The 56,020-nt window shown below is 34.5% G+C and carries 69 protein-coding genes (2 of these 69 running past the window's edge); 36 read left to right on the plus strand and 33 right to left on the minus strand.

From position 1 onward, the window contains the following. On the plus strand, positions 1–356 hold the 3' portion of the coding sequence (locus tag WDZ98_RS07315; protein WP_368059740.1) for a hypothetical protein. The gene continues 7 nt to the left of window position 1, outside the view; 356 of the gene's 363 nt are visible here — the last part of the coding sequence; the start codon falls outside the window, past its left edge; its stop codon occupies positions 354–356. Positions 357–597: 241 nt separating this feature from the next. Here WDZ98_RS07315 and WDZ98_RS07320 read toward each other — a convergent pair whose 3' ends face one another. Then, the gene (locus WDZ98_RS07320; protein ID WP_368060955.1) at positions 598–720 is read right to left on the minus strand and encodes a ribbon-helix-helix domain-containing protein; all 123 of its coding nucleotides are present in this window, start codon (positions 718–720) and stop codon (positions 598–600) included. Positions 721–798: 78 nt separating this feature from the next. Here WDZ98_RS07320 and WDZ98_RS07325 point away from each other — a divergent pair, with 78 nt between their 5' ends. Next, complete coding sequence (locus WDZ98_RS07325) at positions 799–1,680, plus strand: HNH endonuclease (protein WP_368059736.1); 882 nt, start codon at positions 799–801, stop codon at positions 1,678–1,680. A 10-nt stretch (positions 1,681–1,690) separates the two neighbouring features. Here the strand turns inward: WDZ98_RS07325 and WDZ98_RS07330 are convergent, their stop codons facing one another. After that, positions 1,691–2,452 (minus strand): DUF6293 family protein, encoded by a 762-nt coding sequence (locus WDZ98_RS07330; RefSeq protein ID WP_368059734.1) that lies wholly within the window; start codon positions 2,450–2,452, stop codon positions 1,691–1,693. Positions 2,453–2,621: 169 nt separating this feature from the next. Here WDZ98_RS07330 and WDZ98_RS07335 point away from each other — a divergent pair, with 169 nt between their 5' ends. The 6 genes from WDZ98_RS07335 to WDZ98_RS07360 are packed head-to-tail and all read left to right on the plus strand — an operon-like array spanning position 2,622 to position 4,652. Next, positions 2,622–2,771 carry a hypothetical protein gene (locus tag WDZ98_RS07335; protein WP_368059732.1) on the plus strand — a complete coding sequence of 50 codons (150 nt, stop codon included), beginning with the start codon at positions 2,622–2,624 and terminating at the stop codon, positions 2,769–2,771. Further along, entirely contained in the window at positions 2,768–2,968 is a 201-nt protein-coding gene (locus WDZ98_RS07340) for a hypothetical protein (protein WP_368059730.1), read from the plus strand. Before WDZ98_RS07335 ends, WDZ98_RS07340 begins: the two co-directional genes overlap by 4 nt. Further along, positions 2,965–3,225 (plus strand): hypothetical protein, encoded by a 261-nt coding sequence (locus tag WDZ98_RS07345; RefSeq protein ID WP_368059728.1) that lies wholly within the window; start codon positions 2,965–2,967, stop codon positions 3,223–3,225. The genes WDZ98_RS07340 and WDZ98_RS07345 overlap by 4 nt, the downstream gene beginning before the upstream one ends. Continuing rightward, positions 3,225–3,572, plus strand: coding sequence for a hypothetical protein (locus WDZ98_RS07350; protein WP_368059726.1), 348 nt, complete (start codon positions 3,225–3,227; stop codon positions 3,570–3,572). The genes WDZ98_RS07345 and WDZ98_RS07350 overlap by 1 nt, the downstream gene beginning before the upstream one ends. A gap of 2 nt (positions 3,573–3,574) precedes the next feature. After that, a complete protein-coding gene (locus WDZ98_RS07355; protein WP_368059724.1) occupies positions 3,575–3,889 on the plus strand; it encodes a hypothetical protein in 315 nt (104 codons plus the stop codon). Between the two features lie 25 nt (positions 3,890–3,914). Next, positions 3,915–4,652: a PD-(D/E)XK nuclease family protein gene (locus WDZ98_RS07360; protein ID WP_368059722.1), complete on the plus strand. Its 738-nt coding sequence runs from the start codon at positions 3,915–3,917 to the stop codon at positions 4,650–4,652. Between the two features lie 17 nt (positions 4,653–4,669). Here WDZ98_RS07360 and WDZ98_RS07365 read toward each other — a convergent pair whose 3' ends face one another. Next, positions 4,670–4,846, minus strand: a complete 177-nt coding sequence (locus WDZ98_RS07365; protein ID WP_368059720.1) for a hypothetical protein — start codon at positions 4,844–4,846, stop codon at positions 4,670–4,672. 349 nt (positions 4,847–5,195) lie between these two features. Between WDZ98_RS07365 and WDZ98_RS07370 the strand changes: the two genes are divergently transcribed. Beyond that, positions 5,196–6,677 carry an MBL fold metallo-hydrolase gene (locus WDZ98_RS07370; RefSeq protein WP_368059718.1) on the plus strand — a complete coding sequence of 494 codons (1,482 nt, stop codon included), beginning with the start codon at positions 5,196–5,198 and terminating at the stop codon, positions 6,675–6,677. A 247-nt stretch (positions 6,678–6,924) separates the two neighbouring features. On the opposite strand, the gene WDZ98_RS07375 is transcribed toward WDZ98_RS07370, so the two are convergent. The 4 genes from WDZ98_RS07375 to WDZ98_RS07390 form a co-directional block, all read right to left on the minus strand. Further along, positions 6,925–7,902 carry an HIT domain-containing protein gene (locus WDZ98_RS07375; protein ID WP_368059716.1) on the minus strand — a complete coding sequence of 326 codons (978 nt, stop codon included), beginning with the start codon at positions 7,900–7,902 and terminating at the stop codon, positions 6,925–6,927. Positions 7,903–8,112: 210 nt separating this feature from the next. Continuing rightward, the gene (locus WDZ98_RS07380; RefSeq protein ID WP_368059714.1) at positions 8,113–9,411 is read right to left on the minus strand and encodes a Cdc6/Cdc18 family protein; all 1,299 of its coding nucleotides are present in this window, start codon (positions 9,409–9,411) and stop codon (positions 8,113–8,115) included. Positions 9,412–9,522: 111 nt separating this feature from the next. Continuing rightward, positions 9,523–10,281 carry a Kazal-type serine protease inhibitor domain-containing protein gene (locus WDZ98_RS07385; protein WP_368059712.1) on the minus strand — a complete coding sequence of 253 codons (759 nt, stop codon included), beginning with the start codon at positions 10,279–10,281 and terminating at the stop codon, positions 9,523–9,525. A 1-nt stretch (position 10,282) separates the two neighbouring features. Then, complete coding sequence (locus WDZ98_RS07390) at positions 10,283–10,771, minus strand: HEAT repeat domain-containing protein (protein ID WP_368059710.1); 489 nt, start codon at positions 10,769–10,771, stop codon at positions 10,283–10,285. 99 nt (positions 10,772–10,870) lie between these two features. On the opposite strand from WDZ98_RS07390, the gene WDZ98_RS07395 reads away from it, so the two are divergent. After that, on the plus strand, positions 10,871–11,536 hold the full coding sequence (locus WDZ98_RS07395; protein WP_368060140.1) for a peroxiredoxin family protein: 666 nt from the start codon (positions 10,871–10,873) through the stop codon (positions 11,534–11,536). 97 nt (positions 11,537–11,633) lie between these two features. On the opposite strand, the gene WDZ98_RS07400 is transcribed toward WDZ98_RS07395, so the two are convergent. From WDZ98_RS07400 to WDZ98_RS07410, 3 genes are read right to left on the minus strand one after another with little or no spacing between them, the layout of a single operon-like run. Further along, on the minus strand, positions 11,634–12,182 hold the full coding sequence (locus tag WDZ98_RS07400) for a hypothetical protein (protein ID WP_368059708.1): 549 nt from the start codon (positions 12,180–12,182) through the stop codon (positions 11,634–11,636). Between the two features lies 1 nt (position 12,183). Then, positions 12,184–12,639, minus strand: coding sequence for a 50S ribosomal protein L15e (locus WDZ98_RS07405; protein WP_368059706.1), 456 nt, complete (start codon positions 12,637–12,639; stop codon positions 12,184–12,186). Between the two features lie 43 nt (positions 12,640–12,682). Beyond that, positions 12,683–12,892, minus strand: a complete 210-nt coding sequence (locus WDZ98_RS07410) for a hypothetical protein (protein ID WP_368059704.1) — start codon at positions 12,890–12,892, stop codon at positions 12,683–12,685. A gap of 269 nt (positions 12,893–13,161) precedes the next feature. Here WDZ98_RS07410 and WDZ98_RS07415 point away from each other — a divergent pair, with 269 nt between their 5' ends. Next, positions 13,162–13,821: a hypothetical protein gene (locus tag WDZ98_RS07415; RefSeq protein ID WP_368059702.1), complete on the plus strand. Its 660-nt coding sequence runs from the start codon at positions 13,162–13,164 to the stop codon at positions 13,819–13,821. Continuing rightward, positions 13,818–14,333 (plus strand): thr operon leader peptide, encoded by a 516-nt coding sequence (locus tag WDZ98_RS07420; RefSeq protein ID WP_368059700.1) that lies wholly within the window; start codon positions 13,818–13,820, stop codon positions 14,331–14,333. Before WDZ98_RS07415 ends, WDZ98_RS07420 begins: the two co-directional genes overlap by 4 nt. Here WDZ98_RS07420 and WDZ98_RS07425 read toward each other — a convergent pair. The 3 genes from WDZ98_RS07425 to WDZ98_RS07435 form a co-directional block, all read right to left on the minus strand. Then, positions 14,330–15,223 carry a hypothetical protein gene (locus WDZ98_RS07425; RefSeq protein WP_368059698.1) on the minus strand — a complete coding sequence of 298 codons (894 nt, stop codon included), beginning with the start codon at positions 15,221–15,223 and terminating at the stop codon, positions 14,330–14,332. The genes WDZ98_RS07420 and WDZ98_RS07425 overlap by 4 nt on opposite strands. Positions 15,224–15,328: 105 nt before the next feature. Further along, entirely contained in the window at positions 15,329–16,261 is a 933-nt protein-coding gene (locus WDZ98_RS07430; protein ID WP_368059696.1) for a D-2-hydroxyacid dehydrogenase, read from the minus strand. Positions 16,262–16,329: 68 nt separating this feature from the next. Then, the gene (locus WDZ98_RS07435; protein ID WP_368060138.1) at positions 16,330–17,724 is read right to left on the minus strand and encodes a multicopper oxidase domain-containing protein; all 1,395 of its coding nucleotides are present in this window, start codon (positions 17,722–17,724) and stop codon (positions 16,330–16,332) included. Positions 17,725–17,853: 129 nt separating this feature from the next. On the opposite strand from WDZ98_RS07435, the gene WDZ98_RS07440 reads away from it, so the two are divergent. The 3 genes from WDZ98_RS07440 (at position 17,854) to WDZ98_RS07450 (ending at position 21,510) form a co-directional block, all read left to right on the plus strand. Beyond that, positions 17,854–19,215 (plus strand): aspartate ammonia-lyase, encoded by a 1,362-nt coding sequence (locus tag WDZ98_RS07440; protein ID WP_368059694.1) that lies wholly within the window; start codon positions 17,854–17,856, stop codon positions 19,213–19,215. A 2-nt stretch (positions 19,216–19,217) separates the two neighbouring features. After that, complete coding sequence (locus WDZ98_RS07445; RefSeq protein WP_368059692.1) at positions 19,218–20,486, plus strand: tRNA (N(6)-L-threonylcarbamoyladenosine(37)-C(2))-methylthiotransferase; 1,269 nt, start codon at positions 19,218–19,220, stop codon at positions 20,484–20,486. A gap of 73 nt (positions 20,487–20,559) precedes the next feature. After that, the gene (locus tag WDZ98_RS07450; protein WP_368059690.1) at positions 20,560–21,510 is read left to right on the plus strand and encodes a cell division protein FtsZ; all 951 of its coding nucleotides are present in this window, start codon (positions 20,560–20,562) and stop codon (positions 21,508–21,510) included. 33 nt (positions 21,511–21,543) lie between these two features. On the opposite strand, the gene WDZ98_RS07455 is transcribed toward WDZ98_RS07450, so the two are convergent. Genes WDZ98_RS07455 through WDZ98_RS07465 form a run of 3 tightly spaced genes read right to left on the minus strand, consistent with a single transcriptional unit; the run spans position 21,544 to position 22,837 of the window. Continuing rightward, positions 21,544–22,092, minus strand: a complete 549-nt coding sequence (locus WDZ98_RS07455; RefSeq protein ID WP_368059688.1) for a 50S ribosomal protein L31e — start codon at positions 22,090–22,092, stop codon at positions 21,544–21,546. Then, the gene (locus tag WDZ98_RS07460) at positions 22,093–22,251 is read right to left on the minus strand and encodes a 50S ribosomal protein L39 (RefSeq protein ID WP_368059686.1); all 159 of its coding nucleotides are present in this window, start codon (positions 22,249–22,251) and stop codon (positions 22,093–22,095) included. Positions 22,252–22,288: 37 nt separating this feature from the next. Beyond that, positions 22,289–22,837, minus strand: coding sequence for a CoA pyrophosphatase (locus tag WDZ98_RS07465; RefSeq protein ID WP_368059684.1), 549 nt, complete (start codon positions 22,835–22,837; stop codon positions 22,289–22,291). Positions 22,838–22,911: 74 nt separating this feature from the next. Between WDZ98_RS07465 and WDZ98_RS07470 the strand changes: the two genes are divergently transcribed. After that, positions 22,912–23,655: a 5,10-methenyltetrahydrofolate synthetase gene (locus tag WDZ98_RS07470; protein ID WP_368059682.1), complete on the plus strand. Its 744-nt coding sequence runs from the start codon at positions 22,912–22,914 to the stop codon at positions 23,653–23,655. Positions 23,656–23,675: 20 nt separating this feature from the next. On the opposite strand, the gene WDZ98_RS07475 is transcribed toward WDZ98_RS07470, so the two are convergent. Both WDZ98_RS07475 and WDZ98_RS07480 read right to left on the minus strand, forming a co-directional pair. Further along, positions 23,676–26,174 (minus strand): dihydropteroate synthase, encoded by a 2,499-nt coding sequence (locus WDZ98_RS07475; RefSeq protein WP_368059680.1) that lies wholly within the window; start codon positions 26,172–26,174, stop codon positions 23,676–23,678. Positions 26,175–26,206: 32 nt separating this feature from the next. Beyond that, on the minus strand, positions 26,207–27,169 hold the full coding sequence (locus tag WDZ98_RS07480; RefSeq protein ID WP_368059678.1) for a homocysteine S-methyltransferase family protein: 963 nt from the start codon (positions 27,167–27,169) through the stop codon (positions 26,207–26,209). 112 nt (positions 27,170–27,281) lie between these two features. Here WDZ98_RS07480 and WDZ98_RS07485 point away from each other — a divergent pair, with 112 nt between their 5' ends. Next, positions 27,282–28,382, plus strand: coding sequence for an MFS transporter (locus WDZ98_RS07485; RefSeq protein WP_368059676.1), 1,101 nt, complete (start codon positions 27,282–27,284; stop codon positions 28,380–28,382). 12 nt (positions 28,383–28,394) lie between these two features. On the opposite strand, the gene WDZ98_RS07490 is transcribed toward WDZ98_RS07485, so the two are convergent. Genes WDZ98_RS07490 through WDZ98_RS07500 form a run of 3 tightly spaced genes read right to left on the minus strand, consistent with a single transcriptional unit; the run spans position 28,395 to position 30,949 of the window. Then, on the minus strand, positions 28,395–29,153 hold the full coding sequence (locus tag WDZ98_RS07490; protein WP_368060958.1) for an ABC transporter permease: 759 nt from the start codon (positions 29,151–29,153) through the stop codon (positions 28,395–28,397). A 5-nt stretch (positions 29,154–29,158) separates the two neighbouring features. Beyond that, positions 29,159–29,923: an ABC transporter ATP-binding protein gene (locus WDZ98_RS07495; protein WP_368059674.1), complete on the minus strand. Its 765-nt coding sequence runs from the start codon at positions 29,921–29,923 to the stop codon at positions 29,159–29,161. Continuing rightward, the gene (locus WDZ98_RS07500) at positions 29,924–30,949 is read right to left on the minus strand and encodes an ABC transporter substrate-binding protein (RefSeq protein WP_368059672.1); all 1,026 of its coding nucleotides are present in this window, start codon (positions 30,947–30,949) and stop codon (positions 29,924–29,926) included. It lies immediately after the preceding gene. A 132-nt stretch (positions 30,950–31,081) separates the two neighbouring features. On the opposite strand from WDZ98_RS07500, the gene WDZ98_RS07505 reads away from it, so the two are divergent. From WDZ98_RS07505 to WDZ98_RS07565, 13 genes are all read left to right on the plus strand, one after another. After that, the gene (locus WDZ98_RS07505; RefSeq protein WP_368059670.1) at positions 31,082–32,281 is read left to right on the plus strand and encodes an argininosuccinate synthase; all 1,200 of its coding nucleotides are present in this window, start codon (positions 31,082–31,084) and stop codon (positions 32,279–32,281) included. After that, entirely contained in the window at positions 32,278–32,445 is a 168-nt protein-coding gene (gene lysW/argW, locus WDZ98_RS07510; protein WP_368059668.1) for an alpha-aminoadipate/glutamate carrier protein LysW/ArgW, read from the plus strand. The genes WDZ98_RS07505 and lysW/argW (WDZ98_RS07510) overlap by 4 nt, the downstream gene beginning before the upstream one ends. After that, entirely contained in the window at positions 32,445–33,302 is an 858-nt protein-coding gene (gene lysX / locus WDZ98_RS07515) for a lysine biosynthesis protein LysX (protein ID WP_368059666.1), read from the plus strand. Before lysW/argW (WDZ98_RS07510) ends, lysX (WDZ98_RS07515) begins: the two co-directional genes overlap by 1 nt. Positions 33,303–33,330: 28 nt before the next feature. Beyond that, positions 33,331–34,377, plus strand: a complete 1,047-nt coding sequence (argC, locus tag WDZ98_RS07520; RefSeq protein WP_368060134.1) for an N-acetyl-gamma-glutamyl-phosphate reductase — start codon at positions 33,331–33,333, stop codon at positions 34,375–34,377. A gap of 2 nt (positions 34,378–34,379) precedes the next feature. Next, on the plus strand, positions 34,380–35,183 hold the full coding sequence (locus WDZ98_RS07525) for a [LysW]-aminoadipate/[LysW]-glutamate kinase (protein WP_368059664.1): 804 nt from the start codon (positions 34,380–34,382) through the stop codon (positions 35,181–35,183). Next, positions 35,176–36,351, plus strand: a complete 1,176-nt coding sequence (locus WDZ98_RS07530) for an aspartate aminotransferase family protein (protein ID WP_368059662.1) — start codon at positions 35,176–35,178, stop codon at positions 36,349–36,351. The genes WDZ98_RS07525 and WDZ98_RS07530 overlap by 8 nt, the downstream gene beginning before the upstream one ends. Next, positions 36,344–36,763, plus strand: coding sequence for an HTH-type transcriptional regulator LysM (gene lysM, locus WDZ98_RS07535; RefSeq protein WP_368059659.1), 420 nt, complete (start codon positions 36,344–36,346; stop codon positions 36,761–36,763). The genes WDZ98_RS07530 and lysM overlap by 8 nt, the downstream gene beginning before the upstream one ends. 116 nt (positions 36,764–36,879) lie before the next feature. Next, the gene (locus WDZ98_RS07540; protein ID WP_368059657.1) at positions 36,880–38,046 is read left to right on the plus strand and encodes a LeuA family protein; all 1,167 of its coding nucleotides are present in this window, start codon (positions 36,880–36,882) and stop codon (positions 38,044–38,046) included. Positions 38,047–38,068: 22 nt separating this feature from the next. Beyond that, complete coding sequence (lysW/argW, locus tag WDZ98_RS07545; protein ID WP_368059655.1) at positions 38,069–38,236, plus strand: alpha-aminoadipate/glutamate carrier protein LysW/ArgW; 168 nt, start codon at positions 38,069–38,071, stop codon at positions 38,234–38,236. Beyond that, positions 38,233–39,075 (plus strand): lysine biosynthesis protein LysX, encoded by an 843-nt coding sequence (gene lysX / locus WDZ98_RS07550; protein ID WP_368059653.1) that lies wholly within the window; start codon positions 38,233–38,235, stop codon positions 39,073–39,075. The genes lysW/argW (WDZ98_RS07545) and lysX (WDZ98_RS07550) overlap by 4 nt, the downstream gene beginning before the upstream one ends. A 3-nt stretch (positions 39,076–39,078) precedes the next feature. Then, the gene (locus WDZ98_RS07555) at positions 39,079–40,200 is read left to right on the plus strand and encodes a M20/M25/M40 family metallo-hydrolase (protein WP_368059651.1); all 1,122 of its coding nucleotides are present in this window, start codon (positions 39,079–39,081) and stop codon (positions 40,198–40,200) included. 2 nt (positions 40,201–40,202) lie between these two features. Beyond that, the gene (dph5, locus tag WDZ98_RS07560) at positions 40,203–41,240 is read left to right on the plus strand and encodes a diphthine synthase (RefSeq protein WP_368059649.1); all 1,038 of its coding nucleotides are present in this window, start codon (positions 40,203–40,205) and stop codon (positions 41,238–41,240) included. 45 nt (positions 41,241–41,285) lie between these two features. Continuing rightward, on the plus strand, positions 41,286–41,903 hold the full coding sequence (locus WDZ98_RS07565; protein WP_368059647.1) for an adenylyltransferase/cytidyltransferase family protein: 618 nt from the start codon (positions 41,286–41,288) through the stop codon (positions 41,901–41,903). Here the strand turns inward: WDZ98_RS07565 and WDZ98_RS07570 are convergent. From WDZ98_RS07570 to WDZ98_RS07595, 6 genes are all read right to left on the minus strand, one after another. Next, positions 41,900–42,583: a DUF120 domain-containing protein gene (locus tag WDZ98_RS07570; protein WP_368059645.1), complete on the minus strand. Its 684-nt coding sequence runs from the start codon at positions 42,581–42,583 to the stop codon at positions 41,900–41,902. The genes WDZ98_RS07565 and WDZ98_RS07570 overlap by 4 nt on opposite strands. Positions 42,584–42,588: 5 nt before the next feature. Then, a complete protein-coding gene (gene dnaG, locus WDZ98_RS07575; protein ID WP_368059643.1) occupies positions 42,589–43,734 on the minus strand; it encodes a DNA primase DnaG in 1,146 nt (381 codons plus the stop codon). Positions 43,735–43,882: 148 nt separating this feature from the next. Continuing rightward, complete coding sequence (erpA, locus tag WDZ98_RS07580) at positions 43,883–44,233, minus strand: iron-sulfur cluster insertion protein ErpA (protein WP_368059641.1); 351 nt, start codon at positions 44,231–44,233, stop codon at positions 43,883–43,885. A 91-nt stretch (positions 44,234–44,324) separates the two neighbouring features. Continuing rightward, on the minus strand, positions 44,325–44,726 hold the full coding sequence (locus WDZ98_RS07585; protein WP_368059639.1) for a CBS domain-containing protein: 402 nt from the start codon (positions 44,724–44,726) through the stop codon (positions 44,325–44,327). Positions 44,727–44,771: 45 nt separating this feature from the next. Beyond that, positions 44,772–45,374: a hypothetical protein gene (locus WDZ98_RS07590; protein ID WP_368059637.1), complete on the minus strand. Its 603-nt coding sequence runs from the start codon at positions 45,372–45,374 to the stop codon at positions 44,772–44,774. 29 nt (positions 45,375–45,403) lie between these two features. After that, positions 45,404–45,745: an ArsR family transcriptional regulator gene (locus tag WDZ98_RS07595; RefSeq protein WP_368059635.1), complete on the minus strand. Its 342-nt coding sequence runs from the start codon at positions 45,743–45,745 to the stop codon at positions 45,404–45,406. 95 nt (positions 45,746–45,840) lie between these two features. On the opposite strand from WDZ98_RS07595, the gene WDZ98_RS07600 reads away from it, so the two are divergent. Then, positions 45,841–46,365: a plastocyanin/azurin family copper-binding protein gene (locus WDZ98_RS07600; protein ID WP_368059633.1), complete on the plus strand. Its 525-nt coding sequence runs from the start codon at positions 45,841–45,843 to the stop codon at positions 46,363–46,365. Between the two features lie 48 nt (positions 46,366–46,413). On the opposite strand, the gene WDZ98_RS07605 is transcribed toward WDZ98_RS07600, so the two are convergent. The 4 genes from WDZ98_RS07605 to WDZ98_RS07620 all read right to left on the minus strand — a co-directional run bounded on the left by WDZ98_RS07605 (position 46,414) and on the right by WDZ98_RS07620 (position 51,460). Beyond that, positions 46,414–47,175 (minus strand): enoyl-CoA hydratase/isomerase family protein, encoded by a 762-nt coding sequence (locus WDZ98_RS07605; protein WP_368059631.1) that lies wholly within the window; start codon positions 47,173–47,175, stop codon positions 46,414–46,416. Positions 47,176–47,211: 36 nt separating this feature from the next. Beyond that, positions 47,212–49,329, minus strand: a complete 2,118-nt coding sequence (locus tag WDZ98_RS07610) for a 3-hydroxypropionate--CoA ligase (RefSeq protein ID WP_368059629.1) — start codon at positions 49,327–49,329, stop codon at positions 47,212–47,214. A 587-nt stretch (positions 49,330–49,916) separates the two neighbouring features. Beyond that, positions 49,917–50,507, minus strand: coding sequence for a hypothetical protein (locus WDZ98_RS07615; RefSeq protein WP_368059627.1), 591 nt, complete (start codon positions 50,505–50,507; stop codon positions 49,917–49,919). A 116-nt stretch (positions 50,508–50,623) separates the two neighbouring features. Next, entirely contained in the window at positions 50,624–51,460 is an 837-nt protein-coding gene (locus tag WDZ98_RS07620) for a hypothetical protein (RefSeq protein ID WP_368059625.1), read from the minus strand. A 190-nt stretch (positions 51,461–51,650) separates the two neighbouring features. On the opposite strand from WDZ98_RS07620, the gene WDZ98_RS07625 reads away from it, so the two are divergent. Continuing rightward, positions 51,651–52,334 (plus strand): ArsR/SmtB family transcription factor, encoded by a 684-nt coding sequence (locus WDZ98_RS07625; protein ID WP_368059623.1) that lies wholly within the window; start codon positions 51,651–51,653, stop codon positions 52,332–52,334. A gap of 66 nt (positions 52,335–52,400) precedes the next feature. Here the strand turns inward: WDZ98_RS07625 and WDZ98_RS07630 are convergent, their stop codons facing one another. Together WDZ98_RS07630 and WDZ98_RS07635 are read right to left on the minus strand one after the other, a co-directional pair. After that, on the minus strand, positions 52,401–52,997 hold the full coding sequence (locus WDZ98_RS07630; RefSeq protein ID WP_368059621.1) for a hypothetical protein: 597 nt from the start codon (positions 52,995–52,997) through the stop codon (positions 52,401–52,403). Continuing rightward, entirely contained in the window at positions 52,991–53,695 is a 705-nt protein-coding gene (locus tag WDZ98_RS07635; protein ID WP_368059619.1) for a hypothetical protein, read from the minus strand. The genes WDZ98_RS07630 and WDZ98_RS07635 overlap by 7 nt, the downstream gene beginning before the upstream one ends. Positions 53,696–53,884: 189 nt before the next feature. On the opposite strand from WDZ98_RS07635, the gene WDZ98_RS07640 reads away from it, so the two are divergent. The 4 genes from WDZ98_RS07640 to WDZ98_RS07655 form a co-directional block, all read left to right on the plus strand. Next, positions 53,885–54,052: a hypothetical protein gene (locus WDZ98_RS07640; protein WP_368059617.1), complete on the plus strand. Its 168-nt coding sequence runs from the start codon at positions 53,885–53,887 to the stop codon at positions 54,050–54,052. A gap of 301 nt (positions 54,053–54,353) precedes the next feature. Continuing rightward, the gene (locus WDZ98_RS07645) at positions 54,354–54,644 is read left to right on the plus strand and encodes a winged helix-turn-helix domain-containing protein (RefSeq protein ID WP_368059615.1); all 291 of its coding nucleotides are present in this window, start codon (positions 54,354–54,356) and stop codon (positions 54,642–54,644) included. Positions 54,645–54,748: 104 nt separating this feature from the next. Beyond that, a complete protein-coding gene (locus tag WDZ98_RS07650) occupies positions 54,749–55,432 on the plus strand; it encodes a hypothetical protein (RefSeq protein ID WP_368059613.1) in 684 nt (227 codons plus the stop codon). Then, positions 55,422–56,020 carry the 5' portion of a hypothetical protein gene (locus tag WDZ98_RS07655; protein WP_368059611.1) on the plus strand. It continues 253 nt past the right edge of the window, so only the first 599 of its 852 coding nucleotides appear in the window; it begins with the start codon at positions 55,422–55,424; its stop codon lies beyond the right edge, outside the window. Before WDZ98_RS07650 ends, WDZ98_RS07655 begins: the two co-directional genes overlap by 11 nt.

Here is a 56,020-nt window from a genome sequence, read left to right on the forward strand (position 1 = left end):
CCTTCAAACATGAACCCATTAATCAATTAATAATTCAAGATTTAGTCCATGAATCTCTTGAAAATTTCCTTAATCATCAATATGTTCTAAGTAACAGTACAGGAAGATGGGTGGATGGATTGATAATTGATCTATCTGCTGTTAGGTATGGTGAACAACAATATAAGAACATGACAAATGGCATAAAGTACTATGAAAAACTAGTTTTTGTAAAATACCCAAAATTCACAAAGAGTGTCAAGTGGAGTGGAAGTAATTATGAACTCATGCTACTAAATTATAATAACAACACAAGATTCAGAGAACTTGCAACATGGATAAAGTCTCAACCAATCTGGAAAATAAATCCAGAATAAATAAAGTAGAAACAAAATTTTTCAAATCACAGATAGTTATGAAATATTTAAACACCGCATTCTATCAGATATAAAATTTCACGACATCACACATCATATGAATAATATGGAAAGACAGTACATACAAAAGTCCATGTAGTTGATATCGCATTATACTTCAGACAAATTTTTCTAAATTCATTGATAAAAAAATTAAAAACAAATTACAGGTACGTGAAAAAATTTCCTAGAAAAATTCGATTCATTCTTTTTCTTTTAGTTGAGAAATGGCATATTCTAATCCATGAGATCTGTTTGCAAACTTTTTTATTTTGATCATTTGATCAATCCATTTTACAAGATCTGAATCAAGTGTAATACTCAAATTTACCTTTGACAAGACATGACAAGGTAGGATTGAGTAGCATTTATCAAAGAGTGAGATAATATACTTCTTAGTAGGATGATATGGCAAACAGCATTTGATAATTTACAAAAAGAAGAGCATAGTCTATGCGAATTATTAATCATAAGATCATTGATTGATTTGATAGAATACGATACTAAAAATGAGAAATGGGGAGAGTTTATTACAAAAAATGATCAATTCAAGGTGGGATTAGATTTTATCGCTGCTAAGTTAGGATATTATTCATGGAGACAGATTTTCTATTCCGAAAAATTTGTACCTAAATTTGATGAAGATAAAGCAATTTCTAAAATTCTACATGATTTTAGAGATAATAAAAGAAAGAAAAATAAAATTCCAAAAAGTACAGTTTTTTTTTCTAAAACTAACGACCAATTAAGACAAAAAATTATCAAGGATTGTCTTACAAGAAAGATTTTAGAACGAGTAATGATTGGATGTAAAATTTTTAACATTTCTCAGGATGGAAAATATCTCACAATTGAAAGTAAAACAATAGATTCCTTTGGTCCCACACATCAGATTGACTCAATAATTGTAAAATCCTTCCCAGATCCACTACCATCTTTCATATCTACGAAAGAAAGAACCATACAAAAATTATCTAAAACAGACTTTGATAGAATTAAAGAAATACAAGGTCATGTCTGTTTTTTTTGCAAAACAAAACCAATTAAAATTCAAGATCATTATATACCAGATCATTTTGTACATGAAACAAAACAATACAATATTGTTGGTGCATGTAATGAATGTAATAGAAAAAAATGGGATATAGAACCTCCCAATAGAGAAGATTTTGACATAATATTAAAACGAAATAAAGAAGATCTTAAATTAAAAGAACCCTATTACTATGAAAAAAATTACATAAGAGAATTTAAAAGATTTGAAAAAATTACAAGTGGAAAATAAAATTTTGAGATTAAATTAAAAACTCTGCAGCATTCTTACCTTCTTCAGTGATTTTTATCCATCTATTCCTACCAATTTTTTCAATCTCAATAAACTTCCACTGTTCCAAAGGCTGTATGATATTTTTATCCAAACTTGCAAATCTTGCCATGGAGTGATTTTTCTCTTTGGCATTAATTGTGATTAGTTGTTTTTCCTCACATAATTTAGCAATCTCTTTTTTTGTCAGTCTACCTTTATTTTCTTTAATTATTTTTAGCGCATCAATTAATTTTTGATCAGGAATTTTAATTGAATATGGCGGAACATTTTGAATCTCTTTTATCCCAGTGGACAGAGGAGTCTTTCCTTCAAATCCAGGATAATTATTAGCTTCAACATAAAATGGATGAATATTTGAATCATCATTAAACATCATACATGCCATCATTGTGCCAATTGCCTGGATTTTACTGCCAGATGCCAAATTTACATAAATGTCATTTCCCTGTTCTTTTTCTATAATATTTTTAATTGCACGAATAATTTTAAATAAATCTCGTCTGTCATGATATTCCTCTTTAATCTCAATGTTGAGTTTTGCTAGTTGATTTTTTATTTTACTTACAAATGGCCCAGCTTTGTCTTCATTCTTATTTTCATGCAGTAAAAGCCAAACCTTGTCTGCTCTTTCTTGTTTTGCTGGAAGTACAACTCTGTCAATCTCATAGCCAATTGGGGCAATATGGACACGTAATTTTGCAATTCTTGTCATGGTATGTATAGTATGCATACTATTGACATACCATATAATAATTCTGATCACGCAAATAATTCATGAAACCAGTTACACTATTGCACCAAAGCCATCAAGTGGGTGAAAAGCCCACAGCCAATTTTTTTCCAAGAATCATTCGAGAATTTGAGGATAAGGATGAACCAATGTGTTATGGTGAAAAACATTGAAAGCACTAGAACTAGGAGAATGTAAAGTGCCATTTGGTCTAGTAATTCAAGATAAACCCAATCATGACAATTACATTTTATTGAGTTTTGAGAATATTGGAGAATCATACACTGATCTAAAAAAACAATTCAAGGAAAAGTCATGATAAACGCAAACAGATTGTTTCTAGTTCCAGCACCTAGTGCTATTCTAGTGTTAATTCCAATAGTCGGAGTATTTGTTTGGTTGTTAATTATCATACATTGGTATGAAAAAAACCATCTAGAAATTCACAGATTTTTTCAAGGTAAAAACTATGAACAACATGAGATATCTAAAGATTCCAGGAAAGAGTTAAAATGAATGTCTCAAATCCAACTTGCCCAAAATGCAATAGTGCAAACACTTGTGAGATTATTTATGGATATCCTGCAGATGAAGAAGAATATCTAAAACTAGTTGCAGAAAAGAGAGTTTATCCTGGAGGATATTGTATTGATGATGACTCACCTGCTTGGTATTGTAATGATTGTGAAAGTAAATGGGGAGAATTAAATTTAGATAAAATAGATTCTTTTGATTTTGATCAAGGATTCAATATAGAAGAGGTGTATGATTAATGCAATATATGGAAAATCAGTGGAGTAGACTACAGATCATCAAAGGGATAAAGAAAATGATTCCAGAGATTACTTTTATAAAAAAATCTGAAAATTTTGACTGTACTAAAGGTGGAATTTGGACATCAGGAGATAATGCCTGGATATACAAAGGATTACCACCATTTGATCATAGTGTAGAGTTTGGAGAATGCATAATGGATGGAGTTAAGGTAAAAACAATGTATGCCAATGGGATTCACAAAGATATCTACATCTGGCTTGCACAAAGAGGGTGGTACCCAAAATGGTATGATCCTGGAACATTATTTTTTTGGAAATACAACATAACAGGATTTGGAATATAATTATGTCAATTATTGTAAAAAATAGTACAGGAATAGATTCTCACAAAAAGAGCCTAAATGAGGCATTTGTCAATTCATTTGGAGGTTATCCAATTGGATATGGTCTTGGAATAGTGATTTTGCCTTTGTCCATGGGTTGGATCAAGCAAGACCCGCTAGTTGCAAATTTGGCAATTACTTTGGTTTATGCAACAGTATCTTTTGCCAGGAGTTATTTTCTAAGAAGAATATTTGAAAAATACGGAGTAGATGATAATTTTATCAAATTAGGATTAAATGGATTTAAAAAATTAAGAGTATTTTTAAGAAAATATTGAATAATCAACATAATAAAGAAAAATATTGATTAAAATCAATAGAGAAACAGATATCACTGTACTATCTGCATCAGTTACAGATTTTGCAGATTCTCTAGGATATTGTGAATATAAAATTCCATTATCTATTCAAGATATAAAACCAAAACCATCTCAGTCCCTTATCTTAGGGACCAAAGCTCACACTGCAGAAGAAAAATACGAACAAGAGCATGTAGAGTTGGAACCAGTATTAATGGAAGAGATTAAAGATGAAGAAAAAAACATCGAGTTTGCAAGAGAAAATATTCATTCTACATTGATGGTTCCACTTGAATTTCCAGCAGAAAATGTTCTAGTTTCTCTTTCAGGCAGAATTGATAAAATTCTAAGAGTTGATGGAACACTAATAGTTCAAGATGACAAATTTACAGGCAAGCCTGAGATTTATGATCAAAAAACACAGCCGTATCCCAGTCAACTATTACAAGTATTGACATATCTGAATTCAAGTTATTCTGCAACTAGAAGTAAAAATCCAGAAGATTGGTTTGATATGCCACATACTCAAAAAAAGTGGCAGATACGAATTTGCAATAGAAAAACTAGAGAGCCTTACAAAATATTTTCAGATTATCAGGATGCATTTGCACTACATTATTTGCATACATCTTTGGAAAAATTTGCAACCATATCACTTGGAATTATACATCCAGAACATCACAATAGTAAATCAAAGTGTAATGCGTGTAATTTGAAAACTATGTGCAATTATAGAATTTAAAAAATATAATACAAATTCTATTTTTCAAAATTAAGTTCAAATGTTTTCAAAGCATTAACATATTTTTCATGCCAAACGTGACAATCATTACATAAGCCTAGTTTATGATATACTCCTTTTTCATCTTTTCCTAATTCTTTGAGATGATGTTGTGTTAGTTCGGTTCTTTTTTTACAAATAGGACACTGACCCAAAGTACCACCCATGTGGCAAAATACGATTACATACTAGATATGGTTTTCTAAATTATACATGGATGACTTTGGAATATAATTTTTCAAATATCAATTAGTAGGAATTCTTTAATATTTTTATACATTATATTGAACATGGGAAAAAGCAAAGGCGGTGGCTACCCTAGCAAAAATCCAGGTAAGCCATCTGGCGGCGGAAGAGATAACGACTAATAATACATTGTTGAAAAACATTGTGTTATTTTCATTTTTTACTAGTGTTCTGAATTAAAGTTATCCAATAGTCATCATGAAACTATTGAACATGTTGCAAAGGACACCTTTTATTTATGAAGTTACGATGTGATTCATGACAGATATCACCTTTCATGGTGGAGTCCAAGATATAGGAGGTAACAAATTCCTAGTAAACGACAGGGGAACAAAAATTTTCATGGATTTTGGCATGTCTTTTTCTCAAGAAGGGCAATTTTTCTCACAATTCCTAGGACCAAGAACATCAAATAGTCTGATTGACATGTTTGAACTTGGAATTTTGCCTAAAATCAAGGGACTGTACAGACGAGATTATGCAAGACATATGGAGTTTGGGGGAGATGAAGAGACTGAAATTGATGCAGTGTTATTGACTCATGCGCATGTGGACCATTGTGCATATATTCCATATTTACGGGAAGATATTCCAATTTACTGCTCTGAAGAATCAAAACTAATTATGCAAAACTTTGATGAGACTAGTTCTGACCAATATCTCACACTAAAAGAAAGATTTCAAGTATATACAAACACAAAAGGTGAGATTAGCAGAGCTACTGGTGACAAGGTAACAATTCCACGAAAGATCAAAGTCTTTGAGAGCGGAAAAGCATTTTCAATTGATTCAATTAATGTAAATCCATTACCAGTAGACCATTCTATTCCAGGTGTACATGCATTTATTTTGCATACTTCAGAGGGTTCTGTTGCAAATACTGCAGATTTACGATTTCATGGAAGACGAGCAAATGATACGGAACAATTTGTAGAGACATGTAATGAATCTGATCTTGATTTACTATTATGTGAAGGAACCAGAATTGATAAAACACATTCTATCACAGAGTATGATGTTGAAACCAAAGTTGCAGAGATTATTAAAAATACAAAGAATCTAGTGATTTGTGGATACCCAATTCGGGATTTGGATAGATTGTTGTCATTTTACAATGCTGCCAAAAACACTGGAAGATATTTGGTAGTTGATCTAAAGCAGGCATATTTACTAAAACTATTTGATGAATCATCTGTTCTAAGAGGGAAATATCCAGGACCAAGAGATCCAAATTTGAAAATATACATTCCACGTGGTTCATGGGGGTTACTTGATAAAGATTTAACGAAATTCTCAAAGCGTCAATTAATAATGGATTATGCAGGATGGCAACAAGAATTTTTAGATTATCCAAATGTTGTAGATTACAGAGATGTACTAAAAAATCAAAAAGATTTTGTGTTTTATTGCAGCGATTTTAAACTCCAGGAGCTAATTGATGTAAAACCAAAAGAAAATTCATCATATATTCGCTCATTAACAGAACCATTTGATATGGAGATGGAATTAAAAGAAGAGTTGATAAAAAATTGGTTTATGCACTTTGGAGTATTATCAAAAGAGCAAGACTGGCATCAAATTCATGTATCTGGTCATGGTGATGGCACTCAGATTAAAAAAGTAATTGACGGGTCAAACGCCAAAAAATTGATTCCAATTCACACTCAGCATGAAGAGTATCATAGAAAATGGCATGGAAATGTTCAATCAATAGAGCAACATGGATTAGTAAAACTGTAAATACAATTTTGTATTAACAAATACACTAAGAATTAGAAACAATAATTTGAATAACATTGGAAAATTATAAGCTAAGAAATTTTTATTGAGTAAGACTACAATTATCATCATTTAATATTCAAAGAAATAATTGTGTGGTCAGTTTTGCCAGAAAATTGGAAACTTATGAGAAGCCAAAATTCAAAGATTAAATCAGGAGAATCTAAATTTTCTGCAAACAACACACAAACAATACAGACAATAAAAATTATTTAGTATAATTTCCTTTTCCAGGAATTATATTTCTTACACCGCCAGTAGGATCCAAGACGTCTCCTTTTCTTCTAGGAATGACATGTATATGGCAATGCATTACTGTCTGCCCTGAATCCTCACCAGAGTTAAACCCCACATTAAAGCCAGTGATAGTCCTGTCTTTTTCAAGTAATTTCTCTTTTACTTTATCCAATAAATCAAAGCAGTGGTTCTTTTCTGAAGGTATTAAATCAAAAAAAGTTTCAGCGTGTCTTTTTGGAACAATCAGAGTGTGAAGTGCAGTTACAGGAAATTTGTCAAAAAATGCAGTTGCCAGTTCATTTTCAAGTAGTGTCTTTTGTTCTTTGCAGAATATACAGCCAGACTTTCTAATCTTGAATCTTCCCTCCCAATCTGAAAAATCAGTATTGTCACGATCTCTTTTTTGAGAATTGCACTTGTAGCATAATACCTGCAAGTTTGAGATTTCAGTCTTGCCGCCCTTGTTTCTTGGAATAATATGATCAACATCTAGTGCTCGCTCTTCTCTTGATATTCCACATGCCATGCATCTCCCCCTTGCTTTTGCAAAAACATCATACTGCAAGCTTCCAGATATTGGAATTCTATCCGTAGCCCGATGTTGCCATATCTTTGTTCCTCGTTTTATCTGAAATTCGGCTAATTTGTCAAGGCATAGTTTGATCAGATTTTTTTTCTGTTCTGGAGAAACAGAATCAAGTAAAAGATAGAATTTGTCATCTTTGTAATCTACAATCTTGTGTCTTCGCAAGACCTTTCCTGGCATATTTTTTGTAATTATTTTGTAATAATCTATCTGAGATTGATCATCGCCTAAAAACACCCTGGCAATATCCTCAACTGTCGCCTGATTGCCAGATTCCAAAAGTGTCTTTATCATTAGTGGTTGATAGACATGTTGCATGTTCATTTTATGTTCTAAAAAATCATAGAGATCTTTGTAATTCACATAAATTCTAGTAATGCAAAGCTTATGAGATTATCGATTATCAAAATTGTTTGTACATCTAACAAACGTGTCAGAATCCAAACCAGTCCAAATAATTTCCAATCATTTCTCATTTACAAAAAGCATCAGATACTTTTCATACTCCAAATCAAAGGTTACATCGCAAAAATCATAAATTTTGTTTTGTAGTTTCTACAAAAGTTATATGATTTACCACTGGGATTGTCGGTGTTTTTTCACTTGTTTATAAAGATCAAAAAGTGGACCGCTTGTCACTCCTAATGAATCCGCTTCATCAAAATTGGCTTTTGGCTTTACAACATTTTCATTCCACCATTCTTTATCAATTAACTCACCTACAATTTCTGGATCCACAACTAGTGAATACTCTGATTTGTATCCTTTGTGACCCTTTGAGCCTGTTTTTGATACTAAAAGTCCAGAGTTCTCAAGATCATTTAGCAACTCTGAGAATCGCCTATAGCCTACGGGTTCAGCATCCAAATATTTTGGGTAACTATCAAAGATAGACTTTGTAGTATGCCATTCATCATCAAGGCCATACGTCTTTACAGCCAAAACAAGAGTAATTACTTTGCTATGATATGATAGGCTAGATATCACCTCACCTAGTCGGTCTTTTTGTAATTGTTTTGATGCAGATTTGATATGCTCTACTGAAATTTCTTTATTTTCTTTTGCTGCAATTTCAGCAGATACTCGTAGCAAGTCAACTGCACGTCTTGCATCCCCATGTTCCAAATAGCTAAATCTCGCACATTCTTTTAAAACTTTATCATCTATTTTTTTACCAAATGCTTCCTCAGATCTTTGTTGTAATATCTTTAGGGTTTCTTCTTGTGTGTATGGTTTGAAAAATATCTCTGAATTTCCAATTCTTGATCTTACTCTATCATCAAGATCATAATCAGATAAAATATTATTTGATATTGTAAATATCATCGCAAGACAGCATTTCTCTTTTAGTTCAGCCACCATTTCTACTAGTTTGTAAACAAAGTCAGAAGGATTGCCTCGTTTGTCGTAAAATATCACATCAAACTCATCAAGGGCAAGTACGAATAGTTTTTTGTTTTTTGACTTCATGGTATTCAAAATTGTTTCCCGGATTTTTTCCAATCCAAGATTCATGCCCTGAGCACTTGTAAGACTAGGCTGATCTAGTTGATTTAAGATAAGATTAATTGTACCAAACACGGTTTTGGCTTTTCTAAGATTTGTAAAACACAGTTTGACTTCAGGAATATAATCGCAAACATATTTCAAAAGGGTGGACTTGCCAGTGCCACTTCGGCCATAAATTGAAACCAGTGGAACCACTTGCTGTTGTTTATAGTCTAAAATGTAGCCAACTATTTTCCCAACTTCATTGACTCTGCTTATGATTTTGGATGGCGGATTAGAGGTATCAAAAGCAGATTTGTTTGCAAATATCTTTTTTTCATTTTCCACTTTATTGATAATATGATTTAATTGAGTATCAGCCATATATATTTCACTGGAAACACATATATAAATATATTTTATGCCTAAAACATTAAATTTTAAGGGTAAAAACGACCTTAATATACAAAAGTTAACATTTTAGAGTTAGTTAATTTATTCCACATTAACGATACCAGTCATCCAAGGATGAACCAGACAGAAATAATCAAAAGACCCTGCATCATTAAATGTAAATTCGTAAACAGCCCCAGACATGAATAAACCAGAGTCAAAGACGTCAGTTAATCCAGCTTTAACAGTTCCACTAGTTACAGTATGAGCTGCTGAATCATCATTACTCCAAGAAACAGTTGCACCTGTTGCCACAGTAATTTCATATGGCAAGTAGCATTCATTGGCTTTTTCACATCCAGGAACTGCAGCCCCTGGAGGTATTGAGATTATAGCAGTCATTGGAAATGATTCTGGTGTTGGTTCAGGTGTTGGTTCAGGTGTTGGTTCAGGTGTTGGTTCAGGTGTTGGTTCAGGTGTTGGTTCAGCAACAATACATTCGCCTTCATAATCTAATGTAATTCCAGATGATTCCAAAGTACACATGTTTCCATAAGTTTTTCCATCAACTCCACATACTGGTCTGTAGTCTTTTGTACATGGTTTCATTTTAGGTTCAGAGTTTTCCATAACACATTCGCCTGAATAATCTAATTGTACATTTGCAGCATTTAACATGCAAGAATTCCCATAAGTTACACCATCCACACCACACATAGGATCCCACTGTAAGGTACATACAACGGGTTTCTCTTCAACAATTCTTGGCTCAATTATGTCATTAGGATCCATTGCAATGAATCCAATTGTAACTGCAGCCAAAATCCCAACAATAATTATTACTCCATACGCAAAATTCATCTCATCCACCCGTTAACTTTGCAAACTGTTCATTCTTACTTAACTTTTCCATAAATTCAATGTTAGATAATGCAACAACTGCAGATTCTACAACTGGGAGTTCTGGATCGTTTAATGCTTGTTCCAGAGCCTTTTTTGCATCTTTAGAACCTACAACTCCCAAAGCAATTGCTGCCTCATGCCTTACAAACATGCTAGGATCATGCAATGTTGCATCAACTAATGGCGGAATTGCACTTGAATAAGACATCTGACCTAATGCAAATGCGGCCTCATGCCTTACCAATTCATTTTCATCATTTTTTAAAACTTTGGCAATGTATGAAACTTTATCTTCGCCTCCAAAATCAACCAAAATACAAGCAACTCTTGTTCTTACTACATAATCTGGGTGATCTAAAAGAGAGACAAAGTATGCAGTGTCTTTTTGCTCGTATTTTGATTCCATCTCTGCAAAAAGTGCCAATCTGTCTTCAGTTACAACCTGCATTTTGTTTTGGAGGCCCCTGTGGCCTATATTAGGTTACTTGAGAATTAATTTGAAATTAGTAGAGTTATGTATTTAATGGAAAAAAAACAACGATGTGCAATGAGTGCAATAATTGGCGAAAAGGCACCAAACTTTGGAGTTTCAGAATGGGTTCAAGGGGCTCCAACTAATTTTGATCAAGAAAAGGATCACATTGTACTATTGGAGGTCTTTCAAGTTAATTGTCCAGGATGTTTTATGCATGCAATTCCAGAAGCAATAAACATCTACAACAAATACAAAAATGAAGGAGTCAGAGTGTTAGGACTAGCTACGGCTTTTGAGGATTTTGATAAAAACACACTGGCCAATTTGAAAATGCTTGCAGAAACAGGGGAGGTAGTAGGAGATACAAAAGAAGCGCTTGGAAATTATGGCCAACTACAAGAAGGAAACAAATTATCATACAAAATTCCATTTCCATTAGCAATGGACAATCTTACAAAGAGTGCAGGTGAAATTAACCAGGAAAAAATTATGCAGTTTATCTATCCGCAGATTCCAGAGTTTGACTCACAGCCAGAGGAATACAAGAATCAAATTATTGAAAGAGTGAAAAGTTATATGAAATCAAAAGAATTTTCAGCAGAAACATTTGAGAAATTTGCCTTACAGGGAACGCCATCAATGATAGTAGTAGATAGGAAAGGAATTCTCAGAGACGTGTCATTTGGTCAAACAGGTCATGCTGAGGCATTAATTCAAAAATTACTCAAAGAAGACTAGATCAAAACAATCAACACAGACAGTACCGCAACTATTACAAATCCACTTACAAGAGCAATCTTTGCATTATCCATTATTAGTGAAATTTTGGCATCATTTATTTTCTTTTTTTCTTAAAAACAATCACAGATGCAATGATGCCAATAATTAAAAGTGCAATTATCACATAGATTAATTCAGAATCATAATCAACTGAAGGAGTTAGATCAGGTGAAGAGATGTCAGAGGATGATATTTCTGTCAAGCCAGAGAGATAAGTTGTGCCAAAAATTTCCAATGTGTTATCACCAGAGCCTGTAAAATTTAATGTCACAAATGAAATTTGTTCATTAGTGTTGATCTTTGGAAAATGCTCTTTATCGTTTAGGTAGAATGTCAAATTTCCCCCCAAAAGATTTTGAGGCAGGATTATCTCACCTAGATTGTTTTTCAGTCCGCTAGAAATGTAAAGGGTCAATTTTTTCTCATCTTTATCAAACTCAAATTTATGTATGTCAAAGTTAGAAACAGTTTCAACTTCAAATGTATGTCCACCAGTTTGAACATCTAATCTATTCACCAACCCAGTTGCATCAGATAATAATTGACCATACACTGGAGAAATTACAAAAAGTAGTGAAATAGAAATCAGAAATATTGTTTTCAATTTATGCAGTTCTAGGAATTCTTTTCATTAATTCTTTATCCTGAGCAATTCGCGGATGAATTGGATCAGCTAAGATAACTTCAAACCAATAGTGTTTTCCATCTTTATAGACAAAATAAGAACCTAAAAGTTTCATGTTTGGGTATCTTTGAACAGCTCTTCTATCTGCAACTGTTTTCATATTATCATCTGCTTTGATTCTTGTAACACCAAGATGTTTTGGTCTTCTACCACCAGTTGGTCTTTGTTTTCGCATACCACCAGTACCAACCCTCATTCTAACAACAATGATGCCTTGTTTTGCTTTGTAGCCTAGTCTTCTAGCTCGTTGTAATCTACTGGGCTTGTCAATACGAGTAACTGCTGCTTGCTTACGCCATCCAATTACTCGCTCACGTATTTCAGGAGAATTTTCTTTCCAAAGTCTGATCCACGTCTGATCTTGATAACTAGGCATATCGAGGTTAGAAAAATCCCCTTTAATAACTGAAATGTTCTGATTATTTTGATTCTACAAAAATTATATCTACCAAATCACCATTACTACGTTTTGTAATGGTGTCTCTAGAAGCATTATGATAATTTTGAAGATGAGCTTTTCGCGTCTTTATTCCATAGTTTCTACATAATCTGCAAAAATATGTGACTTGTCGCTCTGCACGGGGCTTTGCCTGATACCCAACAGTATCAAGAATTGGCTTTTGCATCATGTATAAGAAACGTAAAAAATAATATTTTAATGTTGTCATAAATATGACAATATGTAAAGAATCATCTAAGGCAGTAAAAAGTGTAGGCATCTAAAACGAATTCAACGCTTAGATTTATGAAAATTTCCTTGAGTGGGGTTCACAATCCACACACTCAAAGATTTTGCTTCCGCAGAAAACTCGATGAATTACATGCCTCAAAGTTATTAAAAAAGATTCCTCAGTATTGATTTGAGATTTTTATTGAACAAGATAAGATCAAAGGAAAGATGAAATCAAAGATTCTAACATTACCAGTAATTTTAGTAATTAGCATCACACTACTGGTACCACAAATTCATGCAGAATCTTCAGTATCCATAATAATGGAACAAACAACATACACCTATTGTGAAAAGTTATTCTACATAATTGAAGTTTCAGAAATTACAGGAGAGCCGGCAATTATTCACATAAGAGACGAAACAGGCAAAGGAAGTAGCGCAGTACCAATACAGATAACATCATTACAAAATCCAATTCCATCACTAATTGCATTTCAAGCAGAAACATTTCCACTAGGAAAATATTTCATAGATGTTGAATATTCCGGAGTAAGTGATACTGCAGAATTTGAATTAATTGAATCTGATTCAATTTGCATACCGGAATTAATCAAACCGGTAATGGTAAATTGGATTACAGGAAAAATTTCTGATGGATTTCTAATTGATGCATTTCAGAGATATGTTGATAGTCAATTAATTTATGTGCCATTTGAAATTGATGAAGGTAATGTGTATGATATAGACATACCAGAATGGATAAAGAATATAGGATATTGGTGGATAGAAGGAGTCATATCAGATGATGATTTTTCTAAAGCAATGAATTATCTATTAGCTGAAAATATCATAGGATTTCCAACATCATTGGAAAATGAAATATGAATAAACATTCAGTCATTACAATTATTGCAATAATAGTGATTGTCATTCCATTTGCATATTCTGGATTGAATATTTTAGGAATACAGCAATTAGAGTACAGATGGAACAATCCAGGAGATTTTTCTTTTTTTACAATGTCTAATCACGGTGAAATAGAATTTTGTAATACAATTCCATTTTGGACAAGTTTTCAGAAATTAGATATCACTGTATTTTATAATGAAGAGAATCTTGGCTCATTCGTAGTAAATCCAGTTACAATAAATCCACTTTCTTCAACAGTTCAGAAAGGTATATTTTCATCAGAAGAAATTTTGACTGCACAACATATTTTCATGACGCTGGATTTTGAGTTTGATGGGGGAGATATCAGATTAGATCCTAACAAACTCATAACAGTCATACGAATAGACACACCAATTATAGGAATAATTCCATATTCGTCTACAACTCAGATATCAGGATTTGATTTAGATAGAATAATGAATTCTGAAGATTTGACTTGTGATTAGCTACTCTTGCTTGCTTTAGACATTATTCCCAAAATTAATCCAACAGTTCCAGCAATGATAAAAGCTGCAACAAATCCAAAAATCATTTCTTTGCCCATTCCTTTGACAGAAGAATCAGATTTTGGTATTGGTATTGATTCAACAATACATTCTCCATCCTGAAGAATAGTTCCAGGACCACATCGCTCATCTAACACACATTCTCCATCCTGAAGAATAGTTCCAGGACCACATTGAGTTAGTACTTTTTGATCAGTATCTGTTATGTCAGATTCACTAGTGTCTACTACAACATCATCTTCAATACCAGTTGTTGTGTCATCTTCAGTACCGGTTGTGTCATCTTCAGTACCAGTTGTGTCATCTTCAGTACCAGTTGTGTCATCTTCAGTACCAGTTGTGTCATCTTCAGTGTCAGAAACTACAGATGCACCAAATACAGAACCAATAATTTCTAATTCTTCAGTACCAGCAGGTAATTCAATACTTAGAGTTCTACTTTGAGCAGAGGTGTTAGTTTCTGAAAAAGGTGGTTCTTCAAAATCAGCAAAAATAAAAAAAGGGTCATCTAACCCATCAAATGTGGAATCAAAGAAAGAACGATCAAAAGTAATATCCAAAACACCAGGAGAAGCAATCACATCAACTGTCAAAAACAAGGTAGCAGATTCAATATCAGCTTGAATACTAGATACAGTCATTCCAGTAGCAGTATAATCAACATCAAATGAAGTTCCTGCAACATCTACAGGAATTGTTTCAGCATAAACTAGAGCAAATGAGATCATAGTAAACAAGATCAATCCAATTGAAATTTTCAGCATGGAATTTACACTAGGTAATTTAGTAAGTTTTTCAGAGTACAATTCCTTTACAGATAAGTTATTCATTACGATATGATAACCTCAGAATGGACGTTAAAAATGAAGAGATGATAATAAATCACGTAAAAGTCAAGCTTTTTTACTTATTTTAAAGTTGATGTGTAATTAGTACTAGATAACGCCACGTAGAATCTGAATAATCTTCTCAGCAATCACATTTGCAGCTAATGATTGAGCCTCTTTTGTTTGGGCACCAATGTGAGGTGTAAGAATGACATTGTCTAGTTTTGCTAGATTGTGCCCGATAGCAGGTTCTTTTTCAAACACGTCCAAAGCAGCGCCACCCAAAGTACCATTCTTTAGTGCATTGTAAAGAGCATCTTCATCAATAACTCCACCTCTAGAAGTGTTGATAATTTTTGCAGTTTTTTTCATGGTAGACATTTTTTCAGCATCCAAAAGATGATAGGTAGAATCTAAAAGTGGAACGTGAATTGAAACATAATCAGAGCTTTGTAAAAGAGTATTTAGATCAGCTTTCATCAAACCAACCTCTTTTGCAAATTCCTCATCGATTGGAATCACATCATAACCAATAATATTCATGTTAAGTGCACGAGCAAGTCGGCCTAATCTTTTTCCAATATTTCCTAAACCAACAATTCCCAGATATTTGCCACGAAGTTCTGTACCCATTAGTTCTTTTTTGAGCCACTGTTCATTTCTTATTGCTCTATCAGCTCTTGCAGTTTGTCTTGCAAGAGACAACATTAAACCTAAAACTAATTCTGCAACAGCATTCATTGCTCCTTCAACAGCATTAATTACACGAATATTTTTTATCTTGGCTGCTTCTTGATCTACATTATCTAATCCAACTCCAACACGAGCAATTATTTTGCAGTTGGTAGCTTTGTCGATCATTTCTTTTGTGATTGTAGTTCTACTTCTAACAATAATGATATTGAATGTGGAAATTTTCTCTAGGATTTGTTCTGGAGTAATTTCAGGTTCATATGAAACCTTGAGACCGTTATCTATCAAAATTTTATTCAGTATTGGATCAACGGCATCACAAATTAGTACAGAATCATCAAAACCCATAGCAAAAGAAAGCGAACAACTGAATATAATTCATTAAGAAAATAAAAAGAAAAAAAGATGTTAAAAGATCAAGAAGTAAGGATTTCTGCAACTACAGGAATTACTTCCCATAATGCGACATAATCGCCACTTGCTTGCATTTCAGAAGCTACTTCATCAGTGTACAAACCGTGAATGTTTAGTGCAGGATGAGCAATACTGTTTGCTCCCATTGGTGGAACAGCATCACTTGGATTGCCTAAAGCATATGCATAAGATGCTACTGGTGCTGGGATAACTCCTTTCTCAACTAGAACTGGGTTCAAGCCGAATGGGTCACCTGCTACAAAGACTGTAGCTGCGCCAGTGTAAATTGCTGCATAATCATGGTTTACTGCTGCGTATGCACCTGGTTCATCAAATACCAAGTCAACAATCATTCCTTGTGAGCCACCGACTAACCATGTTTCAGTTGCTGCGGATTGTACTCTGTTACCTTGTGTAACTCTATCCAAGATTTCTCCTACAATGTGGAAGAAGACTGGTTCGTTACCGTGGTTTTCAACAAAGAGTCTCACATGTTGATCATTTTCAACAAACAAGAGTTGTGATTGGTATTGCTTGTGTTCAATTCCATTCCATGGTTGTGCAACAAAGATGTTCTTCTTTACATCGCCATTGACGAGTAAGTTGTGAGCCATGTTTGGTACATAACCAAATTGCATTCCATTGACAACTGTTGCAGTGTTGTGATGCATGAACATTGCTCCTGCATCATAATTGCCTTCAGGTGTAAGGTACAATTGGTTGTATTGGAGTTGGAACTCTAATGCATCTGCATCATAGAACTTTCTGTCTAATTCACCGCTACCGCTGGTTTTCTCTACCATTAGTTTCTTGTATCCATTAGCTGGATCAACGATTGCAATTCCGTACATGCCGGAAAGAACGTGTTGGTCCATGCCAATTAGTTTGACACCAGAACAATGGTATTTGAAAATACCAGCTGCTTCTGCGATGTAACAATACTGACTTGTTTCGCCAGGATTGACAGACTCAAAAGCGCTTGCAGAGATTTGAGATGCGTGCATGTCGTTACCGTGTCCAGTAACTTCATCGTCTGGAATTGTAAGTGTCATTTTTACAACATCACCTTGTGTAACTCTTAGTGTTGGTCCTGGGACTTGTCCACTAAAGGTCATGGCGTTGTAAGTTTTTCCTCCCATGATTGGAAGTTCAACACTCTCACCAGTCAAGTTAAACTCAACTACTGTACGTCCAGAGCTTTCTAATGCACCACAATCAGTTTCTGCGAATGCTTGAGGCATTACAAGTTGTAAACCGCCCATTTGATGGATTTGTTCCATGACATCGATATCCATTTTGGAGATGTCAAGTGATTGTCCACCGATTTGGGTTTGTGTGTATGTGCTTCCGAATAAGGTTGCCCCCATTACAGCTACTGCTGCAATTGTAAAGAGCATGCTAATACGCTTATTCATAATGCACGGTGACCTATGAATCCTATATAATAATTGTCATTAACCCAAGTTGTGACAGTATGAAAATATCTGAAAAAGAATGAATAATGGGTAGTAATCGATAAAATCAGTATGAAATTTAGACTTGATCAAGATTCACTGGGGCAAGTCAAGATCCCATATGACGCATATTATGGAGCATTCACAGGTAGAGCAATCAAACAATATCACGTCACAGGTAACAAAAGCCATGAAAATTTGATCAAGGCATTTGTAATGATAAAACGATCTGCAGCAGTTGCAAATGTAAAGACAAAAGCAATTGATGCAAAACTGGGAAATGCAATTATTTCAGCATGTGATAAAATACTAGCTGGGAAATACGTAGATCAGTTTGTAGTAGACATGATAAATTCTGGAGCAGGTACTGCGTTTAATATGAATTCTAATGAAGTCATTGCAAATGTTGCATTAGAGATTTTACATAAAAAGAAAGGACAGCATGAATTCTTACATCCAAATGATCATGTAAACATGTCACAGTCAAGTAACGATACTTATCCAACTGCAATGCATGTTGCAATTTTGATGAACCTAAAAGAAACAATTCCTGCAATCGATATTTTAATAAAATCACTGTCAAAAAAAGCAAAACAATTTTCAGCATTTAAAAAAATTGGTAGAACGCATCTAATGGATGCATTACCAGTTACATTAGGTAGTGAATTTGCAGCATATGCAACATCAATAACTAAAGCAAGGAATGAAATTGTCGCATCACAAAAAGAGTTACAAAATGTAGCACTTGGTGGAACTGCAGTAGGTTCCGGTGCAAACACACCAAAAGGTTATAGGAAAATTGCAATATCAGAACTTTCAAGAATTTCAAAACTTGCATTAAGACCGGAGAAAGATATGCAGCACGGTTTGCAGAGTAAATTTGCAGTTGCAAATGCATCAAGTGCGTTACGAAATTTAGCGTTAGAGATTGGAAAACTTGCCAATGACATCAGATTAATGGCATCAGGTCCAATTGCAGGATTAGCTGAGCTTGGAATTCCTGCAGTGCATGCAGGTTCATCAATTATGCCAGGAAAAGTAAATCCGTCTTTGGCTGAATGCATGAATATGATCTGCTTTAACGTAATAGGAAATGATACTTCTGTATCATATGCAGTACAAAGCGGACAGTTTGAGCTAAACGTAATGTTGCCTGGAATGCTAAAGTGTATGCTAGAATCTACGGATATGTTTAAAAATTTCTTGCCAATATTTTCTGCAAATCTAATTGATGGACTCACTGCAAACAAAGAAAAATTACGTGCAAATATTGAGAACAGTCCTGTTATTGTGACATTACTCACACCAAAAATTGGATATCTAAAATCTGCAGAACTTTTCAAAGAATCCTTGAAAACAGGGAAAACCATCAGAGAACTTGTTGTTTCAAAGAAGCTGATGAGCAACAAAGAGATCGATTCTCTATTCGGATAGACATGGCAAAGATTTTCGTAGAGGCGTACGGATGTTCTGCAAGTTTTGCAGATTCAGAAATGATTTCAGGTTTGATTCTAAATGGAGGACATTCATTAACAGATAATTCTGCGGAATCTGATCTAAATATCATAGTTACTTGTTCAGTCAAAGATTCAACTGCAAACAAGATGATGTATCGAATTAATTCATTAAAATCAAAACCACTCATTGTAGCAGGATGTCTCCCAAAAGCAGAAAAAGAAACAGTTGAAAAAATCTCAGAAAATGCCAGTTTGTTAGGACCTAACTCACTAGGTAAAACACTTCAAGTAATTAATTCAACTCTAGGAGGAAGAAAGCAAATTGCATTAGAAGATACAGATTTATCAAAAGTTGGACTTCCAAAGGTCAGACTAAATCCGGCAGTAGGAATTGTAGAAATTGCAAGTGGATGTATGAGTGAATGTACATTTTGTCAAACGAAACTATCCAAAGGAGATCTTTCAAGTTATAGATTAGGAGACATTGTAAGACAAGTTAAAACCGAGATTAACGAAGGTTGTAAGGAAGTATGGTTAACATCTACAGATAATGGGTGTTATGGATTAGATATTGGTACCGATTTACCATCACTAGTAAATGCAGTTACAGAAATTCCAGATGAGTTTATGGTTAGAATAGGCATGATGAATCCAATGTACATGCCAAGAATCAAAGAAGATTTGATTGAATCTTTTGACAATGATAAAGTTTTCAAATTTCTACATATTCCAGTACAAAGTGGAAGTGATAAAGTACTACACGATATGAAAAGAGGCCATACATCGGCTACTTTTAGAGAAATAGTAAAGAAAGTAAAAGAAAGGTTTGTAGACTTTACAGTTTCAACTGACATAATTGTTGGTTTTCCTTCAGAAACCGAAGAAGAATTCCAAAAAACAATATCATTGCTAGAGGAAACAAAACCAGATGTTGTTAATCTGTCAAAGTTTAGTGCAAGACCAGGAACAGATGCGGCGGAGATGGAACAAATTGATGCTGCAGAAGTTAAACGAAGAAGTAAGATAATTTTTGAACAGATCAGTAAACTATCCATGGAAAGCAACCAAAAATGGATCGGCTGGAAAGGCAAAGTATTGTTTGATGAAAACACAGATGAAGGCATCAAGGGTAGAAACTTTGCCTACAAGCCCATAGCAGTTCATGACAAAGTGGAATTAGGTCAATCATACATAGTTGAAATTATCGATGCGACAGTAAAGAGACTAATTGGTAAGATCGCAAGCTAATTTTTTTCGATCTAAAATTTGATTAAAAAAACGTAAGAAGGTTTTTTATCTAAATCAGAAAATAAGATCAGAAATGAGTTTTCAAGTTAAAGAACCAGTACTAGTAATAGGTTTGGGCGGTGTAGGCTCAAAACTAGCAATAAATGCAAAGGAGTCTCTTAATTCAGATTGTCTATTAATTAGCAATAATACAAAAGACTTTTCATCAGAGAACCCATCTGTTCATGTATCAACAGATTCAGTAATCAATCCATCTGTTCAATTAATCAGAGGTTCAACTTACAATGTGGCCGATGAAATAAAATCAAAGATTTCAGGCTATTCTACAGTTATCTTAATGAGTAATTTGGCTGGCAAAGCAGGCTCAGCAATAGGCCCAGTAGTATCAAAAATGTGTAAAGATGAAGGCATTGGTGTAGTTTCCTTTGCAATTATGCCATTCAAATACGAAAAAGACAGAATTTTCAATTCAGGTATTTCATTAAAAAGAATAAGAGAAAACTCTGCATGCACCATAGTATTAGATAATGATTCACTACTTGAAAGCAATCCAGAACTTAGTCCTAAAACATGTTATGACATTGCAAATGCTGCCATAATGCATGTTGTAGAATCACTTGGAACATCAGAAATATCAAATGAAACAAACATTCTCACAACTAGTAAAAATGGACAAAATATCGAAGAGTCACTTAGAGATTCACTAAAAATGCTATATGGCAATGCCCCACCAAATTCAGTCAAGCGTTCAATGTTGTACGTTGTAGGGGGCAATAATATTCCAGTAGGAGTATTAAACTCAATCACAAATCTAACTAGTGGAATTCTAAACGAAAGTAATTCACAAATTGACATGACATCAAATGCAGACGAATCCAAAGTTGTGATGTTATCATCAATTCAAGGAATGACAAAATTCGATAGTTATGATCCATTGGGAGTAATTCCACAAGAGAATACTTTTGATTGGTCTACACCAGAATGTAGCATCGATTGTAAATTAGATCTATATCAACTGGAATAGACAAAAATTAAAATTTAATATTTTAAAAAACTATTATTTTTTCTTTGGTGCTTTTTTAGCAGACGTTTCTTTTTTAACCGGTTTTTCTTTAGTTGGCGCTACTTTAGCTGGGGTTTCTTTTTTAACCGGTTTTTCTTTAGTTGGCGCTACTTTAGCTGGGGTTTCTTTAGATGGTGCTTCTTCTTTAGCTGGGGTTTCTTCTTTAGCTGGGGTTTCTTTAGATGGTGCTTCTTCTTTAGCTGGGGTTTCTTCTTTAGCTGGGGTTTTTACTTTGTCAGTAATTTTTTTAGTTTCTTTTTCAGGAATTACTTTAGATTCTGCATCTGCATCATATCTAGAAACAAGAACATAACCATCATCAGTTTTAGTCATTCTAACTCTAACTTTTCTTGGAGGACTTCTAACACCTCTTGACCAAATTTCATGAGCTAGTTCTTCTTCAATTTTAATAGTCTCAATTTTCATGTGATGACGAGCAAATTCTTTAACCATATTGATGGCTCTGACTGCTCTGTGTTGTGATTGAGAAATCAAAGCTTTACCTAGATTAATTGTATAAACACGTTCTAATTCTTGAGACATCTATCCTACCTCCACATCAGTTGATCTCCAAGCTCTACGCTTTGGATTGGTTCTGACATTTCTTTTTGTCCTTAGAATTATCCATGCAGGTACTGCTGAAGTCTGTCTAGTTTTTTTTAACAGACGGATTTTCCTTGGAGAGGACTTACGTGCAGCCATAGATTTTCAGGCACGAAGAGCTCTTTTTAAATGAATCTCAGGATTTTAGGTAATTTTGAATCTGTTTTAGTATCCTAGCAGATGCTCCCCACACAACTTGATTTTGATATTCAAACGTATACATTTCTTGAATAATGTTATGAGTTGGATCTGGATCTTTTTTTTCAGTTTTTAAAAATGATTTCAAAGGAATATGAAAAATTTTTTCAACTTCAGCATTAGCTGAAAGTTTTGGGATTTTATCAATTACTGAGACGAAAGGTAAAATCAAAAAACCAGAATTCAGCGTTATTACAGGTTCTAGTTGACCAATCACTTGTGATTTAGAAATTGACAGTCCTATCTCTTCACTAGTTTCACGTAATGCAGTTTCCAAAAGATCTGAATCATTTGAATCCAATTTTCCACCGGGAAATGAAATTTCTCCTGCATGAAATTTCATGTGTTTGGGCTTTTCAGTCATTATAACAATTGGTTCATTTCCATAAATCACAACAAGTACTGATGCAAAACTGTACTGATTCTTAGTTTCAATTACAGGATTAATCGGAGTAGAAAGGCGAGATTTTAAATCATCTAATATCATTGTGGTTCTTTCCTACTATTCCATATGGGTTTTAGTATTCAAAGGTTTTAACCGAGGAGAAAAGAAATGGAAATATGACAATTAGATACGAAGCTAATCCTCCTAAAGTTTTACCCGATATAGATACAAATGAGTCAATCAGAAAATTTGTAGAAAAGATAAAGATCATCTCAAAAAGATGTGATGCGATTCATCTAACTGAAAACGTATTAGGATATCAGAGAGTTTCACCTATCAAAGTAGGAGAAATCATCAGAAAAGATATTCCTGACTTACCAATAACTGTAAGTCTTAGAGTCAGAGACAAAAGTGAGAGTGAGATTTCAGATTTTGTTGACAGATGTATTTCAGTTGGTTTTTCAGGGATTTTGATTTTGATGGGAGATCCATCTCAAACAGGTGGAAAAGATTCTGGTCAGATTCCCAGTTTGACAGTAAAAAAACTAAGAGAGCAAGGAATAGATACAAAAATTGATTTGTATTTGTCCATTTCAAACAAACCTGATTTCTCTAAGATTGGGGGGAAAATAGATGCCAAGCCCAAAGGATTCATGACACAGGTAATTCAAAACATAGAACAAGTTCAAAATTTACATAACAACCTCAAAGAATTTTCAATAATTCCAATTCTTTTGTATCCATCACCTAAAAATGAAAAATCTGCAAAATTTTTGAATTTAGATTTAGATTCATACAGTCAAAAATTTGAAGAGTTGGTAAACAAAACACATGAAATAACAGGAGACGTGTTAATTACATCTCCTAGTGATTTTAATGGATTAAACGAGTTTTTAGGAAAAACGTATTCTAAAGTTTAGATGAACTAGTTTAGATAAAATCATAACACGAAATATTTTGCATCTGGATGATGTACTACTATAGCTGCAGTTGATTGTTCAGGAATAATTTGACCTGATTCAGTCAATGTCATTCCAGATTTTTCAGGCTGTAATAATTTCCAAACGAGATGATGTTGAGAAACATCAGGACAGCTAGGAAAGCCCCAACTGTATCTTAATCCGCCTTTTTGCAAAGTTAGTTCAGATTTTATTTTTCGGTTTATCCATTCTGCCAATGCTTCAGCTACTTCTACGGCCAACCCATGAAGATAGTAGGCATCAGTATACTTGTCTTCTTTGTTCCACTGTTCAATAATATCAGATACCTTATTGCCAACAGTTACTGATTGGAATGCCACGATATCATCTTGGCCAAAATAATCAGTAAGGCAAAGATGATCAGGTTTTGTAGAACGTGGAAATTCTAGTTCTACATCATCTCCATCAGGATTTTCTACAAGCAATTTCCGACCATTATTATGACATTTGAAATATCCATACACGATTTCAGGTTCAAAGAGTTTATCTCTAATGATTCTAATTTTCCATTCAGTTAATAATTGCTCATGTTCATCTTCAGATTCAGCACCAGATTTTCCCCGTAATCCCCAAGATAATTTGAATAAAGATTTTTTATCAATCATGGTCCAAACTTCAGCCATGTTAATTTGATCTAATTTTAATCGAATCGGTTCACCAACAATTTTAGGAGTTGGAGGTGAAACAGGTTTTATCTCACTTTTTGGAAGAGAGTCTTGATCTACTATCGCAGTAGATCTTTCTTTCCAGTTTTCTAACTTTTCTTTCCAATCAGCTAAGAGTTTTGGTTTTCCGTCTGAAATCAAAACATCCATAGTTTTTAGACCTTCAAACATAGTATTACAATAAAATACCCCAGATTCGTAAATTCCATCTTCCTTGGCTATTCTGTTGATGTAATTACTGTTAATTGCAGCGCCGCCACAAAGAATTGGAATAGTCATGTTATTTTTTCTTGCATGTTCTACAAAGAATTTCATTTGTTTTGAGGTGGATACTAGTAATGCAGACAATCCTATTGCATCAGGTTTGGTTTCATTAATTTTTTCAAGGAATTTTTGTAATGGAACTTGTTTTCCTAAATCATGAACCGTATATCCGTTATTTTGAAAAATTGTCTTTACAAGATTCTTGCCAATGTCATGTACATCACCGTAAACTGTACCTAAAACAAGTACTCCTTTGCTTGTACCTTCTTCTTTGACTAAATATTTCTCCAACTCTCCAACGGCAGCCTTCATACATTCAGCAGATTTTAAAACAAATGGAAGAATTAGTTCGCCTGCACCAAATTTGTCACCAACTTCTTTCATGGCAGGTAGTAAATCTTCATTAAGAGTTTTAATGGCACCATCATGTGTGGTTTCTTTTGGCAAATCAAGAGATAAAATGCCTTCAGAATTTTTGATGTTGCCACTATTACCAAGTTTCTCTGCTATTGCAGATACAACATCATTTTGAATTCCATCTTTGAGCCGATTTACAATTCTAAAGTTTGCACGTTTTCCTGCAGGCCATGAAGGATCTACATCGACTTGCTTTGATGTAGCACTGTTTTGAGGTCCTGTATTCTCAAAATAAGTAATCAAGTCAGACAAAGCATTCGGATGAGTGTTAAAGATCAGATCTTCTGCAAGTTTTTTCTCTTTCTTATCAATTTCACCGTAAGGAATAATCTCTTTTGCGTTAACTATTGCAGTGTCAAGTCCTATCTTGACAGCATGATACAAAAATACAGAATTTAGAATTTTTCTAGCATAGGGTGCAAGACCAAAGCTGATGTTACTAAGACCCAAAGTTGTAAAACAGTTTGGAAATTTTTCTTTAACTAGTTTAATTCCTTCAAGAGTATTTTTTCCAGCATCAAGAAATTCATCTTCACCTGTTGCCAAAGTAAATGTAAGAACATCAAAAATGAATTGCTCAATTTTTATGCCATATTTTTTTCCTGTTTCATAAAGTAATGTAGCAGTATCAACTTTTTGCTTGGGTGTTTTGGCCATTCCTTCTGGCCCAATACACAAAGCAATTGCAGGCAAACCATACTTTGCCATTATAGGAGCTAATTTTTCAAATCTACTTCCATCTCCTTCAAGATTAATGGAATTAATTATTGGTCTACCAGGTATCTGTATAACTGATGCTTCAATAACTTCAGGATCTGTAGAGTCAATTACTAGAGGAGCATCAATTTCTAAGCTTAATCGTTTAACTAAATTTAACATAAACTCACGTTCATCTGCTCGTTCAGTAGTCGCAACACAAACATCAAGACAGTGTGCTCCATCTTCAACTTGTATTCTACCTAAATCTACTAAACCATCGTAATCATCTTCAAGAACTAACTTCTTTGCTTTACGAGAACCTTGAGTGTTGATTCTCTCTCCAATTATTAGGGGCGGTGGAATTTGTTTTAGATCAACTGCTTTGAGTGCTGAACTTACTCTTGGAACTGTCAATGTTGTAAAATCACATCTGTTTTTGTAAATACTTAACCCTCGACAGAGTTGGCTCTTTCGTCAATTACTTTTCTTAAAACCTTAATGTGTTCAGGATTTGTTCCACAGCAACCACCAATAATTCTAACTTTTTTGTATTCATGAAGAAAATCGCCTAATGCCTGCCCCATTTTTTCAGGAGTCATTTTGTAAACTGCTTTACCTCCATCATTTTCAGGCATGCCTGCATTTGGGACCACTAGTAAATTGTGTTCATTTTGCTCATCTAACCATTGAACACTTGGTGTCATCTCAATAGGGCCAGTAGAACAATTTAATCCAAAAACATCAATTCCCATATCAGAAACAGTTGTGTATGCAGCTTGGATGTTTGTACCAAGTAACATTTTTCCATATTGATCCAATGTAGTATTTGCAATGATTGGAACTTTTTTGCCAGTCTTTTTGATTGCATTATGACATGCTTCGATGACAAGTTTAACTTCTAGAATATCTTGGCTTGTTTCAATAAGTAATGCATCAACACCTCCAAGAATTAATCCTTCAGCTTGCAACTCAAATGCTTTACGTATCTCATCAAGTGGTTTTTGACCAAGATCAGGATCATTAGAACTTGGAAGATAACCAGTAGGACCCATGGACCCAATTACATATCGTGGCTTGTCAGAATATTCTTTACAAACTTCTAATGCAAGCATGGCAATTTTTTTATTAAATTCAATTGTTTTATCGCCAAAACCATATTCGTCAAGTTTAATTTTATTAGAACCAAAAGAGTTTGTTTCAATACAATCAGAACCTGCATCCAAGTAACTTTTGTGAATTTGTTTAATCCATTCAGGATGTGTTATAACTAAACCATCATTAAAGCCATCTTGGTTATTTGGAAAGTCTTCAGGCTTTGGATCATATCTTTGAATTTCAGTTCCCATTGCACCATCAAATAACAATATTCTATTTTTTAACGCATCAAGAAATGGTTCTTTTTCTGTCAACTTGATTTCAAAACATTCTAGCAGAGTTTAACTCTTTTCAGAAAAAACAACGAAGCGATGTAGGATTCATACGTATGTTGAAATTAGGTGAAAAAGAATTCGTTATACATTTATGCTAAATCTTCAAGTCAACAATCTAGTTCGTAGTGCAACATTTTTTCAGCATGCGGGAATCTCGATTATCTTTGTGTTCATGCCTATTATTGCCAAAGGGGTCACAGAATCAGTCTTTGAGATCGGGCTTTTGGTAGCATCATTTAGTTTTGCCCAGATTTTATCTGAAATTTATTTTGGTAGGCATTCAGACAAGAAAGGAACCAGGCTCAAATTCATCAGAATTGGATTTATTGGTTGTGCTATAACATTTGGATTACATTATTTTGCAGATGATCTTACAATGTTTTTTCTGGTAAGAATTGCAGCTGGGATTGCAAGTGGAATAATGATTCCTGCAATGATTGCATATTCCTACGAAGCAAACATTGATAAAAAAAGAGCAGCTACGGTCATCTCATTTCATGCATTAGGATGGCTTGCAGGAATTGCAGCGGCCGGATTTGCAAATGATCTTAAATTAATTTTCTTGATTAGTTCAGCATCATTTGTTATTGGATTACTCTTTACAATCAAACTGCCAAATCCAGAGCAAGTAAAAGAATTGGCACCAGGAACTATGAGCAAAGTCATTTTGAAAAACAAATTTCTATTTACATCATTATTACTAAGACATATTGGTGCAACGGCAGTATGGACAATTTTTCCAATCATATTAATGGAGAAATGGGGAGCTGAACTTTATCAAATTTCAATTGTGTATGTTGCAAATACACTGACTGCATTTATTTTGATGAATGTGATGGCAAGCAAAATAAATCTCTCAAATATAACTAAATTCAAAATAGGTATTGGATGTACGACATTTGTATTTGTGGGATTGTTGTTTGTAACAGAGTGGTGGATGGCAATGCCATTTATGGCACTTGTTGGTGGAACATGGGCATTTTTGTTTATAGGAGGAAATTTTCACTTGATGGAAAATAATCCGCATTCCACATCAACTGGAATATTTAGTTCCACTATATCCATTGCAACAGTAGTAGGTCCCATAATTGCAGGAGGAATAGCATATTTGTTTGATTATAACTCGGTGATGTATTTTGCAATTATTGTAATTATTTGTGCATTTGTAGTATCATTAAAGATTAGAAAATAAAAAAAATCAAAATTATCTTAATCCCCATCTGGACATTACTTTGTCTTCTAATTTTTTAAAAACAAGTCCATCTATAACCAATCCAATTGCCATAATCACAATCATGATGGCAATTACCTGAGACACATCAGTTAGAGAACGTCCTGCATTAAGTAAAAAACCCAATCCCAGGTATGAAAATAACAATTCTGCTCCAATTACACCCCTCCATGCAAACGCCCACCCTTGTTTAAAGCCAGAAATCATGTAAGGAAATGCAGCTGGAATCAATACTGCAGTGATCAATTGGGTATTCTTTGCGCCCATATTCCTTGCAGCTTCAATAAAGTGAGGATCGATGTTTTTGACACCAGAGTAAGTATTGATGGTAACTGCAAAGATTGCACCAGCTACAGTTACAAAAATGATTCCTCCATCAGTCAATCCAAACCAAAGTATTGCAAGAGGTACCCAAGCAACTGAAGGAATTGATTGCAATCCCAAAACAAGTGAGCCGACAGTTTGATTTACAACTTCTACTCGTGCCATGAAAATTCCAAGTACAATGCCGCCAGCTATTGCAATTGCCAAACCAATCAACAATCTCCACATACTAGTTGCTATACCATAAAATAAGCTACCATCAGTTGCACCATATGCCAAGTCTTCAGCTACTTCGTATGGGGATGGGAAAATATTATCAGGCCAAATTCCGGCTATAGATATAATCTGCCAAACTGCAACTATTCCAATGTAAAATACAATTTTGTAAGGAGCGTAATTTTTTGCCACATTCATCACTGTTTAGTCTTCTTTATCTCAGGTCGAAGTTCTCTCAAAATATCTTGTTGAAATTTCAATAATGATTCATCTTCAGTTACTCTAGGTCTTGGAAAATTATTTTCAACTTCTTTTTTGATTACAGATGGACGATTACTAAATATTGCAACTTTAGTTCCAAGTACTGCAGCCTCTGAAACACTGTGAGTTACAAACAAAATTGTCTTCTTTGTCTTCTCCCAAATCAATTGCATCTCAACTAATAACAAATCACGAGTCTGTGCATCAAGTGCTGCAAATGGTTCATCCATCAATAACACATCCGGATCCATTACAAGTGCTCTGGCAATTGCTACTCTCTGTTTCATTCCAGTTGAGAGTTGAAAAATATATGAATCGGCAAATTTAGTCAGTTGCATCATATCCAAATATCTGTGAGATATCTTTGCCCTCTCTTCTTTTGGAATACCTGACATTTTCAATCCAAATTCTACATTGTCTTGCACCTTAAGCCATGGAAATAACGCACCTTCCTGAAATACCATAATTCTTTCAGGTCCGGTCTCATTTACAGGATGACCATCAAATAGAATCTGCCCCTCGTCTGGCTTTTCCAAGCCTGCAACTATGCGTAAAAATGTTGATTTACCACAACCCGAAGGACCCACTAGACATACAAAATCACCTGCCTCAACTTTGAGATTAATTCCACCAAGAGCTTTGAGTTTATGAGAATCATGGCTGAAATATTTTACAATATTTTTTGCCTCAAGTTTAGTCATCTAGTCATCTACCTCCAAACTAGGATTTGAATCAAAAGAGTAAAAAATTTCAGTCAAATCATATCCATTTCTTCCAAGATAGCCTAACGCATCGGCTTTTTTTGCAAAAGAGTGGATAGAATCACTTTTAGGATCATCAGTAATAACAATGTTAGATAATGCAACATCTATAACATTATCAGACAGAGATTTGCCCAAATGAGATTTTAGAAAATCGTTAAAGATCACTCTTGTCTCAATAGGATTTTGATTAATCCATATTGCTGTTTCATGATTGGACGTTAAGAAATTAGAAATTATTTGAGGGTGTTTCTCAACATAATTAACATTCCCAATTAAAAGAACAGATGCAAATTCTTTGTTGGGCCATAAATCTTCCTCATAGAATAATCTTTTTCCATCAAGTTCAGTTTCAAAAATAGTTGCCCATGGTTCTGGAACCCATGCACCATCAATATCTCCTTTAACAAATAATGTATAGATATCAGGATTTGGAATATTGTAAATAATTACAGAACCTCCTTTATCAGCTGATTTTAATCCATTTTCAGACAGATAACTTCTAAGTGAAACATCTTGAGTATTTCCAATTTGAGGAGCTGCAATTTTTTTTCCTGCAAAGTCAGATGCAGAAAGTATATCAGAATTTGGATGTACGATAAAACTAGCACCACCACTTGCAGCACCGGCCAGAATTTTTACATTATGACTCTCAGAATTTAGAAATCCCGTTATTGCAGGACCAGGGCCCACATATGCCAAATCAACAGAATTTGCAAATAGAGACTCTATTGCTTGAGGTCCACTATCAAAAATTCTAGTTTCAATTTGAACATCATTACCAAGACTTTTTTCAAAAAAACCTTGTTCAATCCCTACTACTGGAATTGCATGACCTATGTTAGGAAAGTAAGCAATACGAATCTTATTTTCATTGATTTTATCATCAGAACTAAGAACAACTCCTAAGGAAGATAGTAAAAAGACCCCTACAACTCCAATAATGAGTATAGATCTAGTTTTCATAAAACAGCGTTATATTTGACGGTTAAATAATCATCGAATTTTAGCTCAAGCTAGTCAAAGATTTTTCAAAATAATTAGATTATTTACCCATCACAAAAGATAAATTCGAAATTACGACGTAAAAAATGTTTTATGACTCAAAAAGGAATTCTGGCTTTTTCTGGTGGATTAGATACTTCAGTTGTTGTAAAATATCTGCAAGAAGAACATGACATGGATGTCATCACGGTAACAGTAGATGTAGGACAAGGTGACGATAGTAAAAAAATTGCAACCAAAGCAAAAAAACTAGGAGTAAAAAAACATTACAACATAGATGCACGAAAAGAATTTGTAAAAGATTACATTTTTCCATCAATTAAAGCAAATGCTCTTTATCAGAAAAAATATTGTCTTGCTACAGCGCTTGCAAGACCACTAATTGCAGAAAAAGTTTTGGAGATTGCTAAAAAAGAAAAAGTCACAGCACTTGCACATGGTTGCTCAGGTAAAGGAAATGATCAAGTGCGTTTTGACATTACATTACGTTCTGGTTCTGATCTTCCAATCATAGCTCCAATTCGAGATAAAAATTTAGACAGAGAAACTGAATTAAAATTTGCAAATAAACATGGAATCGAAATAGATGCAGTTGCAAAAAGATTTAGTATTGATCAAAATTTGTGGGGACGTGCAATAGAAGGTGGAGTGTTAGAAGATCCATTTGTTGAACCACCAGAGGATGCATTCATTTGGGTTAAAACAAAAAACTTACCAGACAAACCAACATACTTGGATATAGAATTTCAACAAGGAATTCCAGTTGGAGTTAATGGAAAAATTATGGAGGGACAAAAATTAATTGAATATATCAACAAAAAGGCAGGGGATGCAGGAGTTGGAATTGTAGATCATATTGAAGACAGAGTTGTAGGAATCAAATCAAGAGAAGTGTATGAAACCCCAGCAGCAACTTGTCTGATTGAAGCACATGCAGATTTAGAAAAAATGGTACATACCAAACATGAAAATAAATTCAAATCAATGATAGATGATGAATGGGCATATCTGGCATATTCAGGATTGTGGCAAGATCCGCTTAAAACAGATTTAGATGGATTCATTGAAGCATCACAAAAACCAGTCTCTGGAACTGTGAAACTAAAGTTATTCAAAGGAGGTCTCAGAGTGGTTGGAAGAAAATCTAAGAACTCATTGTATAGTCACAAGATTGCAACTTATGGTACAGAATCCACATTCGATCAGAGATTGGCCAATGGATTTGTCCAATTATGGGGAATGCAGTCAACAGAAGCTAATAAATTACAAAAGAAAAGGTCTACAAAAACATGAACTGCCCAGAATGTGATGCAACATTAAACATCCCAGACGATGCCTCAGTAGGAGAAATAGTCTCCTGTCCTGATTGTGGCGCTGACTTTGAAATCGCAAAAAAAGACGGAACAAATGTCGAGCTAAAGCAAGCAGAAAGTGTAGGCGAAGACTGGGGAGAGTAATGTCAAAAGTCTGTATCGTGTTTGACCGTCTAAGAGCGGAAGAAAAGATGTTGGAAAAAGCAGCATCTGATTTAGGACACGATGTAGTGATGCTAGATGCAAAAATTACTCAAGTTAACACAGATAGTAAAAAAGAAGACTATGATTTTGGAGAGGTGGTTTTAGAAAGATGTGTTAGTTATTTTAGAGGGCTTCATTTTACTGCAAGTTTAGAATTTTTTGAAGTTCCAGTACTTAACAAATTTGAAGTTGCAAGTGTTTGTGGAAATAAAATGTTCATGACATTGTTATTAAAAAAAAATAATGTGCCAACACCAAAAACATATTTCTCATTTTCAAGTGAAAGTGCAGCAGAGAATTTAGAAAAAGTTGGATTCCCACTAGTAATCAAACCAGTTATTGGTAGTTGGGGAAGAGGTGTAATGCCTCTAAAAGATAAAGATACGATGGAGGCGATTTTTGAAATTAGAGATATTACGGACAGCCCACATGATCGAATTTATTATTTACAAGAATTAATTGAAAGACCACCAAGAGATATCAGGGTAATCACAGTAGGAGATGAGCCTATTGCCGCCATGTATAGAAAGTCTTCAGGAGGATTCAAGACAAATATTGCACTTGGTGCAGATCCGGAGCTTTGTGAGATCACAAAAGAAATGGAAGACATGGCTGTAAAAGCTTCAAAAGCCATGGGAGGTGGAATTTTAGGAATTGACATGATGGAAGATGCCAAAAGGGGCCTGATCGTTCATGAAGTGAACAATACAGTAGAATTCAAAGGGCTATCAAGAGTTGCGCAACGAAATATACCAAAAGAAATGATAGAATATGCGCTAAACTACGTTAGGAAATAAATTATACTTCGTTACGAGTGGTTTTATGATGAAAGTCGGAGTTATTGGAGCATCAGGTTATGTAGGTGGAGAAACACTTCGTCTTCTGGTAAACCATCCAGATGTAGAGATCACTACAGTAACATCAAGACAACATGTTGGTGAATATCTGCACCGAATTCAACCAAGTTTGAAAGGATTTACCGATCTGACTTTTTCAGAATTAGATTATGACAAATTAACTGACAAATGTGATCTGGTTTTCACAGCAGTACCACATGGAACTGCAACAGAGATTGTAAAAGCACTATATGATAGAGGAATGAAAGTAATTGATTTGAGTGCTGACTATAGATTACATAATCAAGAAGCATACGATAAATGGTACGGATGGGAACACCCACATCCAGATTATTTAGCAAAATCTGTTTTCGGAGTTCCTGAGTTACATAGAGAGAAAATCAAGAATGCTCAACTTGTTTCATGTCCTGGATGTATGGCAGTAACTTCAATGTTAGCACTTGCACCATTAATTAGACATGACATTATTGACACAGAACACATCATTGTTGATTCAAAGATTGGTTCATCTGGCGCAGGCTCTGGTTCAGGAACTGCACATGCAATGAGAGCAGGTGTGATTAGACCATACAAACCAGCAAAGCACAGACACACCGGTGAAATAGAACAAGAGCTTAGTGAAATTGCAGGACATAAAATTCGTGTTTCAATGAGTCCACATGCTGTCGATGTAGTTCGTGGTATATTGTGTACAAACCACACATTCTTGAAAAAAGATATTGATGAAAAAGAATTGTGGAAATTATATCGTGAAGCCTACGGTGAAGAAAAATTCATCAGATTGATTCGAGATAAAAAAGGATTATACAAATTTCCAGATCCAAAATTCTTAGTTGGTTCAAACTTTTGTGATATTGGATTTGACATAGATGAGGATAACAATAGATTGATTGCATTGTCTGCATCAGATAATCTTATGAAAGGTGCAGCAGGTTCTGCCATTCAAAACATGAATGTAATGTGCGGTTTTGATGAAATGGATGGACTAAGATACACCCCATTAACTCCTGTTTAGAAATGATCACAATCAAGATTGGTGGAAGTGTAGTTGATAATTTACATCCATCCATAATTACAGATATTAAAAAAATAGCAGAATCTGAAGGGGTAATTTTAGTTCATGGTGGAGGAAAGGAAGTTACTAAAGTTTGTGAACAGCTTGGGAAAGAACCAAAGTTTGTTACATCACCTAGTGGAATCAAGAGTAGATACACAGACAAAGAGACAGCCGAAATTTTTACAATGGTAATGTCAGGTAGAATAAACAAGACAATTGTGCAAATGCTTCAAAAAAATGGCATAAATGCAATTGGTCTTTCAGGAGTAGATGCAAAAATAATTCAAGCAGAAAGAAAAAAGAAGTTACTCATAGTTAACGAAAAAGGTAGAAAACAAGCAATTGACGGCGGATATACAGGAAAAATTATCGATATCAACTCCAAATTCATCAAATTGCTTTTAGACCAAGGACTAACACCGGTAATTTCACCAATAGCCATTAGCGAGGAATCAGAATTCCTCAACGTGGATGGAGACAGGGCTGCAGCATATGTTGCAGGAAAGGTTGGTTGTGATAAAGTATTATTCATAACGAATGTTGATGGATTACTAATGGATGATAAACTGGTTCCAAAACTATCACTTGCTGAAGCAAAAGAGATCAGACCAAAAATTGGACCAGGTATGGAAAAAAAGATTTTAGCATCCACTGAAGCACTAGATATGGGAGTTAAAGAAGCACTTATTGCAAATGGCCAAAAAGAAAATCCTATATCAGCAGCAATTGCACATGATAATTGTACGGTGATTAAAAATGAGTGAAGATCAATTTATGGGGAATCTCTATCAGAGATTTCCAGTTACAATTGAAAAAGGAGTAGGATGCCATGTATGGGATGTGGATGGCAAAGAATACATCGATTGTATGGGAGGATACGGAGTCTCATTAGTAGGTCATCAGAATCAAAGGGTCAACAACGCAATCAGAGAACAAATAGATAAAATTATCACAGTACACAGTTCGCTGTACAATAAGACACGTGAAGAATTTTTGAAGATGTTAGTTGGTTTAGCTCCTAAAGGACTCACACAAGTTCATCTAAACAACAGCGGAGCAGAAGCAATAGAAGCTGCAATAAAATTTGCAAGGAAGTTTACAGGTAAAAAAGGAATGGTAGCAATGAAAGGATCATACCACGGAAAATCATTAGGAGCATTATCAATAACATTTAATCCAAAATACAAAAAAGCATTCGAACCACTTGTTGAGAAAGTTTCCTATGCATCATTTGGAGATATTGAATCACTACGAACAACAATTGATGAAGATACTGCGTTTGTAATCTTAGAACCAATACAAGGAGAAAGTGGAATCAATGTTGCACCTGATGGATTTCTACAAGATGTTAGAAAGCTATGTGATGAGAGAGGGATTTTATTAATTTTTGACGAAATACAAGCTGGTTTAGGCAGAACCGGACGAATATGGGCGTGTGATCATTGGGATACAGCACCAGATATTTTATGTCTTGCAAAAGGAATCGCAGGAGGAGTGCCAATGGGGGCAACACTTGTCAGACCAGATATTTTAGCTTCGATGAGCAAAGGTGAACACTCATCAACATTTGGAGGCAATCCATTATCTTGTGCAGCAGGAATTGCATCACTTAAAGCACTTACAGAAGATGGATTGATTGAAAACTCTGAAAAAATGGGAAAAATCTTCAGAGAAGGATTAGAGAAACTAAAAGAGAATCACACCATGATCAGAGAAATCAGAGGCAAGGGACTGATGATAGGAGTAGAAATGAAATTCGATGTAAAAGACATTTTAATGTCATTAATAAAAGAAGGAGTCCTTATGCTATATTCTGGAAGAAACATACTGAGAATTCTTCCTCCATTATTAATATCAGAAGAAGACATAACAAAAGTTTTACATGCTTTGGATAAAATACTAACAGAAGAGGAAAAAAAATTAAATGTATAAAGACAGTATTGATGAAAAAATTATAGGTTATCTCAAAGAAGATTCAAGAGAATCATTTGTAGATATTGGTAAAAAATTAAAGTTATCAGAATCAGCAGTGAGAAGACGTGTAAAAAATTTAGTAGATAGTAAAACTATCAAAAAATTTACACTTGAATTGGGAGAAGAAAATACTACTAGTGCGATTGTTCTAGTATCAGTAGATTCAGCAATGGATACTTCCAAAGTATCACTTAAACTTGCCAAGCTAGATGGAGTCAAAACAGTTTATGAAATTACAGGCCAATATGACATTACAACAATTATGAGCGGCTCAAACATTTCAGAAATTAACAATACAATAGATGCATTAAGAAAGATTCCAGGTGTTGTCGATACTAACACTGTAATTATTTTAAGAAAAATAGCCTAAAACGACTTTCGTCCTAGAATTTTAATTATGAACTAATTTAGGATCATTATTAGTTATTTCCAACGAAAATAGTACGAATATGTTTATATCATCAATTTATGTCAGCGATATCAGTAATGAAAGATCCGAATCACTATGCAAACATATACAACGCATATGACAAAACTCCAAAGAAGATACGAATACTAGACAGTACTCTAAGAGAAGGAGAACAACATCCTGGTGTTTCATTTACAAATAAACAAAGAATCCAGATTGCATGGATGTTAGATTATTTTGGAGTTGATCAAATAGAAATATCGCCAGTTGTGTCAAGTGATCATAAAGAAGCAACCAAGACAATCATTAAACAAGGGTTGAAAGCAGATATTGTTTCACATGGACGTGCACTCAAAGAAGATATTGATATTTCCCTAGATTGTGATGCAAAATGGTGTGCAGCATATTTAGGAATTTCAGACATACATTTGAAAGATAAATTACGAATTTCAAGAGAAGAAGCACTTGAAAGAGCAGTAGAGACTGTAGAGTATGCAAAATCTCATGGCTTAAAAATTAGATTTACAGTAGAAGATGGAAGTAGGGCAGAGCCTGAATTTTTATTAAAAGTTTGCAAAGCAATCGAAGAAGCAGGTGTAGATAGAATAAGTCTTCCAGATACAGTTGGAATTTTACGTCCAATTGGAATGTATAATTTTGTGAAAAAAGTTAGAGAGATAGTAGACGTACCATTAGATGCACATGTTCACAATGATATTGGTTTTGCACTTGCAAACGCATTTTCAGCATGTGATGCAGGAGTTGATCAAATTCATACTACTATTGATGGTATTGGCGAAAGAACAGGAATTCCGCCTCTTGCAGAAGTTGCAGTTGCTTTAACATATCTGTACAAATCACCTAATGATTTAAGATTAGACATGTTACTTGATCTCTCTAGATTAATTGAAGAATATACCGAAATTGTACCTTATGATTCTAAACCAATCGTGGGTAGTTCAGCATACAAACACAAGGCAGGAACTCATCTTGCAGCAATACTTAGAAATCCTGCAGCCTATGAACCAATCCCACCAAGAGCAGTAGGCAATAGAAGAAGAATTGTCTTTGGAGAACTAGCAGGGAAGACAGGTGCAGCATATTTGATGTCACTATTAGGTCTTGAGAAAGACGATGCTGGTGCAAAGGCAGTGGCAGCAGGTTTGAAAAATCTCAGAATGGGAGATCTTATTGAGATACCACTAGAAGACAGACTCGAGAAAAAAATAATTAACGATAAATAGAGAGGAGTAATTAAGATAAAACATGTCAAAATGTGAAGAATGTGATGCAGATATTTCTGTTCCAAGTGATGCACTTGAAGGAGAAATTGTAACATGTCCGGAATGTGGCGCAAGTTTTGAATTAGCAAAAAGTTCAGACGGTTTCCAATTAAAGCCTGCCCAAACGGTTGGCGAGGATTGGGGACAGTGAGTCCTGACGTTACTATTCTTTACGATACCATCCGTTGGGAAGAAAAAGCTCTTCTAGAAGCCGGTAAGAAAATGAATATAGACATACAAATGGTTGATTGTAAGAAGCTCGCATTAAATTTAGAAAAAAAACCTGACGATTACGGAGTAGTGATTCAAAGATGTGTAAGTTACTATAGAAATCTTCATTCAACTGCTGCACTAGAAGGTCTAGGAGTTAAAGTGATTAATTGTCTTAATACAGGTGTTTTTGCAGGAAATAAATTATTTACACATATGTTACTAAAGAAATTTGGAGTACCTACGCCAAATGCAACAGTGGCATTTTCAAAAGAAGCAGCATTGGAAGCTTTAGAAATACAAGGATTCCCAAGAGTCATCAAACCAACAGTTGGCAGTTGGGGAAGATTAATTTCAAAAATAAATGATAAGGATTCTGCAGATGGGATTCTTGAAAGCAGAGAAAACATGTATCCAATTTATCAAATTCATTATTTGGAAGAATTTGTACAAAGACCACCAAGAGACATTAGAGCAATTATGGTAGGAGATAAAATAGTTGCAGCAATTTACAGAGTTTCTAAACATTGGAAAACAAATATGGCACTTGGAGGGACAGCTGAACCCTGCAAGGTAACACAGGAAATGGAAGAAATGTGTATAAAGGCAAAACATGCAGTTCAAGGAGATATCGTAGGTGTAGATTTGATGGAAAGCGATGAGAGAGGACTAGTTGTCCACGAGGTCAACAACACAACAGAATACAAGAATACTGTAAGAGTGTGTGAAGTAGACATCCCATCCGCAATGCTTGATTACGCACTGAAGATAGACAAGTAAGAATTGGACACATTTACAGTAACACCAAGATTTGCAGTGAAGATGCTTGAAAAGTCACTTAGACTCTACACGCCATCGTTGAGTGAAAAACCAATGGCAGAATTTTTAGCTGATAAATGTGATGATTTAGGATTTGAAGATATTCAAATTGATGAAGTAGGAAACATAATTGCAAAGAAAGGATCAGGTTCACCAAAAATTATGTTATGTGGACACATGGATGTTGTACCAGGAAAAGTAAAAGTTAGGAAAGAAGGGGATTCACTTTATGGACGAGGAGCATCAGATGCAAAAGCACCATTAATGGCAATGCTATTTGCTGCAGCATCAATTCAAAACAACAACGGAACCGTATATTTTGTAGGTGCGGTAGATGAAGAAGGAAATGCCACGGGAGTTAAAAATCTCGTTAAGAAAGAATTAGGTATTGATTACGCAATTTTTGGAGAACCAAGTGGAATTAAACAAGTTACAATTGCATACAAAGGAAGATTGGCAATCAATCTCAAAATTAGTGTTGATGATAGTTCTCATGCAAGTGCACCTTGGCTTTCAAAGAACGCAATTCAAGAATCAATGGTTTTTGTAAAAGAACTCAAAGACAGACTGGAAAAAAATCAAGAAGGAAGATCAAGGGGAATGTTACTCACTATAACTATGACTGAAATTAAAGGTGGAACAAGTCACAATGTAACACCGAAAGATTGCGAGACAACATTTGATATTAGAATTCCAGTAGACATGAATTGTAAAACTATTGAGCAGCAAATTGCAACACATGTAAAAGAAATTGCACAGGAAAGAGATGTGGAGGCATTTTATTCAATCCTAGATGAAACAGAACCATTTGAGGCATCTCACACATCACCACTAGTTAGAGCATTTACTCTTGGAATAATGGAAGTAGAACATGCAAGACCAACTCTAATCAGAAAAACAGGTACAGGAGACATGAATGTTTTAGGCAATCAATGGAATATTCCTGTAGTCACATATGGGCCAGGAGATCCTCATGAGGCACATACAATTGATGAAAAAGTTTCAATTGATGAATATCTAAGAGGAATAGAAATTCTCAAAAAAACCCTACAGCATTTAAAGAGACTTCACGATAAAAATATTTAGTAATGCTCTGGTTTGTCGGTTTAGGAATTTCTGGATTTAAATCAATTCCAAGCGAGGCATTAGATGTTTTATCAAATGCAGATATTGTTTATCTTGAACAATTTACCAGTCCAATTGGAAAATCGGATCTAACTAAAATCAAGAATGCTACAAAAGGAGAATTCATACCTGCAAAAAGATGGTTAGTTGAAGACGGTAAAGAAATTCTAGAAAATGCCAAGAAGAAGAAAGTTGTGCTATTAGCTTATGGAGATCCGTATATTGCAACAACACACATTGAATTAAGAACTAGGGCAATAGAAGAGAAAATAAAGACCATTTCCATTCATGCGTCATCATCTCTTACTTCAATGATTGGAGAGTGTGGTTTACATTTTTACAAAATTGGAAGAATAGCAACAATCATGAGTGAAATTAAATCAATGACAACACCATACTATGTAATTTATAAAAACATCATTGAGGGAAATCACACAGTACTTCTTTTAGAATATAATCAAGACAAAGATTTCTTCTTAGACCCTAAAGAAGCATTAGAAAGATTAGTAGAAACAGAGAAAGGGCAAAAACGAGAAGTGATAAACACATCAACATATGCAATAGTTGCATCTAGAATTGGATTCAAAGATCAAAAAATAATTTCAGGAAAAATATCTAGTTTATTGAAGATTGATTTCGGTAAACCTCCACACACTGTAATTATACCAGGTAGATTACATTTCACAGAATCAGATGCACTCAAAATATTTGGTCAGTGTATTGATGAGCCATATGATAACAGTGAAAAAACAAAAAAGATTTCAGTGCAGATGATGAAAAAATATGTTCCAATGGTTAGAGAAGCATTAGAGGAAATCACACCTCATTACAAAGATCAAAAAGAGTTTCATGGAATTTTAGAAAACGCAGAATTGTACGTCCAAGATGCAGAAAAATTTCTAGAAGACGGTCAAGAAGAGGTAGCAATTTTGAGCATAGGGTATGCAGATGGTCTTGTAGATGCATTGAGATTGGCAAAAGGCCTTGAGCCAAAAATGTAATTTGTAGCAATGAATTAAAGAGAGGGTCTGAAAATAGAAAAAACATTGGAAAAAATCGAAAAAAATATTCTTTCTATCATTTACGTTTGTCAAATTGAAAGAAAAAAAGCATTTGACTTGATTAAAGAAAAAACAATTCTGTCAGATACAGAGATTAACTCAGAGATTGATGAGTTAATCAAAAAAAATCTTGTAAATAGTGATAGAAATACACTAACTGAAACTGGGAGAAGTTCATTACGGATAGTTTTGGCCGGAGGGGTATTTGATATCATTCACCCAGGGCACATCCATACATTAAACGCTGCAAAGAAACTCGGGGATGTCTTAGTAGTGGTTGTAGCAACAGACAATACAGCGGTAAAAATGAAGAAGCGAAGACCTCTCCACACTCAAGAGCAAAGACAGGAAATGGTGAATTCATTATCAACAGTAGATCTTTGTTTAATTGGACAAGAAGACGATATTTTTAAAACAGTAAGTCATGTAAGGCCACAAATTATTGCTTTAGGATACGATCAAGTTCATCAAGAGAAATTCATTATAGATGGATGTAAAAAAATAAAGCTTGATGCAGAAGTTGCACGATTACAATCACCAATTCCAGAAAGTTCCAGTTCTAAAATTGAAAAAGAATATGGGGAATCTATTCACGGAATTTAAGATACAATCGGAATTTTAATTGAAATTTTTGTCCCATCTTTTAGTTTAGCAGTTTTTCTCAGACAGGATTTGGAGATCAATTCTATAATCGAGTCATCATGATGTGTACGTTCAAGTATGATTAATTCACAATTTATCGTATTATTTAATTTGGCATTAAAACATTTTACCCACCCATAAGTTCTTTTTCCATCAGAGAAACTCTTGATTTTGATACCATTCAAAGCTTCAAATTGTTTGATAGATTCTTGATGTATTTTTTCATCTAGTCTGACATTAAGAGTTCCTGGAAATGGCACATACCCAATTTTGGATTGGAATTGTTTTGTGTAACCCTTTAATCCCATGTAATATGCACCTTCACCCATTCCAGAAACTATAGTTCCTTTTAGAACTACATGTGAAGAAGAAGAATCCAAACTCTTTTGTAAAATAGATGAAAGTTTTACCATTTCAGAAAATCCTTTTGACGTTATTTTTACTGAAATGTTTCTTCCGTTTATTATTCTCTCAATGAATTTATTTTGTTCTAATTCAAGAAGATGTTTTGATGCTGCTTGTTGTGATTTTTGGATATTTTTTCCAAGAGATGAAGTAGTGACTGAAACATAATTGTATTTTGCACCTTTTGATAGTAAATAAGAGAGAGTTAAGATATGCTGAATTTTTAGTTCAGACATATACTCTAAGATACACCAAGGTCACTGAATGTTTTTAGTTTCATTCCATCGGAGTTGGATAATTTGGCAACTCTATGACCAATCACACATTCGATTCCAGCATTTTTGGCGCCTTCTAAAAGTCTCTGAGTGATAATTCCATCTAACAGAAGATACTTGATTCCAGATTGTGAGGAAAGTTTACTGACAACCTCACTTATTGGAACTTTGAAAACTTCGTTTTGATCACCATCTAATGCAACAGCTTCGAGTGTTTCGTTGAGATTTGGAAAAACTTTTGCTGCAACTTCTGCGAGAGGTTTATCGTCATCACTCTTTAGAGCAGCTTTTGGTTTACCATCTCGAATTTCATCAGCAATAGGTCTTAGAATTTCATCAATTCTTTGTGGAGTTAACTCTTCAACTTCAACACCAGTATCTGCTTGTATTTCATAATCTAATGTAACAACAGATTTGAGTTCTTTGAGAATAAAACCACCTGATCTATCTCCGTCAAGGAATGCAACTACAGTATCTTTTGAATTGCATAGTTCTTTGATAGATTCATCAATTTTAGCACCTTCTATTGCAAGAGCATTATCATAACCAGCTCGTAGAAGATTGATAACATCAGCTCTTCCTTCAACTAGGATCACCCAACTAGAATCAAAAACACCTGAACTGCAGGTTAGTTTTGATGGACCATATGTTGATAACTTGCCAGTATCACCTTGGTGAACATCATTTAACATGCTTTCACCTTCACTAACAGTTTTAGTTGCCCATTTTTGTTTGATTTCTTTTGCACGTTTTACAATATCTTCTTTCTTTGCAGCACGTACATCATCAATAGCTTCTAATCTAAATTTACAATCAAACGGACCAACCTTGTCAATGCTTTCAATTCCAGCAGCAATTAATGCACAAGTATCAATATCGGTACTCATTGGAATTAAAGCATCACCATTAGTTGTGTTAGATGTAGATTTGGTATTGACTTCAATACGACCTACTTTAGAAACTCGTTGCAGCTCATTCAGATTCATCTCTGGGCCTAACAGTCCTTCTGTTTGGCCAAAGATGGCTCCGATTATATCTGCTCTTTCAACGAGTCCATCAACTTCATAGGAAAGTTTAACATGATATTTGACAATTCCTGATTTATTTGACATAACTTCATCTCCTGTATTTTCATAATTTTGGTCTCTGCATTAGATATATGAGGGTATCGAAAACAATTTTAACAAAATTATTGGTGCTGCAAAAATGTGTCAGTAGCATCGCTATAGAAATTTAAAAATGAAAAATAATGATGTTTGTTTATTCAGTGCTAAATGAGTGACCGCATGAACAGGATTTTGTAACATTTGGATTATTAATTTTGAATCCAGACCCCATTAGGCTCTCAATGTAATCCACGTTAGCGCCTTGTAGATGATCAACGCTGTAACTGTCAACTAAAAGCTTGACACCACTTTCTTCTAAGACAATATCGTCTTCTTCGGGTGCTTTTTCAAAGCCCATTCCATAAGATAGTCCAGAACAACCTCCACCCTGAACGTATACTCTAAGGTATTCAGGAGATTCTGCTTCTTCTTTCATGAATTCATGGATTTTTTCAGCTGCTTTGGCAGTAACTGTGATCATTTTTTGTGTTTGCTCAGTTGCCATTATGAAGAAAAATGCTCTTTCAAATTATAATAAGCTTTTCCCACCAGACACACTAGTAATTCAGGAAATCAACATTATTTCCTTCATATTTTTAATGATCTGCAATATGTTTCACTAGATCACTTGAAGTGAGAATTCCGACAACCTTACCATCATCAATGACAGGCAATTTTCTAACATTCCTAGTAGACATTAGATCTGATGCAACCCAAAGATTAGAATTGGAATCAATAGAGATGAGTGGAGAGGACATTATTCGTCTAACAGGAGTATCAATAGGGTAAGAGTGTGCAGTTATTTTTATTGCAAAATCTCTATCAGTTACAATTCCAACAGGTAAATTATTTTCTAAAACTACAATAGCCCCAACCCCAACATCTTCCATCATCTTTGCGGCATTAGTAGCAGTTACAGATGAATCAACTGAAACGACAGAGTTATTCATTATTTGTTTTACCAAAGTTTTTTGTTGAATCGGATCAGAGAAATGCATAGTTAGATTGTATGAAAAGTGCTATTTCAAAGGATTAAACGAATTTCAATTATGATAATCATGTTCATTAAAATCAGACCCTAGGGATACAGATAAAATTACTGTTGTGTCAGTTGTTTGAAATTTAAGTTCTTTATCAGGTAAGAAACTACGAAAAACTTGAGTCAGTAATTGTTCAGTGAAAACAGACCATTTCAAACCTAAATCATGTTGAATTAAAAATGTGTGGACGTCTCCTTCTACTCGATGATCAGAATTCATACCAGAGGCACGCATATAATCTTCCAACGTTTCAATACAACGTTTCAAATCATACCCTCCTTTGATAAACAAGACAGTATCTTTAATCATTGGAAACAACAAGGTAATTATTTCATCAATGTCTTTTCCATCTAATTCACCTCCCAGAGATTCCAAAATTCCTTTGGGCACTGGAATCATTCCAATCTTATTAGAAAAACGATCCCATTGAGCATATTTTTCCAGAATTTGTCTTACAAGTACATTTTGAGATATTCCTTTCTGAGTTGATTCAGTTTCTAATTCAATAACAAGTTTTTCTGGTAACCTGTATGTGATACTTCGAGTAGATTCTTTTTTTGAGGAATGGATTTGTCGTTTTGTTGAAGTTAAAATTTTATCAGCCATAAGAGTAACTCCAACAAAAAGATAGACAGTTAGCGTGTGTTTGAATAGTTTGGAACTAATTCAACAGACGTTTCCTCAAGATCACACGTTAGAGATATTGATTTTACCCGACTCTTGTAAAGGAAATATTTTTTTCCATCTTGATTAATTGAGCCTGAGATTGCCAGTAATTTGGCATCGTATAGAGTCTGCAATCTCCTATAAACAGTACTAATAGGAATCTTTTTTTCTCCAGATATTTCCATTGCGGATTTTGGCTTGTCTAAAGTATTGTGCAGTATTGCTTTACAATATTTATCGGCAAGTATTTCTAAAATAACCTGCTTTCTTTCATCATCCATGATTTTTTGAGTTTGAATCAATTCTTGCATGTAAAAAAATAGTCAAAATCAGATATAACAGATAAGTTTGCACTGCAAGACAATGTGTACTCATGTAATAAATCATCTAAACATCATTTTGTAATATGAAGTACAGAACAAGAAAAATATCGATTCCAATAATGATATTTTCTGTCCTGTTAGTGTCATTTTCAGCAAATTTTGCCAATGCTGAATCAATTCCAGAATGGGTAAAAAATAATGCATTGTGGTATGGTCAGGGAGTAATTTCAGAGACAGAATTTCTAAACGCAATTAAATTTTTGATTGAAAATGGTGTGATCATAATTGAGAACACGGAAGATAAACCATCAAAAAACATGGATGCGACAGTTACAATTCCTAATGGAAACTCGGACATTGCAAGTAGTGGATTTTACTTGCCATTGAATCTAGAAATCCCAGCAAATACAAAAGTAATTTGGATAAATGCTGATTCGGTTCCACATAACATACAAAGTCAAAATGAATTTGGAAAAGTGACTGATTTATTCAACAGCCCCCCATTGGAAACAGGAGATAAATTTGATTTTGATTTTGAAGAATCTGGAGTATTTAGTTATCATTGTTCATTTCACCCATGGAGAGTTGGATTAGTTACTGTAAGATAGAGTTCTCAAACTCTGAATTTTTTTAATAAAATAATAAATTAGAAACAGCTATTTTTTTGACTTGTTAACAAATGCAGTCATACGTTCTTGTCTATCAGGATGAGTGAAACAATTTCTCCAAGCAAGAAGTTCTATTGAAAGACCAGTGTCAAGATCTGCATTTCTACCTTTGTTAATTGCAACTTTAGACATTTGAACACCCATTGCAGAGTTTGCTGCTATTTGTTGTGCCATCTTCAAAGCTTCCTCTTGTAATGATGCAAGTGGAACTACATGGTTTACAAGACCGATCTCTTTGGCCTCATCTGCTTTGATCATTTTACCTGTGTAAACAAGTTCTTTTGCTTTTGCTATTCCCACAATTCTCATCAATCTTTGGGTTCCGCCCCATCCAGGTGGAATTCCTATTGTTACTTCTGGTTGACCTAATCGTGCAGTATCTGCAGCAATTCTAATATCACAAGACATTGCAAGTTCACAACCTCCACCCAATGCAAAACCATTAACTGCTGCAATAGTTGGCTGTCTAACCAATTCCACAGTAGCAGTAACAAGTTGACCAGTTTTTGCATATTCTACGGATTCATCTGCAGTGATTTTTGACATGTATTCAATATCAGCACCAGCAGAGAATGCTTTTTCTCCTTCGCCAGTCAAAATAATGACTTTAACATCATCGTTATGGTTTAGTTCTTCAAAAGTTTTGATTAGTTCTTTTGCAACATCAGTATTCATAGCATTGAGTTTATCAGGCCTGTTAATTTTGACAGTACAAATGCCATCAGAAGTTGATGTGGTAACTAGTGACATGACAATTTGGCAATTAATGTGAAACTTAAATGTTCTCTATTTTCCGCGTACTTTGCCCCATTGAGATAATGCAGATGCGGCTGTAACCCAAGTTCGAAGATCACTGTAAACTGGAACATTGTGTTCCTCAATCAATTTTGTCATTTTTTCAGTGTATGGACCGCCATTTCCGCCAGCTAGAATTGGTTTCTGCATTTTCTTTGAGAGATCAGCTAGATAACCAACAATTGTTTCTTCAAGTGGATCGTCTTGGAAGACAAACCATGGCATGGCAATATCGACATTCTTTTCATCTAAGAACTGTTGAATGACAAATCTATAGTCATCAGCAGTTGCACCACCACCTACATCTGCAGGATTGCCATTATGAATAGGAACAGTTGGTGGAAAACGATCCTTTATTTTTTTGAGAATTGCTGGAGATAACTTTCCTATTGTAAGATCGAATTTTTCTAATTGATCAATTCCACCAATCATTGGACCAGCACCATTACTAGTCATAGCAACACGATTACCCTTTGCAGGAGGTTGCCACGCTAGTGCCTTTAAGACTCCAACTAGTTCTTGATAACTATCAACTGAGATAATTCCTGCTTGTTTGAATGCACCCATAATCATTGCGTTGGAACCGCCAAGGGAACCGGTATGAGACGCAGCCTGTTTTGCACCAGCTGCAGTTCTTCCACTCTTCCAAATTACTATTGGTTTCTTCATCTCTTTCATTACACGTTTGGCAGTATTGATGAATTTTCTACCATCACCAAATCCTTCAACGTATAATCCAATTACTTTTGTTTGAGGATCATTTGCAGCATACCAGATCATATCTGCTTCATCAACATCAGAACGATTACCAAAACTAATCATCTTGGATAAACCAAATACATCAGCACTTTCCAACATACTAATTCCCATAGTTCCACTTTGTGAGAAAAATGCAACATGTCCTAATTTTGAACGTACCATTCTTTCTTGTCCTTGGAATGCGCAATCAAGTCTATTTGCTGCGTTAAACATTCCAATGCAATTAGGGCCAACTACACGGATTTTGTGTTTTAGAGATAATTCTTTTACTTCAGCTTCCATTGCAGCTCTGTCACCACCAAGCTCTTTACCGCCACCTGAAACAATGACAACATTATGAATTCCTTTCTTTGCACAAGTTTCCATAATAGGTCCACATGCAGATAGATCAATGCAAACAACAACAAGATCAACTTTGTCTTCTATTGCATCTAATGAGGGATAGCATTTGATTCCAAGAATGGATTCTTGGTTAGGATTAATCGGATATACTTTACCTTTGTAATCTTGCTTTCCAAGTGCATCCAAAACAGAATTACCAATCTTACCAGGGGTGGCAGATGCACCAACCAGTGCAACAGATGTTGGAGTAAAGAACAATTCCATGGAAGCAATGTTTGGTTTTGCTTTTGAAATTGAATTTATTTTTAATTTATTATTTAGAATAATTTTTGCATCAACTACAAAGTGGGACTTTGGATAAACAACTACTGGATTAAAGTCGATACTGTTAATGTAATCAGCATTTTCCACGCCTAATTTTCCGATTTGCACTAACATTTTTGCTACCATGTCAAGATCAATTGGCTCACTTCCTCTGAAACCTTTGAGAAGTTTGGAACCCTTGAGTTCGTTTAACATTGATTTTGCATCAGATGTGGTAATTGGAAGCATTCTAAATGCGACATCTTTGAAGACTTCAGTCATCACTCCTCCCAATCCAGCCATAATCATTGGACCAAATTGCGGATCATTTTGAATACCTACAATTAGTTCAACACCTTTTGGAACCATCTTTTCCAAAAGAATTCCTTTTACATCTACTCCTTTCTTTTTGGAAAGTCTGCCATACATATCATTAAAGGTTTTTTTGACATCATTGACATTGTCTAATCCAACTTTAACACCGCCCACATCAGTTTTATGCAAAATCTGTGGCGATACAACTTTCATAACAAGCGGAAATCCGATTTTTTTTGCTTGCTTTACTGCCTCATTTGCAGAAGTTACTAGTGCATATGGAGGAACTTTAACACCATAAGTCTTGAGGATATCTTTTGATAATTCTTCAGTGATGACTTTATGATCGGTTTGAATAGTGTCCTCAAAAATTTTCTTGACAGCAGTCATCGTTCGATCGATAAAATTAGAATTAACTATATTAATTTAATTAATTTGACAAAATTTAGCATATGAAATAGACACCTAAAAAAGCAAAATTTCTGATCGCTAAATCGTTTTGATAAGTTAACTAATAGATAACACAGAAATGTTAAATTAAACACAGCAAAAAAAGGTTCGAATATTTTTTTCTGCAAAGTATCACATCAAAATACCATACTTCGTACACCTAACTAGGTGTACGAAACATAGCTTTTTCTTGTTACGCACTATCATTTGCTATCTTTTTTTGTAACAGTTTGTATCAAAATTTCACAGAAAAACGCCTGTTACGCACTACCTTTTGCTATCATAGCACTTTTTGATAGCTATGTCGCAATTTCGTGCGCTATCATAGCTAATTCTCAGGCGCTATCATGTAGAGATATGATAGCTATCCTTTTTGATAGCTATGTTTTTTGATAGCTTTTTTGTGCAAAAAGGATAGTTATCTATACTTCGTACACCTAAAATGGTGTTTTAGGTAATGCGAAGAGATACAGACAATCAAACATCATAAAAAAAAACTGTGAAAAAACATAGATTTTTGATAGCACTCAGTTCTGTTGTTCTTTGTGAAGTCGATATCCTTCATACACATGGGTACCAATCATTCCACATGCTCCAATGGTAGGAAGAACAAGGTATTGGAACTTTTCACTGCCAAGTTTTTTAATTCCTGGAATCCATATCTGTGCAAGACAGTCTGCCTCTTCTTGTGACAGTTCTAATTCTGGATTTATTGCACGAAGTGGCGAAAGCATACCTCGAAATACTGCACTAACTGACTGTACGGTCAGATAATCGTACTTTAACTCAGGAATAACGGATTCTTGCAATTGCTCCTTGTGCATTTCAGGTTCGGCTTCTTGTTTTGAAATTTTGGCTTTTTCATTAATTTCAGCTGCAAGTTTTTCGTTGTATTTCTTTTTTCTAGAGAGTCCAACTGAATACAGGTCTACACCACGTTCTTCATAGGCTTCCTTGAATCTTCTTGAAATCAGTGTTCTATCACATGTAATGTCAGGATGTCTTTTCAGGAATTTTTCATGGAATTCGTTTCTTTTTGCAGTAGTGGAATAATCAGCACCTTGGTCTAGTTCCTTTCTGATTTCTTTTCTTAGCATGTCTGATATTGATTGGGGCATTGTTACACTAGATAGATAGATTTTGTTTTTATTCTTTTTTGATCTCAGCTCAAATCCCAATAGATTTGGTTTAATGGACTGTTTCAGGTTTGAACTCTAGTTTTCATTTTCTCCAATCATTCCAAAAACACATTCAGTTGTATTGATCCTCGTTTCCAATACAATTCTTCAAAGAAATTTCCATCTTTATGTTCAATGTCAATAAAGTATCTTCCTTTCATTGCATTGTCTTTGATATGTACGGGAACTTCAAATGATACGGTTTTGTCCGAGATTGCCGTTATTTGTGGTATGTTTAATGATATTCCAAATTCTTCTAGTTTACTTGAGTCTTCATATGATATTCCATTCCCTGAAGAATCATAGGTGCTGAATCCAGATATTCTCAGAGGAACATCTTCATCATAGCCAAAAAAAGAATCAATACACAAAACAAACTTTGCAGATTGTCCCTGTTCCATCACTAGGTTTTTTTCCATAGCCCTTACCTCTATTCCTTTTATCAAGTCCTTTCCAGACATTGAATCATCTGGAATTCTTACAGAGTATGGAATTATCTTGAATTTGTTCTCTTTATCAGGTCCATGTAGAAACAAAAGTGCATGTTCATTTGGGGAAAAGCGTTTTTCATTAGAGTTGATTGTATTTGAAGGAGGATATGGCAAATCCAATATCAGAATTTTTTCTTGTCGAGTGTTTTTAACATATTCGGATACATTTACTAGAAAATTAGTTCCATCACTTGGGATTTGAACAGTTCCAACTACTATGACATTAGCAGAATGATAAACATCGTTTATCGAACGGTAAATCAATGAAGCATGTGCTTTTGGCAAATATCCAATATCGCATTGCATACTTTGTAACGGCGATTGGAAAATAAAGAGTCCTCCTACAATAACAGAAATAACAATTATAATTCCCAAAATAATTATCATAAGATTAGTTTTCATTCTGTTTGTCTAAAATTCATGCATTCATAAAACATTCTATTTTATGTTCAAATCCATACAGGTTTGAACCCTATGGTTGAGTCAGAGACTATATTGCTCTTATTATTTTCAAATGTATTTCTTAATCGGTAATCAAGATGTGCCTGCATTTTCAAGTAATTTTATTAACTTAAGAATTTACTATCAACTTGTGGAAAAAAATGAATTAAATAATGAAAATTCAGATAGTGTCTCTAAAGAGTTCAAAGTTTTTTCCAATAATGATGAAAAACTAAAATTTTTAGGCAAAATTCTCAACAATGATTCAAGTAGAGAAATTTTTCAAATATTGATAGAAAAAGAAATGACTGCAAACGAAATTGCCACTCAAATGCAATTATCTTTGCCATTGGCGCTTTACCATATCAACCAAATGATAAAATCGGGTATTGTAGTAATCAGTAAAACATCCACTAATGGTAAAAAGCAACCAATGAAACATTATTCGGCAAAACCCGGAATTATAATCCTGCCTGAGAAAGCTTCTCAAAAAGCAAAAAACAGTAAATCGTTTTCGAAATCATTAAAATCCATTATGAAGTTTACGGTAATTGGTGTTGCAGGAATTGTGTCGTGGGTGACAGTTAAAGTAAATAACCAAGAGTTGCCAATACAAGAACCAACTAATGAGATAACTGACATCTATCCATCGATACCTCTAGATAGAATAGTTATTCCAAATCCAGGCATCACAACAAGTGCAGATTCTGTAGAATCTCTTATAATTTCAATACTCATTCCGGTCGTAATTGTTGTATCAGGAATAACTCTAGAAAGAATAATTACTAAATGGATTGGCAAAAGAAGGCAAAAAATAGATGATAACATTAACTGAATTCACTTAAAGAAAAATAAAAGAGATTTCAAATTATAACTAGTTATAAAATAAAAAGGGGGGAGGTTATTGGAGGTTTTTTGCAAACTCTACTAAATCGTCTAATGAACCCCATGACAACAATTGTACTTGTTCACCATTGGATTGGTAAATGGTCAGCTGTGCCGGAATTTCCAAATCTGGATTTTTTTCTGAACCTTTAGCAGGATCGCCATTTATTACAAACGTTTGTCCAGGATGTGATTTTTCATAATTTGCAATTCTTTTTTCAACATCTAAATTTCCAATTTCACTATGAAGTGCTAATATGCCTCCTTTTTTGAGGAATTCTGGCATTGTTGTGTTACTAGTGTAGGAAATCGAATCATCCAAATAAACAACGGTTATGAGTCCATAATTGTTCTTTTTAATTTCAGATAATTTTAGTGCTGAATTTTGTGGAGGATCTTTAACACTTGCTTCACTGGCTATATGATCTATGCTGATACTATTTCCATAATCCCCCATTGTATATGATGGAGGTCTAGGAATGCTATTTCTACTTGATAGTTCGTTAGCATCTACAGATATTGTTGAGATAACATCCATATTAGTAAATAATCCCATCGAAGCAATTACTGCAAATGATGCAATAATTAATTTTGTTTTGTTATTGTTTAACATGATGGATTATCTCCATATTCAAAGGATGTTGGATTTGTACACCAGTCGAAGTCATAATTAGGATCAACTTCAGTTCTTGCATTGTCCCAATTCCTCCATTGTGTGTCATAGTATTGTAAGCCAGATACATATCCATCCATAGCATTACTGACATGGATTGATTCTCCTCCTGTCATTAGCTTTCCTTTATCATAGTCTTGATCAGAAGTACGAGTATTGGAATTTACTACCAGATTCCATTGTTTGTCTTTGTTTGTATCTGAAAGCTCATAGTTATCAGTTCCAGCACTAGCCGACAAACAATAAGTAGTAGGTGATCCTCCTTCAACTCTTAACTGATAATGCTCTGCAGTAGATTCACCACCGCATGGACCTCCTCCACCTTTTATCCAACCAACCTCAACCCAATCACCGTCAGGAAAAGTAACCCAAAATGGATTTGCAGTCCAATGAGAGGTTACAGTTGATGGTAAAGTTGAAGGAACAGTATTGCTTCCTTTTAATCCACTTTCTTCTCTATCACCACACCAAAGGACACACCATTGTGCAATTGCTCTTGAATAACAATGATCAAGATTTGGATTGTTATCATCCATACAATCGTGTGAGGTAGGATCGGCATACACTGAAGGAACTATGAAAGAAACCAATAACAAGCTCATGGCCACAATTATAGTTTTTTGCGTTATATACGTCATTACCGTTTTTAGAAATATCAAGTTAATAGCGTTTGATTAAAAATATTTTGAACCGATCGTATTAATATAGTATGATGTTACTTTATGATCATCCTTGCTTTCAAGTCAGACGGGTAGAAAGTAGGGATCTTCAAAAACATTGTTTATTGAAGTCATTTCCGTCTGACTGATAATTTTTTGATTAACCAAATGGATTCCAAGAAATCAAACGACACTCTATCTCGAGAGGAACTACTCATCAAGTTACAACTCGAACAGTGGATTGTTGATGTGCAGAAAAAAGCAGAACTAGAGCAAAGACTGCAAAAGGCATTTGAGAATAGCAAGAGTCATGTTTCATCTCTAAGTCAAATGTAGAAGTCAAACCTCAACAGATTTGAACTGCAATGTGTGACTCAAAATAGGTTTGAACTCATGAAAAATAGAATCACAGATTACCGCAAAGACTTGATCTCAGTTCTGTTTCTATTTGATGTGTAGGTTCGAATAAGTTAAGATTTGATCTGTGAATGTTTGTTCAAATGAACGCACAATTTTGGTGTTTGTCCAAATGAACATTTTCCAATTATAAATTTCAACTGCAAAATACATTCAATCTGAATTGAAGTAAATGATAAATATCATGAAATTAATAATATCATACTATGATATTTGATGTATGATGGTAACAAAGAAACTACAAAGATTTGATCTCAAGGTTTTGCTGCGTCTGCTTACTTTAATGTATGAATCTGGGCACGAAAAAAGGACAAATCTGGCTCTAAATGCAAAGATAAACTATGACACATGCGTCTCATATCTTGAAATGCTAGAGTTTTTGGGATTTGTCATCAAGACAAATCGGCATTATGCATATGATATTACTCCTCAGGGAATTTTACTGTGCAAGAAAAAACTAGATGTTACATTTGATAAAAAATACAATGACATTCCAACAATTCTGGACTGACACTTAGCATATAGATACTATCTATATGGATAGTATGCGATCGCATAGTATCTATGTACTGAGCGAGACTTATTAGATAATTCCAAAGTTGGAAATACAATAACATGGAAAATACCAAAAAAATGAAAACAAAATTAAGTATTCTCGGAGTTGCCGTCATTGCTGGAATTCTAGCAGTCGGTAGTTTTGGAGTATTTAATGACACAAATAACGTGGCAGTAGAACCATCAACTGTATCAAAACCTCATGAGATCCCATTCTATCAAGGAGTCCCAATGTTACAAGCTGGAATAGCGTTTTTAGATCAAGAAAAATTCCATGAAGTAAGTGTTGAGAAATATCCTTGGTTAGGTAGGGCAATTCAAAACGGTGAAGCAATAGTAAGTGATAGAGAAGTCGAAGAGTTCTTTGTACTTAGCAATGATAATTACTATTACAAAGTAGGCTCTGAAATGTATTTTGTCAATTACGTTGATGCCAACATACGATTGGATACACATTACGTCAAGGCATTTCCATACGATGATGCTGTAGATAATGCAAAATCTTTGGATGTCAGCAGTGTTTCTTGGATGCAGAAAGCACTAAACAATCCCTATGCTTGGGTAGAAATACCTGAATCTGATTATAACTCATTCATGGATTTCAAATCCACAGGTGCTGATATACGAACTATTGATGGTGACTTTAACCTACGTTATGTGGGTGCAAATTCTGAAGAACTGAAAATGCCTGAGAATAAAGATCTGGTAGCAAAAAGCACGGGAGTATTTGAAAATGGAACGTAAAATTCTTACTGTAATGGCTTTTGCTGTTCTTGTTCTTAGTATTGGAATTACTCCTGCATTTGCAATGTCTGGTGCAGTAGAAACCACTGGCGGTCTGAAAATAAATGGCGCTTGGGTTACATCAGAGAAAGCCAATGATTATAAAAAAACTACTCAACCAAGTACGGGTGATTGGAGTCTCAGCGTTGCAGGAAATGGTAACACCGTATCTGGTGCACCATACTTGTACAATAGAGGCGTAGAAACCGGTGTAGACAATAATGCAATTAATGTTGATTTCAGCTTAACTACTAGATCTGCTGAAACCATGGAATACGTTATTGCAGTAGATGATATGAGTACTACGACTATGAGAAGTCATATCAATGGCGCTAAGGAGTATTTCCAATTTGATCACTCAATCAATTTCTCCGAAGATTCATCAACAACTTGGAGTCATGGAACAAAGACAAAATGTAGTGAGTTGTTGACTGAAGTACAAAATGATGTGAGTTGGTCAACCTTGAAAGCAAATAGTGACTTTTTAATCGCATTTGTGAATATACAAATGAAAGATGATGACGGTACAACAAATATTCATGCTTGTAC

The organism is Candidatus Nitrosopumilus sp., from assembly GCF_040878665.1.
In the GTDB taxonomy this organism is placed as follows: Archaea; Thermoproteota; Nitrososphaeria; order Nitrososphaerales; family Nitrosopumilaceae; genus Nitrosopumilus.

What these genes read in the sequence shown, in the direction of transcription:
- WDZ98_RS07325 (WP_368059736.1), top strand. Translation starts at nt 799, where the DNA reads ATGATATGGCAAACAGCATTTGATAATTTACAAAAAGAAGAGCATAGT.
- WDZ98_RS07330 (WP_368059734.1), bottom strand. Translation starts at nt 2,452, where the DNA reads ATGCATACTATACATACCATGACAAGAATTGCAAAATTACGTGTCCAT.
- WDZ98_RS07340 (WP_368059730.1), top strand. Translation starts at nt 2,768, where the DNA reads ATGATAAACGCAAACAGATTGTTTCTAGTTCCAGCACCTAGTGCTATT.
- WDZ98_RS07345 (WP_368059728.1), top strand. Translation starts at nt 2,965, where the DNA reads ATGAATGTCTCAAATCCAACTTGCCCAAAATGCAATAGTGCAAACACT.
- WDZ98_RS07350 (WP_368059726.1), top strand. Translation starts at nt 3,225, where the DNA reads ATGCAATATATGGAAAATCAGTGGAGTAGACTACAGATCATCAAAGGG.
- WDZ98_RS07355 (WP_368059724.1), top strand. Translation starts at nt 3,575, where the DNA reads ATGTCAATTATTGTAAAAAATAGTACAGGAATAGATTCTCACAAAAAG.
- WDZ98_RS07370 (WP_368059718.1), top strand. Translation starts at nt 5,196, where the DNA reads ATGACAGATATCACCTTTCATGGTGGAGTCCAAGATATAGGAGGTAAC.
- WDZ98_RS07380 (WP_368059714.1), bottom strand. Translation starts at nt 9,411, where the DNA reads ATGGCTGATACTCAATTAAATCATATTATCAATAAAGTGGAAAATGAA.
- WDZ98_RS07385 (WP_368059712.1), bottom strand. Translation starts at nt 10,281, where the DNA reads ATGAATTTTGCGTATGGAGTAATAATTATTGTTGGGATTTTGGCTGCA.
- WDZ98_RS07390 (WP_368059710.1), bottom strand. Translation starts at nt 10,771, where the DNA reads ATGCAGGTTGTAACTGAAGACAGATTGGCACTTTTTGCAGAGATGGAA.
- WDZ98_RS07395 (WP_368060140.1), top strand. Translation starts at nt 10,871, where the DNA reads ATGAGTGCAATAATTGGCGAAAAGGCACCAAACTTTGGAGTTTCAGAA.
- WDZ98_RS07405 (WP_368059706.1), bottom strand. Translation starts at nt 12,639, where the DNA reads ATGCCTAGTTATCAAGATCAGACGTGGATCAGACTTTGGAAAGAAAAT.
- WDZ98_RS07410 (WP_368059704.1), bottom strand. Translation starts at nt 12,892, where the DNA reads ATGATGCAAAAGCCAATTCTTGATACTGTTGGGTATCAGGCAAAGCCC.
- WDZ98_RS07415 (WP_368059702.1), top strand. Translation starts at nt 13,162, where the DNA reads ATGAAATCAAAGATTCTAACATTACCAGTAATTTTAGTAATTAGCATC.
- WDZ98_RS07420 (WP_368059700.1), top strand. Translation starts at nt 13,818, where the DNA reads ATGAATAAACATTCAGTCATTACAATTATTGCAATAATAGTGATTGTC.
- WDZ98_RS07425 (WP_368059698.1), bottom strand. Translation starts at nt 15,223, where the DNA reads ATGAATAACTTATCTGTAAAGGAATTGTACTCTGAAAAACTTACTAAA.
- WDZ98_RS07430 (WP_368059696.1), bottom strand. Translation starts at nt 16,261, where the DNA reads ATGGGTTTTGATGATTCTGTACTAATTTGTGATGCCGTTGATCCAATA.
- WDZ98_RS07435 (WP_368060138.1), bottom strand. Translation starts at nt 17,724, where the DNA reads ATGCTCTTTACAATTGCAGCAGTAGCTGTAATGGGGGCAACCTTATTC.
- WDZ98_RS07440 (WP_368059694.1), top strand. Translation starts at nt 17,854, where the DNA reads ATGAAATTTAGACTTGATCAAGATTCACTGGGGCAAGTCAAGATCCCA.
- WDZ98_RS07445 (WP_368059692.1), top strand. Translation starts at nt 19,218, where the DNA reads ATGGCAAAGATTTTCGTAGAGGCGTACGGATGTTCTGCAAGTTTTGCA.
- WDZ98_RS07450 (WP_368059690.1), top strand. Translation starts at nt 20,560, where the DNA reads ATGAGTTTTCAAGTTAAAGAACCAGTACTAGTAATAGGTTTGGGCGGT.
- WDZ98_RS07455 (WP_368059688.1), bottom strand. Translation starts at nt 22,092, where the DNA reads ATGTCTCAAGAATTAGAACGTGTTTATACAATTAATCTAGGTAAAGCT.
- WDZ98_RS07460 (WP_368059686.1), bottom strand. Translation starts at nt 22,251, where the DNA reads ATGGCTGCACGTAAGTCCTCTCCAAGGAAAATCCGTCTGTTAAAAAAA.
- WDZ98_RS07465 (WP_368059684.1), bottom strand. Translation starts at nt 22,837, where the DNA reads ATGATATTAGATGATTTAAAATCTCGCCTTTCTACTCCGATTAATCCT.
- WDZ98_RS07470 (WP_368059682.1), top strand. Translation starts at nt 22,912, where the DNA reads ATGACAATTAGATACGAAGCTAATCCTCCTAAAGTTTTACCCGATATA.
- WDZ98_RS07485 (WP_368059676.1), top strand. Translation starts at nt 27,282, where the DNA reads ATGCTAAATCTTCAAGTCAACAATCTAGTTCGTAGTGCAACATTTTTT.
- WDZ98_RS07495 (WP_368059674.1), bottom strand. Translation starts at nt 29,923, where the DNA reads ATGACTAAACTTGAGGCAAAAAATATTGTAAAATATTTCAGCCATGAT.
- WDZ98_RS07500 (WP_368059672.1), bottom strand. Translation starts at nt 30,949, where the DNA reads ATGAAAACTAGATCTATACTCATTATTGGAGTTGTAGGGGTCTTTTTA.
- WDZ98_RS07505 (WP_368059670.1), top strand. Translation starts at nt 31,082, where the DNA reads ATGACTCAAAAAGGAATTCTGGCTTTTTCTGGTGGATTAGATACTTCA.
- lysW/argW (WP_368059668.1), top strand. Translation starts at nt 32,278, where the DNA reads ATGAACTGCCCAGAATGTGATGCAACATTAAACATCCCAGACGATGCC.
- lysX (WP_368059666.1), top strand. Translation starts at nt 32,445, where the DNA reads ATGTCAAAAGTCTGTATCGTGTTTGACCGTCTAAGAGCGGAAGAAAAG.
- argC (WP_368060134.1), top strand. Translation starts at nt 33,331, where the DNA reads ATGAAAGTCGGAGTTATTGGAGCATCAGGTTATGTAGGTGGAGAAACA.
- WDZ98_RS07525 (WP_368059664.1), top strand. Translation starts at nt 34,380, where the DNA reads ATGATCACAATCAAGATTGGTGGAAGTGTAGTTGATAATTTACATCCA.
- WDZ98_RS07530 (WP_368059662.1), top strand. Translation starts at nt 35,176, where the DNA reads ATGAGTGAAGATCAATTTATGGGGAATCTCTATCAGAGATTTCCAGTT.
- lysM (WP_368059659.1), top strand. Translation starts at nt 36,344, where the DNA reads ATGTATAAAGACAGTATTGATGAAAAAATTATAGGTTATCTCAAAGAA.
- WDZ98_RS07540 (WP_368059657.1), top strand. Translation starts at nt 36,880, where the DNA reads ATGAAAGATCCGAATCACTATGCAAACATATACAACGCATATGACAAA.
- lysW/argW (WP_368059655.1), top strand. Translation starts at nt 38,069, where the DNA reads ATGTCAAAATGTGAAGAATGTGATGCAGATATTTCTGTTCCAAGTGAT.
- dph5 (WP_368059649.1), top strand. Translation starts at nt 40,203, where the DNA reads ATGCTCTGGTTTGTCGGTTTAGGAATTTCTGGATTTAAATCAATTCCA.
- WDZ98_RS07570 (WP_368059645.1), bottom strand. Translation starts at nt 42,583, where the DNA reads ATGTCTGAACTAAAAATTCAGCATATCTTAACTCTCTCTTATTTACTA.
- dnaG (WP_368059643.1), bottom strand. Translation starts at nt 43,734, where the DNA reads ATGTCAAATAAATCAGGAATTGTCAAATATCATGTTAAACTTTCCTAT.
- erpA (WP_368059641.1), bottom strand. Translation starts at nt 44,233, where the DNA reads ATGGCAACTGAGCAAACACAAAAAATGATCACAGTTACTGCCAAAGCA.
- WDZ98_RS07585 (WP_368059639.1), bottom strand. Translation starts at nt 44,726, where the DNA reads ATGCATTTCTCTGATCCGATTCAACAAAAAACTTTGGTAAAACAAATA.
- WDZ98_RS07590 (WP_368059637.1), bottom strand. Translation starts at nt 45,374, where the DNA reads ATGGCTGATAAAATTTTAACTTCAACAAAACGACAAATCCATTCCTCA.
- WDZ98_RS07595 (WP_368059635.1), bottom strand. Translation starts at nt 45,745, where the DNA reads ATGCAAGAATTGATTCAAACTCAAAAAATCATGGATGATGAAAGAAAG.
- WDZ98_RS07600 (WP_368059633.1), top strand. Translation starts at nt 45,841, where the DNA reads ATGAAGTACAGAACAAGAAAAATATCGATTCCAATAATGATATTTTCT.
- WDZ98_RS07605 (WP_368059631.1), bottom strand. Translation starts at nt 47,175, where the DNA reads ATGTCACTAGTTACCACATCAACTTCTGATGGCATTTGTACTGTCAAA.
- WDZ98_RS07610 (WP_368059629.1), bottom strand. Translation starts at nt 49,329, where the DNA reads ATGACTGCTGTCAAGAAAATTTTTGAGGACACTATTCAAACCGATCAT.
- WDZ98_RS07615 (WP_368059627.1), bottom strand. Translation starts at nt 50,507, where the DNA reads ATGCCCCAATCAATATCAGACATGCTAAGAAAAGAAATCAGAAAGGAA.
- WDZ98_RS07620 (WP_368059625.1), bottom strand. Translation starts at nt 51,460, where the DNA reads ATGAAAACTAATCTTATGATAATTATTTTGGGAATTATAATTGTTATT.
- WDZ98_RS07630 (WP_368059621.1), bottom strand. Translation starts at nt 52,997, where the DNA reads ATGTTAAACAATAACAAAACAAAATTAATTATTGCATCATTTGCAGTA.
- WDZ98_RS07635 (WP_368059619.1), bottom strand. Translation starts at nt 53,695, where the DNA reads ATGACGTATATAACGCAAAAAACTATAATTGTGGCCATGAGCTTGTTA.
- WDZ98_RS07640 (WP_368059617.1), top strand. Translation starts at nt 53,885, where the DNA reads ATGGATTCCAAGAAATCAAACGACACTCTATCTCGAGAGGAACTACTC.
- WDZ98_RS07645 (WP_368059615.1), top strand. Translation starts at nt 54,354, where the DNA reads ATGATGGTAACAAAGAAACTACAAAGATTTGATCTCAAGGTTTTGCTG.
- WDZ98_RS07650 (WP_368059613.1), top strand. Translation starts at nt 54,749, where the DNA reads ATGGAAAATACCAAAAAAATGAAAACAAAATTAAGTATTCTCGGAGTT.